The organism is Pantoea sp. B9002, assembly GCF_013385945.1.
Classification (GTDB): domain Bacteria; phylum Pseudomonadota; class Gammaproteobacteria; order Enterobacterales; family Enterobacteriaceae; genus Pantoea.
Genome location: NZ_JACAPA010000036.1, coordinates 1 through 57172 on the forward strand (window position 1 = coordinate 1; position 57172 = coordinate 57172).

Consider the following 57172-nt stretch of genomic DNA (forward strand, 5'->3'; position numbering starts at 1 on the left):
GAGCCCCGTCCGTTCCGCCACCCTAATTAGGGGCGTAGTTCAATTGGTAGAGCACCGGTCTCCAAAACCGGGTGTTGGGGGTTCGAGTCCCTCCGCCCCTGCCAGAAAATAATCCTTTGCTTCGGCAAAGGATTTTTTTTGTCCAAAATTCGGCAGTGAAATGAGTTTGAGTTTCACTGTGCTCCACTCAAACTCCCTCATTTATTATCTTATTGTGTCAAAACCGGATATTTAAGCAGCTGACGAATGTGACTTTGCTGATCGCTATTCTGCAGCCACACCGCATATAACGGTCGCACGGCGACGGGTGTATCTGGAATAACCATCAAATCACTATAAATGCCGTGCCAAAAATCAGGTAAAAATGCACAAGCACCGGTTGTATGCAGTAATTCCCGCGTTAAATGTGCCGATGTGGTGGTTAATACGGGAACATCATCACTGGACAGATAACTTTCATGCTGATGAAAATCTGCACCCCATTCCAGCTTGATATAGTCATATTTTTCACGCTTCTCAGTTTTGCGCGCCCGGAATAATGCGAGCGAAATATGGCCTATTTGCTGGCTAGTTAACTCATCCATTTTTGGTGCTTCAGTCGTGATCAACAGGTCCAACTGACGTTCATGCAACTGCTTAACCAGCAAATGCCGCTGAGCGATACGTGCCTCAAGATGAAGGCTTTCGCGATTCTCATAAAGTGTTTGCAACCAAGGAGTTAAGTACGCTTCCCAAAGGGATGCGCTACCTCCTATTGAAAGCTCATGATGCTGTTGTGTATGCGAAACTTCCTTTTTGGCCATCAGCCAGGTGCTCATCAAGCTTTCGGCATAGGGTAATAAACGCTCGCCTGCTGAAGTCAGCCGGATGTTATTACGGTGACGAGTAAAAAGGTTTACGCCCAGCTGATTTTCCAGCTGACGAATGCGAAAACTAACGGCAGATTGCGTGAGGTAAAGCGCTTCAGCAGCACGCCCGAAATGGCGTGTTCTGCTCACTTCGAGGAAAGTTTTCAGTAATTCCGTATCCACTGCATTCTCCCAAAAATTGTTTGTCGTACTGATTTAAATGTTTTGTTTTACACTCTGTCAAGCCTATCTAATACTCCGCGCCATAAATAGCACGGCCATATGAGAGTCAGGAGCGTGTAAAATGGCGGATAGCTTCGCAACAACGAATCGTTTCTTTGATAACAAACATTACCCACGTGGTTTTTCGCGTCATGGTGATTTCACCATTAAAGAAGCTCAGCTTCTGGAGCGCCACGGTTACGCCTTTAATGAACTGGATCTCGCTAAGCGTGAACCCATTACAGAAGAAGAGCGTTCATTTTTAGAAGTATGTCGTGGTCTTCGTGAGCCGCAAACGGAAGCTGAACGTGTATGGTCGAAATATACCGCACGTATCAAGCGACCTAAGCGTTTCCACACGCTATCTGGCGGCAAGCCGCAGATGGACACGGTGGAAGATTTTAGCGATAGCGATGATTAAGAATAGCGGGGCTTATATAAGCCCCGTTTTTTATTCCAGAGTTTTATGCAGATAGATCATTAAGCGGTCGATGCTGCGATATCCCACCGCTTCCTGCAAATGACTCCGCGTAATCTGCTCTTCACCTGCTAAATCAGCGATTGTCCTCGCCACTTTTAAAATCCGCTGCCAGGCGCGTACCGAAAGCCCCAACGAATTCAACACCTCTTCCAGCCATTCAGCATCCTGCTGTTGCAATGGACACCAACGTAAAATCTCTGGGTTAGAGAGATGAGCATTCACTTTTCCGCTGCGCACTGTTTGAATCTTTCGCGCGGCGAGGACGCGAGTTAAAACTTCAGCGCTGCTTTCGCTGGCTTGTTGTCTCTTACTCAGCGATCCACTGGGAAGAAGTGGGACCTCTAGCGATAAATCAAAGCGATCGAGAAAAGGTCCGGATAGGCGATTGAGATAGCGCAACACCTGCTGAGGTGATGAGCGGTTATGGTTGCCCTGATAATGCCCTGTCGGGCTGGGATTCATCGCGCCGATCAATTGAAAGCGCGCGGGATACGTCACTTTAGCGCGCGTGCGTGAAATGGCGATTTCCCCGGATTCAATCGGTTCGCGCAACGCATCCAGCGTTCTGCGCTCGAACTCTGGCAGCTCATCGAGGAATAACACGCCATTGTGTGCCAATGAGATTTCTCCCGGCCGCGGCAAGGAGCCGCCCCCAACCAGCGCATACAGTGATGAACTGTGATGAGGCGCTCTGAACGGCCGTTTGCGCCACTGATGATGGAGATTGCCACTGCTGACCAGACTGGCGATAGCGGCGCACTCCAGCGCTTCCTGGTCGTCTAACGGAGGCATGATACCGGGCAGACGCGTCGCCAACATGGTCTTGCCGGTGCCAGGCGGCCCAATCAGCAACAGGTTATGCCCGCCAGCTGCGGTGATCTCCAGTGCACGTCGGCCCTGATCCTGGCCTATGATATCGCTGAGGTCCTGCTTTTCCTGTTCAAGCGTTTCGGGCTGATAATGCGCGACGGTGAGGGTGGTTTTGTTATGCAGAAACGCACAGATTTCTACCAGATGTTTGCCAACCAGCGTCTCGCCTTGTTGAATCAACCCTACATCCTGTTGATTCTGTTCAGCTAACACCATTTGTCTGCCCGCTTGCAGCGCCGCCATCGCAGCTGGAATAGCGGCCTGAACGCCACAGAGCGCGCCGTTAAGTGCTAACTCTCCCAGGAATTCATATTGCCCTAATTTGGCGTCTGGCAGCTGCTCAGAGGCCGCCAGAATGGCGATAGCGATGGGAAGGTCATAGCGTCCGCCCTCTTTTGGCAGATCGGCAGGCGCCAGATTGATGGTGACGCGTTTCGCCGGGAAGGTGAATCCGCTATTGATAATCGCGCTTCGTACCCGTTCCCGCGCTTCTTTTACCGTGGTTTCGGGCAGCCCAACCAGCGTCAGGGCCGGCAAACCGTTGCTGATGTGCACTTCCACCGTCACTAGCGGAGCCTGAACACCCAGCGCCGCTCGTGTTAATACCTTCGATAAAGACATAACCGCTCCTTGTTGTCCTTATCATCAAAGCAGCCAGACAGATGAACAATGGCTTACTGCTCAACTTCAGAGCCTGATTCCTTACAATCCCTGATAATTGCCGCGGTTTCACTGAAAATCAGAGCCTGTTCATAAATTTCAAAAGAAGATTACGACGCGGGCGTTATGAATTTTTATCACAAATGTAAATAACCTTTTACTTACAATGTGATAACGGAGAGCCGCCAGCGGCGTCATAAAATTTCCCAATGAAAATTATTGTCAACGACGTGCTAACTATGGTAACTCTGTAGGTATTACTTCGAACAATCGAAAAAACAAACAACACATGAAAGCCCTTCTACAAGTGATTAGCCTAGTCGTGATTAGCGTGGTGGTGATTATTATCCCACCGTGCGGGGCATCGCTTGGAGAAAGAAAGGCTTAAAAATCAAGTCTGGAATTCCAAAAACCCCCGCACCGAAAGGTCCGGGGGTTTTTTTTTAACCAGGCTAAATATCAGCAAATTAGCGAGGAACAGATTATGAGCAGTAGCATAAAATTCTGTTGTTCCCCTAGGAATACAGGAGAATAACCATGACAGGTGCACAGTGGGTAGTTCAGGCTTTGCGCGCGCAGGGTGTCGATACAGTGTTTGGCTATCCTGGCGGCGCAATCATGCCAGTGTACGATGCGCTCTACGATGGCGGCGTGGAACACCTACTGTGCCGTCATGAGCAAGGTGCGGTGATGGCAGCCATCGGTTATGCCCGCGCAACTGGCAAGACTGGCGTATGTATCGCCACTTCGGGTCCCGGCGCCACCAACCTGATCACCGGTTTGGCGGATGCGATGATGGATTCGATCCCGGTTGTGGCGATCACTGGCCAGGTCTCATCGGCCTTCATCGGCACCGACGCCTTCCAGGAAATTGACGTTCTCGGTTTATCGTTAGCCTGCACCAAACACAGTTTCCTCGTTGAATCGCTTGATGATTTACCCTCGGTGATGGCAGAAGCTTTTGCCATCGCGCAATCTGGTCGTCCCGGCCCGGTACTTGTCGATATCCCGAAAGACATTCAGATCGCCAATGGCGAACTGACGCCGCATCTGCTGCCGGTTGAGGAAGAAATCAGCCACTCCGCGCAGCACATCGCAGAGGCGCGCGCATTGATGGCGCAATCGCATAAACCGATGCTGTATATCGGTGGCGGTGTTGGTATGGCGCAGGCGGTTCCTGCCTTACGTGCCATGGCGCAGGAAACCGGCATCCCGATGGTTTCTACCCTGAAAGGTCTTGGTAGCGCGGATGCCAGCAGCGATCTCTATCTCGGGATGCTGGGCATGCACGGCACCAAAGCCGCTAACTTCGCGGTACAATCCTGTGATTTGCTGATTGCCGTTGGCGCGCGTTTTGACGACCGCGTTACTGGCAAGCTGGACACCTTCGCACCGCACGCTAGCGTCATCCATATCGATATCGATCCTGCCGAGCTGAACAAACTGCGCCGCGCTCACGTTTCACTGCAGGGCGATATGAATCAGGTGCTGCCGGCACTGAGCATGCCAATGCATATTGATGGCTGGCGCAAAGAAGTCAGCGCGATGAAAAGCGAGTTCGACTGGCGCTACGATCATCCAGGCGAAGCGATTTACGCGCCGTTGTTGCTGAAGCAGTTGTCCGATCGTAAAGCGGATAGCGCCGTAGTCACCACCGACGTAGGCCAACACCAGATGTGGGCCGCTCAGCACATGAGTTTCACCGCGCCAGAAAACTTCATCACCTCCAGCGGGCTCGGCACTATGGGCTTTGGCCTGCCGGCCGCAATTGGTGCGCAGGTTGCACGTCCGGAAGACACCGTGATCTGCGTGTCTGGCGATGGTTCTATCATGATGAACATTCAGGAGCTGGGCACCATCAAGCGCGGCAAACTGCCGGTGAAGATCCTGCTGCTGGATAACCAGCGTCTGGGCATGGTGCGCCAGTGGCAGCAACTGTTCTTTGATGGTCGCTACAGCGAAACCATCCTGACCGATAACCCCGATTTCCTCACGCTGGCCAGCGCGTTTGATATCCCAGGCCAGCGCATTAGCCGTAAAGATCAGGTCGACGCCGCCCTCGATGCTCTGCTGAACAGTGAAGGTCCTTACTTCCTGCATGTTTCGATAGATGAGCATGAAAACGTCTGGCCATTGGTACCGCCGGGTGCCAGCAACGCAAACATGATGGAGAAAACCGCATGAATCAGCATCAATTGTCTATCGAAGCCCGCTTTCGTCCTGAAATATTGGAGCGCATTTTGCGTGTCGTGCGTCACCGTGGTTTCCAGGTATGTGCGATGAATATGGCCTCCGCGGTCAATGCGGAGAACATTAATATCGAAATGACCGTTGCCAGCCAACGCTCAGTCGATTTACTGTCTTCGCAGTTAAGCAAACTTATGGATGTCGCTTGCGTCGAGATCCAACAACAGACAACACAACAAATCCGCGCATAGTCGCCAAAGGAAAAAGCAATGAGTACGAAGAAAGCAGACTTTATTTGGTTCAATGGTGAGATGGTTAAGTGGGAAGACGCCAAGGTCAGCGTTATGTCTCACGCTCTGCACTACGGTACTTCTGTGTTTGAAGGCGTGCGTTGCTACGACTCACACAAAGGTCCAGTGGTGTTCCGCCACCGTGAGCATATGAAGCGTCTGCATGAATCCGCCAAAATTTACCGTTTCCCGATTAAAGCCAGCGTTGATGAGTTGATGGAAGCGTGCCGCGAAGTGATCCGCGTGAACAAACTGAAAAGCGCTTATATCCGTCCGCTGGCCTTCGTGGGTGACGTGGGTCTGGGTGTGAACCCGCCAGATGGCTACACCACCGATGTAATCATCGCCGCTTTCCCTTGGGGTGCTTACCTGGGCGCTGAAGCGCTGGAAAACGGTATCGACGCCATGGTTTCTTCATGGAACCGCGTTGCACCAAATACCTTGCCGACCGCCGCGAAAGCGGGTGGTAACTATCTCTCCTCTCTGCTGGTAGGCAGCGAAGCGCGCCGCCACGGCTATCAGGAAGGTATCGCTCTCGACACCAACGGCTATATTTCAGAAGGCGCTGGCGAAAACTTGTTCGAAGTGAAAGATGGCATTCTGTTCACGCCGCCGTTCACCTCTTCAGCGCTGCCGGGCATCACCCGTGACGCCATCATCAAGCTGGCGCAAGACATGGGTATCGAAGTGCGTGAGCAGGTTCTGTCGCGTGAATCCCTGTATCTGGCCGACGAAGTCTTCATGTCAGGTACTGCAGCGGAGATCACTCCGGTGCGTAGCGTCGACGGCATTCAGGTCGGCGAAGGTAAACGTGGTCCGGTCACCGGTCGTATCCAGAAGGCATTCTTTGGCCTGTTCACTGGCGAGACGGAAGACAAGTGGGGCTGGTTGGATCCGGTTAACGCATAACGAGATTTTTTGCGGGCGTCAGATGGCGCCCGCAACCTTATTATTACTGGAGTAAATAGAGCATGCCTAAGTACCGTTCCGCCACCACCACCCATGGACGTAACATGGCCGGTGCCCGTGCCTTGTGGCGCGCGACAGGAATGACCGACGACGATTTCGGTAAGCCGATTATCGCCGTGGTCAACTCATTCACCCAATTCGTACCGGGCCACGTGCACCTGCGCGATCTTGGCAAACTGGTTGCTGAGGAAATTGAAGCAGCTGGCGGCGTGGCTAAAGAGTTCAACACCATCGCGGTGGATGACGGTATCGCCATGGGTCATGGCGGCATGCTGTATTCACTGCCTTCACGCGAGCTGATTGCCGATTCAGTGGAGTACATGGTCAACGCGCACTGTGCCGATGCCATGGTATGTATCTCCAACTGCGACAAAATCACCCCAGGCATGCTGATGGCGTCACTGCGTCTCAACATTCCGGTGATCTTTGTGTCTGGTGGCCCGATGGAAGCCGGTAAAACCAAACTGTCTGATCAAATCATCAAGCTGGATCTGGTTGATGCAATGATTCAGGGTGCCAACCCGAACGTCAGCGATGCCGACAGCGATCAGATCGAACGTTCTGCTTGTCCAACCTGCGGTTCCTGTTCCGGTATGTTCACCGCCAACTCCATGAACTGTCTGACTGAAGCGCTGGGCTTATCGCAGCCAGGTAACGGTTCACTGCTGGCCACGCACGCCGACCGTAAAGAGCTGTTCATCAATGCCGGTAAGCGCATCGTTAGCCTGACCAAACGCTACTACGAGCAGGATGACGTCAACATGCTGCCGCGTAACATCGCCACCAAAGCGGCATTCGAGAATGCGATGACGCTGGATATCGCCATGGGCGGTTCCACCAACACCGTTCTGCACCTGCTGGCAGCGGCGCTGGAAGGCGAAATCGACTTCAACATCTCCGATATCGATCGCTTGTCTCGCAAAGTGCCGCAGCTGTGTAAAGTGGCGCCAAGTACGCCGAAATATCACATGGAAGATGTACACCGTGCGGGTGGCGTAATCGCCATTCTCGGTGAGTTGGATCGCGCTGGTTTGATCGACACCAGCGCGCGCAACATTCTGCAGCAGAGCATGCGTGAAACCCTGGATCAGTACGACATCATGCTGACCAAAGATCAGGCGGTGAAGGATATGTTCCGCGCCGGTCCTGCTGGTATTCGTACCACCAAGGCGTTCTCGCAGAATTGCCGTTGGGACACGCTGGATGACGATCGTGCCGAAGGCTGTATTCGTACTCGCGAACACGCTTATTCGCAAGATGGCGGCTTAGCTGTGCTTTACGGCAACATTGCCGAAGATGGCTGTATCGTTAAAACCGCGGGCGTAGACAAAGAGATCCTCACCTTCAAAGGCCCGGCCAAAGTGTACGAAAGCCAGGATGATGCGGTTGAAGCGATCCTTGGCGGCAAAGTGGTGGCCGGCGACGTCGTGGTGATCCGTTACGAAGGACCGAAAGGCGGACCGGGCATGCAGGAAATGCTCTATCCGACCACTTATCTGAAATCCATGGGCCTCGGCAAAAGCTGCGCACTGATCACCGACGGTCGCTTCTCTGGCGGCACGTCGGGCTTGTCGATTGGTCACGCCTCTCCAGAAGCGGCGAGCGGCGGCACCATCGCGCTGGTGAAAGATGGCGACATGATTGAGATCGATATCCCAAACCGTGGCATCAAGCTGGCGGTGCCGGATAACGAACTGCACGCCCGTCGTGAAGAAGAGCAAGCGCGCGGCGATGCGGCTTACACCCCGCACGGCCGCGTGCGTGAAGTCTCCTTTGCCCTGCGCGCCTATGCATCACTGGCGACCAGCGCAGACAAAGGCGCGGTGCGCGATAAGTCCAAGCTGGGAGGCTAACCGATGGCTGAGTCTCAACCGCTTTCCGCGACGCCAAACGGCGCGGAGTATTTGCGCGCAGTGCTGCGTTCACCGGTGTATGAAATTGCCCAAGTGACGCCGCTGCAAAAAATGGAAAAAATTTCATCGCGTCTTGGCAACACCATTCTGGTGAAGCGTGAAGATCGTCAGCCGGTGCACAGCTTCAAGCTGCGCGGGGCTTACGCGATGATTGCCGGGCTGAACGAAGAGCAAAAAGCGCGCGGTGTGGTCACGGCTTCGGCCGGTAACCATGCGCAGGGCGTGGCGCTCTCGGCCAGCACGCTTGGCATCAAATCACTGATTGTGATGCCGCTGGCCACGGCAGACATCAAGGTTGATGCAGTACGCGCATTTGGCGGTGAGGCTTATCTGTTTGGTGCCAACTTCGACGAGGCGAAAGCCAAAGCGATTGAGCTGGCGGAGCAGCAGGGTTACACCTTCGTTCCTCCGTTTGACCATCCGGCGGTGATCGCCGGGCAGGGCACGCTGGCGATGGAGTTGCTGCAGCAGGATGCGCATCTCGATCGCGTCTTCGTGCCGGTCGGCGGCGGTGGTCTGGCGGCGGGCGTGGCGGTGCTGATCAAACAGCTGATGCCGCAGATCAAAGTGATCGCCGTGGAGTCGGAAGATTCAGCCTGTCTGAAAGCCGCGCTGGAAGCGGGTGAGCCGGTAGATTTGGCGCGCGTGGGCTTGTTTGCTGAAGGCGTGGCGGTCAAACGCATCGGCAGCGAAACTTTCCGTCTGTGTCAGGAGTATCTCGATGACATCATCACGGTGGATAGCGATGCAATTTGCGCAGCGGTGAAAGATCTGTTCGAAGATGTGCGCGCCGTGGCGGAACCTTCTGGTGCGCTGGCACTGGCGGGTATGAAGAAGTATATCCAGCTGCACGACATCAAAGGCGAGCGCCTGGCGCACGTGTTGTCGGGCGCTAACGTCAACTTCCACGGCTTGCGTTATGTCTCCGAGCGTTGCGAACTGGGCGAACAGCGTGAAGCGCTGCTGGCGGTCACCATTCCAGAACAGCAGGGCAGTTTCCTCAAGTTCTGTCAGACCATCGGCGGGCGCTCAATCACCGAGTTCAACTATCGCTACGCGGATGCGGATAACGCCTGCATTTTCGTCGGCGTGCGCTTAACGCGAGGGCTGGAGGAGCGCAGTGAGATCATCAGCCAACTCAGCGAAGCCGGTTATAACGTGGTGGATCTGTCGGATGATGAAATGGCCAAGCTGCACGTGCGCTACATGGTGGGCGGACGTCCATCCAAGCCGCTGCGCGAACGCCTGTTTAGCTTTGAATTCCCTGAAGCACCGGGCGCGCTGCTGAAGTTCCTGCAGACGCTGGGCGCGCACTGGAATATCTCGCTGTTCCATTATCGCAGCCACGGCACCGATTATGGCCGCGTGCTGGCGGCGTTTGAAGCCAACGATCAGGAACCGGATTTCGAAACGCATCTCACCGCGTTGGGTTACGAATGGCATGACGAAGCGAGTAACCCGGCGTTCCGTTTCTTCCTCGCCGGGCAGTAACTACAGTTGATGCCAGAACGCATTGATAAGCGGCTCTCCGAGCCGCTTTTTTTGTACGCAAACGCCGAGTTCCAGCGGTGCGACAGACTCCACATTCTCCAGCGTTAACACGCGATTGCGCACCGGTTCCGGGCTGTTCTCCAGCACCACATCCGGCAGCAGCGCAATACCACACCCCAGCGCCACCATCGACACAATCGCCTCATGCCCGGAGACCGTGGCATAAATCTGCGGATTGGGAATGCGCTGGCGACGGAACCATAAATCGATGCCGCGGCGTGCAGGTCCTTGTTCCGGCAGGATAAACGGAATCTGCGCCCAATCGGGTTGCTCCTGCGTCGCCTGATTGCGCACCGGACAAGGCAGCGCCGGGGCGATCAGCACCAGCGGAATCAGGCCCAGTGGCGTAAAATCTATGCTGGCCGGCAGCGATTCTGGGCGACCGGCTATGGCGAGATCGGCGTCGCCGGACTGCACCATCTCAATCGCATCGGCGGCATCACCGGTAGTAAGTTTGATCTCTACCTGCGGATGTTCAGCACGAAAGCGATCGAGAATCGGCGGCAGATGGCTGTAAGCGGCGGTCACCGAGCAGAACAGGCGCAGCTCGCCGCTCAGTGACGGGCCGTTGAGATCCATCACATGGCGTAGCTGCTGATATTGCAGTAACGTCTGCTGCGCAAACTGGCGCAGGCGCTCACCGGCTTCGGTTAGCGTGACGGTGCGGTTATCACGCAGGAACAGCGCGTGACCGACATCCTCTTCCAGGCGTTGAATCTGGCGCGAAAGGGTTGAAGGGCTGACGTGCATGGCGCGCGCGGTGCGGCCAAAGTGGCAGCTTTCAGCCAGATGAAGGAAGAGTTTCAGGTCTCGTAAATCCATGCGCGTATCGCCTCAACGTTATGTTGCAAATTTTGCAATGTGACCTTGCTAATATATCAATTTAAGCAACGGATTTCCTGTCATATGATGGGGTCATTCGCGGCGTTAAATACAACGTCGTTACTGAACAAAAACAAACACAACATCTAACCGGAGTACCCATGGCTAATTACTTCAACACATTGAATCTGCGCAACCAGTTAGCGCAGCTGGGCAAATGTCGTTTCATGTCACGCGACGAATTCGCTGATGGCGCTAGCTTCCTGAAAGGCAAGAAAGTGGTCATTGTTGGCTGTGGTGCTCAGGGTCTGAACCAGGGCCTGAACATGCGTGATTCTGGTCTGGACGTGGCGTATGCCCTGCGTGCTGAAGCGATTGCTGAGAAGCGTGCCTCTTTCCGCAAAGCGACCGATAACGGCTTCAAAGTGGGTACTTACGAAGAGCTGATCCCACAGGCCGATCTGGTGGTTAACCTGACGCCGGACAAGCAGCACTCTGCGGTCGTTCAGGCTGTTCAGCCACTGATGAAAGATGGCGCTGCGCTGGGTTACTCACACGGTTTCAACATCGTTGAAGTGGGCGAAACCATCCGTAAAGACATCACCGTTGTGATGGTGGCGCCGAAGTGCCCGGGTACTGAAGTACGTGAAGAGTACAAGCGTGGTTTCGGTGTACCTACGCTGATCGCGGTTCACCCGGAAAACGATCCAAAAGGCGAAGGCATGGCGATTGCTAAAGCCTGGGCAGCAGCGACCGGCGGCGACCGCGCGGGCGTGCTGGAATCTTCCTTCGTTGCGGAAGTGAAATCTGACCTGATGGGCGAGCAGACCATTCTGTGCGGTATGCTGCAGGCCGGTTCTCTGCTGTGCTTCGACAAGCTGGTGGCTGAAGGTCACGACGCGGCTTATACCGAAAAACTGATTCAGTTCGGCTGGGAAACCATCACCGAATCACTGAAGTTTGGCGGCATTACGCTGATGATGGATCGCCTGTCTAACCCGGCAAAAATCCGTGCTTATGCGCTGTCTGAGCAGCTGAAAACCATCATGGCACCGCTGTTCCAGAAGCACATGGATGACATCATCTCTGGCGAATTCTCTTCCGGCATGATGGCTGACTGGGCTAACGACGACAAAAACCTGCTGACCTGGCGTGAAGAGACCGGCGCGACTGCATTCGAAAACGCACCGCAGTTTGATGGCAAAATCGAAGAGCAGGAATATTACGACAAAGGCGTCGTGATGGTTGCGATGGTCAAAGCAGGCGTTGAGCTGGCATTCGAAACCATGGTTGACGCGGGCATCATCGAAGAGTCGGCATACTACGAATCACTGCACGAGCTGCCGCTGATTGCCAACACCATCGCACGTAAGCGTCTGTATGAAATGAACGTGGTTATCTCGGATACCGCAGAATACGGTAACTACCTGTTCTCCTTCGCGGCGGTTCCACTGCTGAAAGAGTTCATGACCACGCTGCAGCCAGGCGATCTGGGCAAAGCAGTTGAAGGTACGCAGGTGGATAACGCGCAACTGCGTGACGTCAACGAAGCCGTTCGTCAGCATCCAATCGAATCTGTAGGCCGCAAACTGCGTGGCTACATGACCGATATGAAACGTATCGCAGTCGCTGGCTAAGCCACGCGCGACACAGTTTTCAGCACAATAAAAACCCCGGCTTGCCGGGGTTTTTTTTTAATTAGTGCTCGCTGTCCCTCTATGTATGTGCTCGGTGTCCCCCTCCTCGGTCCTCCCCCATAAATGGGGGAGGAAGATGCTGCCACATGCCAGTGATGAAGCTGCATGTGGCAGCGTCTCCTTCCCCCGCTAGCGGGGGAAGGCCGGGATGGGGGACAGCAAGCACGTACAAAGTACAGTCAGTTCAATCAATCACACCGCTTCATACAGCGTCTGATTACGCGTCTCTTTACAGGCAATCAGCGCGATCAACGTCAGCACCGCCATCGAAGCCAAATAGAAGCCCACCGCCTGTAAACCGTAATTGGCGTTCAGCCAGGTGGCGATATAAGGCGCCACAGAAGCCCCAAGAATCGATGACAGGTTGTAGGAGAACGATGCGCCGGTATAACGCACTTCCGTTGGGAACAGTTCTGGCAGCAGCGCGCCCATCGGACCGAACGTCAGGCCCATAATGCTCAGACCGAGGATCAGGAAGCCCATCACCAGCACCTGAGAACCGGAACCCAGCAGCATTGGAAACATCAATGCAAAGGCGATAATCATCAGCGTAATGGTAATCATGGTTTTACGACGACCAAAGCGATCGGCCAGCAGACCCGCAATCGGCACCATCACACCAAAACCAATCACCGCCACCATCAGCATCCACAGGAAGCTGTTACGCGAATAGCCGAGGCCGGCCGGCGCGGGCGCGGTACCGTAACTCATCGAATAAACGGTCATAATGTAGAACAGCGTGTAAGTGGCGAGCATGATGAAGGTGCCGAGAATGGTTGCGGTCATATGCTTACTCAGCAGCGTGCCAATCGGCATTTTCACCTGCTTGTTCTCTTTCTGCACTTTGGCGAATACCGGGCTTTCATGCAGCGAAACGCGCACATACAGGCCAATTAACACCAGCACCGCAGAGAGAATAAACGGCACGCGCCAGCCCCAGTTCATGAACTGCTCATCGGTCAGCAACCATGAAAGCAGCAGGAACGTGCCGTTAGCGAAGAAGAAGCCAATCGGCGCGCCGAGCTGTGGGAACGAACCATAGAGCGCACGTTTCTTCGCCGGAGCATTTTCGGTCGCCAGCAGCGCTGCGCCGCCCCATTCGCCACCGAGGCCTAAACCCTGACCAAAACGCGCCAGCGCCAGCAGCAGTGGAGCGGCCACGCCAATGGTTTGATAGCTCGGCAGCAAACCAATCAGCACGGTTGAAACGCCCATGGTCAGCAGCGATGCGACCAATGTGGCTTTGCGGCCCACGCGGTCGCCAAAGTGTCCGAACACCGCAGAACCGATGGGACGTGCGACGAAGGCGATGGCGAAGGTTGCCAGCGATTGCAGCGTGGCGACAGTGGGATCGCCCTGCGGGAAGAAAATGTGCGGGAAGATAATCACCGCAGCGGTGGCATAGATATAGAAATCGAAGAATTCGATAGCCGTGCCGACAAGCGATGCTACAACCACTTTGCCGCGTGAATTCACTGGCGCGTCGTCGTGTTTCTTGTCGAGTGTTTCTGTGATGGAGGCTTGCATAAGTGTTTCTTAATTGTAAATGTAGACAGAGAATCTTACGCACCTGGTTTGTGGCATTCAATGGCGAAAAACCGCGTCAGACCGGGCTTTTTCGGCGAATAAGTGGATAATTTCTGAGTTGCTGCGATCAGTGGCGGATGGGAACGGGAAGTGTCACTTTTTTGGCGGGAATCTCTGCAAAAGGGCCAAATTAAAGTGACCCTTTAGCGTTTCCTGCTGGTTTTTGCTGGAAAAGTAGCCAGCAGGAAACATTTTTAGCTAGTACGAAAATTGTAACAACCTCGTCGGCTTATTTAGCCTGATGCGGTTGCGGCATCTCTTTATCATCTTTGTATTTGGCGGTGGCGATCCACGCGGCGCAGAACAGCGTTAAACGCGCAAAGAAGTAGAAGAACGCCATTAAGCCGAGCACGGAACCAAAGGCCGCGCCCGACGGCGAGGTTGCCAGCTTCGGTAGCGTCAGCGTCATCACAAACTTGATCACCTCAAAGCCAATCGCCGCCAGCAGCGTGCCGCGGAACAGCGCTTTTTTGCGCGGCTTGTGGCGCGGCAGAATCCAGAAGATCCACAGGAACAGCAGATAGTTAGCGAAGATGGAGATGGATAACGCAATCACCGTCATCGCCGGACGCAGCCACTCAATGTCCTCCAGCCCCAGCGCATTAACGATCGCCGCCTGCGCCGCGCCGGCAATTGAGGTCAGCGACAGCGTAATCACCAGCGCAAACATCAAACCCAGCAGCGAAAGCAGATCGCGTGCGTACTTCTTCCAGAATTTCTCCTGATCGTCTGGCGTGCGTTCCCACACGTCGCGCGATTGCGCACGCACCGCTTCACGCAGGTTGCCCATCCAGTTAATGCCGGAGTAGAGCGCCAGCAGCAAACCGGTTAATCCCACCGTGGCACGCTGCTGAATCGCGGTGTTCACCGTGTTTTTCAACGTGGTGGCCAGCGTCGGATCGCTGATGCTGTTAACGATTTTGTTGATCAACTCGGTGAGCAAATCCTGATTCGACGCCAGCACAAAACCGACCGCCGCAAAGGAAACCATCAAAATCGGTATCAGGGAGAGAAATGAGAAGTAAGTGATCGCCGCGCCAAACTGGCTACCGAGGCGATCGTTAAAGCGTTCCAGCGCGCGCATAAAGTGCGCCACCGCCGGAATCGCCTGGAACCAGGCAGCGAAGCGCGACACATTTTGAATCGAGCCATCCACGGTTTTATTGCCGGTTTTAATATCAATCAGCGGCTTGGCTTCTGCCTCGGCCGCGATCTCTTTAGGGGTTTTGTCCGTCATAGACGATAGTCATCCTGTTCACTGCAAAAATACAATTATAGCCTGCTATGTCACATACTCCTGTAAGACGAGGCTCAACCACTCCATAAACACCCGCACGCGGCGCGCCACGTTGCGGCGATGCGGATAAAGCAGCGAGATCGGCATCGGTTTCGCCGGGAAGTGATGCAGCACTTCAACCAGTTGCCCTGATTCCAGCAGCGGTTGCACGCCAATCGCCGGCACCTGAATAATGCCGAGCCCGGCCATGCACGCCGCGCGATAGGTTTCGGTGCTGTTTACCGTCACCACGCCGCCGGTTTGAATGTAATGACACTGTTTGCCATCAAAATATTCAAAGCCCAGTGAAGGTTGTCCCAGCTGCTGGGTGTAATGCACCATCGCGTGTTGCGACAGATCTTCCAGCCGCACCGGCATGCCGAAGCGGGAAAGGTAGCCGGGGCTGGCGCAGTTGATCAACGCGTGCGAGCCGATTTTCCGCGCAATCAGCCCGGAATCTTTCAGCTCGCCGACGCGCACCACGCAGTCAAAGCCTTCGCGAATCACATCGACCTGACGATCGCTGCTGCTCAACTCAATTTCCAGACCGGGATAGTGCTGCAAAAATTCCGGCAAACGTGGCAGCACAAAGCCGGTCGCCATTGCCACCGACATATCCACGCGCAGTTTGCCGCTTAAGGTGCCGGGATCGTGCTGAAACAGGCTGTCCATGTCGTCGAGCATCGACAGTAAATCGAGGCAGCGATCATAATAAACCAGGCCGTCCTGCGTAAGATGCACCCGCCGCGTGGTGCGATGCAGCAGGCGCGTGCCCATTTGATTCTCCAGCGCCTGCAGCTGGCGGGATACGCTGCCTTTCGGTAAACCCAAACTTTCTGCCGCACGGGTAAAACTGCCCATTTCTGCCACCCGCACAAAAACCTGCATTGCGTGAATTTTATCCATGTTGTTCACCGATTGTTGTTGTTAGTGAAACAGTGCTGCGTATTCCTCTGCGTTTATAGATCAATTATTCACGAATATCCTTAACACGTGTTCAATTTTCCAACTGGAGCGAAACATGAGTCATAAAATTGCATTGATTACCGGCGGAAATCGCGGTTTAGGCAAGAATGGGGCGCTGAAACTGGCCGCCAAAGGCACTGATATCCTGTTTACCTATCGCGGTCACGCGGAAGAAGCGCAGGCGGTTGTGCAGGAGATTGAAGCGCTGGGCGCGCGTGCGGTGGCGTTGCAGCTGGATGTCGGCGACACTAGCACGTTCGACGGCTTCGTGGCGCAGGTGAAAGAAGCGCTGCAGAAAACCTGGCAGCGTGACAACTTTGATTATTTAGTGAACAACGCCGGTCACGGACACTACAAGCTGTTCGCAGAAACCACCGAAGATGAGTTTGATGCGCTGGTGAATGTGCACTTCAAAGGGCCGTTCTTCCTGACGCAAAAACTGCTGCCGCTGATTGTTGATGGTGGACGCATCCTGAATATCTCCAGCGGTTTAACCCGTTTGACGCTGCCGGGTTCAGGCACGTACGCCTCAATTAAAGGCGCGATGGAAGTGCTAACGCGCTATCAGGCTAAAGAGTTGGGCGAGCGCCATATTCGCGTCAACATTCTGGCACCAGGCGCGATTGAAACCGACTTCGGTGGCGGCCGCGTGCGTGATACCAAAGATCTCAACGACCATATCGCTTCAGTAACCGCGCTGGGCCGCGTTGGTTTGCCGGATGATATCGGCGATGCCATCAGCGCGATTCTCAGCGATGAAACCGGCTGGATCACCGCACAACGCATTGAAGCCTCAGGCGGGCAAGGCTTGTAATTTGTAGGGTCGCCATTCATGGCGACCTTATTCAATATTGTCACCCGCCAAGGTTGCCATAAATGGCAACCCTACAGATCGATCGTCCCATCAATCACCGTCACCGTTTGGCCACCAATCCAGATCGCTTCATCGCTAAAACTCACCTGAATGCGACCTTCACGCTGAATCACGCTGCCCTGACGTGCCCGATAATCCCGCGTTTGCTTGTTAGCCTCGAAGTAGCGCGCCAGACAGGCGTTGGCGCTGCCGGTCACCGGATCTTCGGTCAAGCTGCCGTTCTCAACCAGCAATGCGCGCACTTCATACTGCTCGTTTTCGCCCGACGGTAACGCACCAAAAATTGCCGTGCCGTTAACCTCAGCATGCTGATGTAATCGGTGTAAATCGGCTGCTGACGGCACCACATCCAGCACCGCTTGCGCGCTGCTCATCGGGATCAGCAACCAGCGAATACCCATATCAACGATGGTCGGCGTTTGGCTGAGATCGAAGGATTCACTGTTCAGCGCGCTGCTCATCAGCGCATCGCTGAACGGCGTTAAGCTAGCGGCGGGTGCCGCAAAGGCCAGCGCACCGTCATCGCTGATTTTCACCTCAACCAGACCCACGCCGCACTCCTGCACGATTTTGCCTGGCGTTTTCAGCGGCCAACCGGCTTCCAGCAGCGCATGCGCGGTGCCTAACGTCGGATGCCCGGCAAACGGCAGTTCGCCTTCGACGGTAAAAATGCGCACGCGGTAATCCGCCGCCGCATCCTGTGGCGGCAGCACAAAGGTGGTTTCCGAAAGATTGGTCCAGCGCGCAATCGCCGTTAGCTGCGCGTCACTCAATCCTTGTGCATCCATAATCACCGCCAGCGGATTACCTTTAAACGCCGATGAGGTAAACACATCCACCTGTTTAAATGCGACCTTCATTGTCACTCCTTCCTCGTTGAGGTTGTCTGAAATCGGGATTTACATCCTGTCGATTGCGAAAGGCCAGCAACAGGGCTATGAATAGATTAAGAATTCTGGAATTGGAGTCCGCAATGTTAAAAGTTCTTGGCCGTACTTCTTCAATTAACGTACGAAAAGTTCTGTGGCTGTGCGCAGAACTCGATATTGCGTACGAATTAGAACCCTGGGGCGATGATCCACAATCGCTGCACTCGCCAGAGTTTATGGCGCTCAATCCCAACGCCATGGTGCCGGTAATAATTGAGGACGACTTCGTGCTGTGGGAATCCAACACCATTCTGCGCTATCTCGCCAACAGCAATGGCGGCGAATGGCTCTATCCCGACAATCCCCGCGCACGCGCGCCGGTCGATCAGTGGATGGATTGGCAAGCCACCGAACTTAACACTTCATGGCGTTACGCATTTATGTCGCTGGTGCGCAACTCGCCGGCGCATCAGGATCCCCGCTTGCTGGCGGCGGCCGTGAAAGGCTGGACGCACACCATGAACATACTCAACCAGCATCTGGAGAAAACCGGGCGCTACGTCGCAGGCCGCAACTTCTCGCTGGCCGATATTCCGGTGGGGCTGGCGGTGAACCGCTGGTTTGAAACCCCGCTGGAGCATCCCAACTTTCCGGCGGTTCAGACTTATTACGAGCGCCTGACCGAGCGCGAGCCTTACACCACCTGGGGCCGCAACGGCAAACCCTGATCCTGTCCCGGCGCGAGGCCTGTCATTTCACAGGCCAGCGCGCCGGTGCGCTGCAACGCCCACGTATAACGTTCATCAAACGGATAGCAGCAGGAGAGGCGCAACGCATGTTTATAGCGATCGCTCAGGGAGTAGAGCGCGCCCGGCGTCACACAGATTTGCTCCTGCAGCAGACGATGAAACATCTCCACGGTATCAATGTTTCCCGGCAGTTCGACCCAAAAAACAAACCCGCCGCGCGGCAGGGTAGCGCGCGTGCCCTGCGGAAAGTGGCGCGCCAGAATCCCGCGCGCCGCATCCAGATTGGCGGCATAGCGCCGACGCAGCGTGCGCAGATGATGATCGTACCCGCCGCTGGCAAGGAATTCGGCCAGGGTTTCACTTAACAAGCGTGATTCCGCCATCGACGACACCGCTTTGAGGTGGGCGATGGTGTGATGAAAGCGCCCGGCGGCAGTCCAGCCGACGCGGAAATCAGGCGCCACGGTTTTGGTAAAGCTGGTGCAGTAAATCACCCAGCCATCGCTATCAAACGCCTTCACCGGCGGCGATAGCGGCCACTCAAACTGTAATTCGTCGTACAAACCATCTTCCAGCAGCGGAACGTGGTAAGTGTTCACTAACTTCGCCAGCCGCTTTTTATTCTCCAGCGGCATCACATATCCCAACGGGTTCTGCGCGCCGGGCATGGCGATCACCGCCTGAATCCGCTTCTCCTGCAGCAGCATCTCCAGCGCATCCAGCGACAATCCCTGCTGCGGATCGGTAGGGATTTCCAGCGCTTTCAGCCCTAGCGACGCCAGCAGCGGGAACAGGAAGAAATAGGTCGGCGACTCCAAACCAATGCAATCACCGGGTTTGGTCACCGCGCGCAGCGCCAACTGTAGCGCTTCCATGCAGCCGTGCGTCAGCGTGATCTCTTGCGGCGGCAGGTTGATGCCGTTGTGCAGGGCACGACGCGCAATCTCCTCCCGTAAGCGCTCACTACCAGGCGGAAGCGCATAGCGTCCGATAATGTCGGGATTCTGGCGCAAAATCGACGCAGTAATTCGCGCGATTCGCGCCGCCGGATAGAAGGTGCCATCCTGCGGACAGGCCAGCGAGATATTGGTGTAATCGGGATTATTTTGCGCCGCGAATACTTGCTCAATCAGCTCCAGCTTCTGCGCGCTGGGATCGTTGATTTTTGCCGGCAGCGGTTTTACCGGACGCGTCACGGCGGGCAGCACGCCACGCACGTAATAACCCGACTGCGGCCGCGATTCAATCAGGCCGCGATCTTCGAGGATTTGCCACGCATTGAGCACGGTATTGATACTAACCTGATGCGATTGTGCTACGCGGCGTATCGCCGGCAGCCGTTTACCCGGCTTCAGCGTGCCCTGATGAATTGACTCGGCGAAGCTATCGACCAACTGCTGATACAGCGTTTGACCGGATGAAAGTGGAAGGGACACAAAAGCCTCCGCGCGCAATGGGTACAATTCATTTTTGAGACAACTGTACCCATTACAATAGTAGTTTTGTGTCTCTGTTTCCATTGCAATATACGCACTAGCATGAAGACATCATTGATTCTTCAGGAAGCGCATCATGCTCGATCCCTCATTCTTCAGCTACGTCACCGTTATGTCGATCACGCCAGGCCCAAACAACCTGTTACTGGCGACGTCGGGCGTTAACTTTGGCTTTAAACGCACGCTGCCAATGCTGTTTGGCATCCTGCTGGGCTGCGCAATACAGATGCTGCTGGCGAGCGTGGCGCTGGATGCGCTGCTGCACTGGATGGGCGCGATTCGCCTGCCGCTGACGGTGGTCGGCTGTAGCTATCTGCTGTGGCTTTCGTGGAAGATTTTCCGTGCCGGCGCGCCGCAACTGCGCGAACGTCCGCGTCCCATGACGTTAATTGGCGGCATCTGTTTCCAGGCGGTGAACCCAAAAGCCTGGCTGATGGTCACCAACGTGGCGTTGATGTACGCCAACAGTAACGGCGTGCTGACGGTGCTGCTGGGATTCGCGGCACTGAATCTGCCGTGCATTTTGATTTGGGCAGCGCTGGGCGATCGCCTTCGCAGTCATCTGCAGGTCGCGTGGAAACGTCAGGCGTTTAACAGTTTGATGGCGCTGTCGCTGGTGGCGACAACTGTGTGGATGTTGTATGACGCGGTGCTGCTGAGCTAGATACTTCGGTGCGCATAATTGCGCACCTTACGCTTGTCGGGTCGCCATGAATGGCGACCCGGATGGCAACTACCTTATTACTTCCCCACCACGTGCGCCGTTTCGCGCGCTTCATCGTTGGCGGCATCAGGTGTAATCACCGGCTCGTAGTCGAGTTGCAGCACGCGGCTGGTATCGGCCAGCACTTTCTCGGTCAGCGCGACGTCGCCGTTCAGCTTGCGGCCCCACGATGGGATCACCATGCGGATTTTGGTCTGCCATTCTGGTGAACGCATCTGTTCCGGGAAGGCTTTCGCCATCAGCTCAAGCATAATCGGTGCGGCGGTGGAGGCACCCGGCGAGGCACCCAGCAAGGCGGAAATCGTACCATCTTCCGAGGTCACCACTTCGGTACCGAGACGCAGCACGCCACCTTCAACGGCATCGTTCTTGATGATCTGCACGCGCTGGCCGGCAGTAACTAAACGCCAGTCTTCCTGCTTCGCCTGCGGTACGTAAGCGCGTAACGCTTCCATACGATCGCTGTCGCTTTGCAAAACCTGATCAACCAGGTATTTCACCAGGTCGAAACTTTTCAGGCCAACCTGCACCATCGGCTTGAGGTTGCTGGTGTTCATCGCGCCGAACATATCCAGCAGCGAACCCTCTTTGAGGAACTTGGTTGAGAAGGTAGCAAACGGCCCAAACAGCAGCACCTGCTTGCCATCCAGCACGCGGGTATCGACGTGCGGCACCGACATTGGCGGTGCGCCGACGCTGGCTTTGCCATACACCTTCGACATGTGCTGTTTGACCACGTCAGGATTTTCCGTCACCAGGAATGAACCGCCCACCGGAAAACCGGCATAGCCTTTCACTTCCGGAATGCCGGATTTCTGCAGCAGCGGCAACGCAGCGCCGCCGGCACCTATAAACAGCTGGCGCGTGGTCAGTACGCGATTTTCGCCGCTGGCCAGATTATGCAAAGTGACCTGCCAGCGACCATCGCTCAGGCGTTTGATATCACGCACTTCCTGGCGCAGACGCAGACGGAAATTGGCTTTCTTCTCTAAAGAAGCAATCAGCTGACGCGTCACTTCACCGAAGTTCACGTCAGTGCCCATTTCGGTCCAGGTGGCCGCCACTTTCTGTTTGCTGTCGCGGCCGTTCATCACCAGCGGAATCCACTCGGTGATTTGATCGCGATCTTCAGAGTAATTCATGCCGCGGAACAGCGTGCTTTTCTGCAGCGCATTGAAACGTTTGCGCAGAAATTCAACGTTATCGTCGCCCCAGACGAAACTCATGTGCGGCGTACTGTGGATAAAGCTTTTGGGATTGCGCAGGTTGCCTTTCTGCACGTGATACGCCCAGAACTGACGCGAAATCTGGAACGATTCGTTAATCGCCACCGCTTTGGCGATGTCGATGCTGCCATCCGCCTTCTGCGGCGTATAGTTGAGCTCCGCCAGCGCGGCGTGACCGGTTCCGGCGTTGTTCCAGCCATTAGAGGATTCAACGGCCACATCATCAAGACGTTCAACCATCTCAACTGACCAGTCAGGCTCAAGATCTTGCAGCCATGCGCCCAAAGTCGCACTCATCACGCCTGCGCCAATCAGCAGTACGTCGACATCTTTTCGTTCCTGAAGGTTAGCACTTTCCATTGAAGCGGCGGCGAGCGCCAGATTTACCGCAGTAGTACTCATGAGGCGACATCTCCTCTCTCTGTTGACCTGAAGCTCAACAGGTTCGCAGGCGAAATAGCCGCGCTTCTTTCGAGCGCGTGGCGCTATCTCTCAAAGGTTAAGACTCAGGTATAAGTCATGGGGACGATAACGGTTAACTGCACGTTATGCATATGCATTCGAATATAACATTCTCGTATCGGAATTAAACGTTTGTTTATTTTTTAAAGGCGGAAATGATTCAGCATAAGAATTAATCAGCTCAACCTCGCGGTCATAAGGGATTTTTATCTCTTAATCAGACGGTTAGAGTAATGCAGTTGTTACGCTATTGTGAGTGCTTTTAGTGGGTGCGAAAAGGGAGAGTGAGATGCGTCACATTTTAATCTATTGAAAATTATAACTTTTGTGTGAATTGATTATTTATGCGGATTTTGTGTTGCGCGATATTTCGCCATATCGTGTAAAAGTAATGTTACATTTTTGTGGTGATGAATTTAGGCTTGGCCGCGCAAAGCTGCCAGAAGAAAAATGCATCACCTTGGCGGAAAAGTGATCAGCGCGATCGGCGGCGCCAGAGGAAGCGAATCACGAAAAACTCAATCGCGCCCAGCAGCAAAAACCACAAACTAAAGACGATGGTATACAGCTGATTAACATCCATCAGATGCAGGCTTTCCTGCAGTTGTTTTGCCAGCTCAATGCCAAATGAAGGCGCGGGCAGCAGCAGGGCGGAAAGAAAGCCCAGCAGCAGAATGCCGCCTGGGATAATCAGCGTTTCGAATGGGTTATTCATGGTCATTTTCCAAATCAGTTAGCGCGGGCATTAGCGCATAAAACCGCGCTACGGCGCAATCCCCGAGCCGAATCGCGCTAAGAAATTTCTTCTATTCCATTCACTTAGCGTCAAAAATAGCGAAAGTTAAGAGTTATAGCCTTTGCTATACTTAAAGCCCTGATTTTACTGTCTTTTTTTTGCCGTTTTTGCGTGTTAGACTGCGCGCACTTTTTCATTACTGAACAATAAATGCGGAGAAGTAACGGCTTTAGTGCCGGTTCCGCGGCATTGATTGAAAACCCATGACATTTATCGCAACCCTGATCCTGGCCTTTGGTATGTCGATGGACGCTTTCGCCGCAGCACTGGGCAAAGGCGCGTCGCTGCATCGCCCAGGTTTCAAAGAGGCACTGCGAACCGGCCTGATTTTCGGCGTCATCGAAATGTTGACGCCGCTGATTGGCTGGGCAATTGGCCTCGCGGCCAGCCGCTACATCATGGCGTGGGATCACTGGGTGGCGTTCGTGCTGTTAACCGTGCTGGGCGGTCGTATGATGATGGAAGGTTTTCGTCAAACCGCCGATGAGCCGTGCGAAGCGCCGCAGCGTCACGGTTTTATGGTGCTGGCGTTAACCGCCGTCGCCACCAGTCTTGATGCGCTGGCCGTCGGCGTTGGCCTGGCGTTCCTGCAGGTGAATATCATCATGACCGCCGTCACCATCGGCGCGGCGACCACCATCATGGCAACCACCGGCGTGTTGGTTGGCCGCTTTATCGGTCCGGTGATGGGCAAATGGGCTGAAGTGCTGGGCGGCGTAGTGCTGATCAGCATTGGCTGCACCATTTTAAGCGAGCATTTAGGCTGGTTTAATTAACCATGCTGCTGCCTGGTGCGCATAAATGCGCACCCTACGAATTCAACTGCGTATAAATGCGCATCGTACAAATTCAACTGCGCCAATTTAGGGTCGCCATTTATGGCGACCTCTTCTTAACATCCGCACCAAACCCCAATTATGTGATCTACTTCAAAAATAATTGCGCTAAAAACGCTCAGCGGCTATACTTTTTGCGTATTTCTTCAACAATTTTTGAACCAGGTGCTCTATGAAACGCTTTTTCCGCTACGTGTTCCGCTCTTATGTTGAGACTTTTAAACACGTACCGCCGGGTGCTTTAAACTAAGCATTCCGCCAGATACCCTCGATAATCGCGGTCAGGGATCGACCTGTGGTTATCAACTGTTTTCTTATCTCTCCAGCCGCTAATCTCCCCATTTTTCCCCTAACTCTCTGATTAACCTCTTCAGCCATCACTTTTCGATCTGGCTATAGCCTCACGTTATACCCCGCCACTAAACAAGCATTCGTCACCCCATCTTCTGCATGAAATAGTCAATTCAGGCCCTATAAACCGTCTGAAACGAGAAACATCATGCTGATCCCACAACCTTATTTACTCTTCCTCGGCGACGTAACCGATCCACTGGCCGCTAAAACCGCACGCGGCATTCACGTCTGGCGTCCAGAGCAGTGCGTTGGCGAAATTAAGCTGCCGGGCTGCACCGTCACGCTTGGCCTCGAGGTCCTCGACATCGCCGCTGCCAAAGCGCGCGGTGCCAAAACGCTGGTGCTCGGCACCGCCAATGCCGGCGGTTACTTGCCCACGCATTGGCTCGACACGGTCAAAAGCGCCATCTCAGCCGGGATGAACGTTGCCAGCGGTTTGCACCATCGTCTGGTGGATGAGCCGGAGCTGGTGGCGTTGGCCAAAGAGTTCGGCGTTGAGCTGTTCGACCTGCGCCACATGCGTCCAAAACTGGACGTAGGCAGCGGTAAAAAGCGCACAGGTAAGCGTGTACTTACTGTCGGCACCGATTGCTCGGTAGGCAAGATGTACACCTCGCTGGCGCTGGAAGCCGCGATGCGCGAACGCGGCATGAAAGCCGATTTCCGCGCCACCGGCCAGACCGGTATTTTGGTAGCAGGCGAAGGTATCGCGATTGATGCGGTGATTGCCGACTTCATCGCCGGCGCGGTCGAAGCGCTGTCGCCAGCCAATGACGCCGATCACTGGGATATCGTTGAAGGTCAGGGTTCGCTGTTCCATCCTTCCTACGCTGGCGTCAGCATGGGCCTGATCCACGGTGCGCAGCCGCACTGGCTGGTGATGTGCCATGAAATGGGCCGTCCGCATATGCGTCATCTGCCGCATCAGCCAATGGTCAGCCTGAAAGATTGCGTCGAAGCCAACCTGCGCGCGGCGCACGTCACCAGCGACGCGGTACAGCTGGCCGGTTTCGCCATCAACACCTCGAACTACAGCGAAGACGAAGCGCGCGCCTATTGTGCAGAGATCAGCGCCGAATTCGGCGTGCCTGCTACCGATCCGGTGCGTTTCGGCATTGCGGATATCGCCGCGCTGCTGCAGGAGCGTGGCTAACATGCGGCGCATGCAGATTGAAGTGCTGGAGCTGCCGCTGGCGCGTCCGTTCGCCATCTCACGCGGTACGCGCACCGCAGTCACGGTGATTCGCGTGACGCTGGAGCAGAACGGCTTTATTGGCCGCGGCGAATGTACGCCAACGCCGCGCTACGATGAAACGCCAGAGAGCGTCAACGCCGAACTGGAAGCGCTGCGCGCCGACATTGAAGCGGGCCTGAGCCGCCTCGATCTGCAAAGCCGTTTGTCTGCCGGTTCAGCGCGTAATGCGCTGGACTGCGCGCTGTGGCGTCTCGATGCCGCGCTGGCGAAGCACACGCTGTGGCAACAGTGCGAGCGTCGTCAGCCGCCATCGGTGATCACCGCCGAAACCCTCAGCCTCGACTCCATCGAGAACATGGCCGCCGCCGCTGCCGATGCGGTATCACGCGGCGCCATCCTGCTGAAAATTAAACTTAATCGCGACGAAATTCTGGAGAAAGTCGCCGCGATTCGTCAGGCCGCGCCGCGCGCCACCTTAATCATTGATGCCAATGAAGCCTGGTCGGGCGTGGATTTACCCAGCCTGTTCAACGCGCTGGTCAGTTTTAATATCGCGATGGTCGAGCAGCCGCTGCCGGCGGGCCAGGATCAGGAGTTGCAGCGCTTCGCGCACCCGATTCCGGTGTGTGCCGATGAGAGCTGCCACACACGCGAGGACATCGCGCCGCTGCGCAATCGCTACGAGATGATCAACATCAAGCTGGATAAGTGCGGTGGTTTGACTGAAGCGCTGGCGATGGTGGATGAGGCGCAGAAGCTTGATATGCGGTTGATGGTTGGCTGCATGCTCGGTTCTTCACTGGCGATGGAAGCGGCGCTGCCGGTGGCGATTGCCGCTGAGCATGTCGATCTCGATGGCCCCATCTGGCTGGCCGCCGATAGCTCGCCCTTCCTTTCTTACGCTCAAGGCCAAATCTGGCTGTAACCCGCACGCGGAGCAACGATGACGGACACTTTACTTACACCCAACGCCGCCAGCGTTGCCGGTTCAGAACCGGTGCTCGCGATTCAGGATCTCAGCGTCAGTTTTCGCGGCCGCAGCGGCGAAAATCAGGCGCTGAAGGGCATCAGTTTTAACATTCATCAGGGCGAAATTGTCGCCGTGGTGGGCGAAAGTGGCTCGGGTAAATCGGTCACCTCGCTGGCGGTGATGGGCTTGCTGGCCGCATCCGGGCGTATCGATCGCGGCAGCATGCAGTTTCGCGATCGTCAGGGCAAAGCGCATCAGCTTGCCACGCTGAATGAAACCCAGCGCCGTGCTTTGCGTGGCCGCGAAATGGCGATGATTTTTCAGGAGCCGATGACCTCGCTCAATCCGGTGCTGCGCGTCGGCGATCAGCTGACCGAAGCGCTGCGTGACCATCAGATTTGCGACAAAAGCCAGGCCGACGCGCGCGCACGTGAGTTACTGCGCCAGGTGCGCATCGCCGATGTGGATCGCGTGATGAAAAGCTACCCGCATTCGCTGTCGGGCGGCATGCGCCAGCGCGTGATGATTGCGCAGGCGCTGGCCTGCGATCCGCAATTGCTGATCGCCGATGAACCGACCACCGCGCTGGATGTCACGGTGCAGGCACGCATTCTGCACATCCTGCGCGACCTGCAACGTGAGAAGCAGATGGCGGTGCTGTTCATTACGCACGACATGGGCGTGGTGGCAGAAATCGCCGATCGCGTGGTGGTGATGCTGCGCGGCGAAGTGGTTGAGCAGGGCACGGTCAGCGACATCTTTAACGCGCCGCAGCATCCTTACACCAAAGCGTTATTGGCGGCAGTGCCGAAGCTCGGCGATATGCGCGAACACGCATGGCCGCAGCGTTTTCCGCTGTTGGGCAGCAATGCCAGCGATAACAGCGAGCAGCGCACCGCGCGCTATGACGAAACGCCGCTGCTGGATGTGCGTGGCCTGAAAGTGTACTACCCGATTCGCAGCGGGATTTTCTCGGCGCTTACCCATCAGGTGCACGCGGTGGAGCAGATCGATTTCAGCCTGTGGCCGGGCGAAACCCTGGCGATTGTCGGCGAAAGCGGCTGCGGTAAATCCACCACCGGCCGCGCGCTGATGCGGTTGATTAACAGCGACGCCGACAGCATCCATTTCCAGGGCAATGAAATCGCCAACCTGAAAGAGGCGCAGTTCCAGCCGCTGCGCCGTGAAATTCAGATGGTGTTTCAGGATCCCTACGCCTCGCTCAATCCGCGTCTCACCGTCGGCTTCACCATTGCCGAACCGCTGCTGCTGCACGGCAGGGTGAAATCGCTGGAAGAAGCATCGCCGCAGGTTGATGCGTTGCTGAAAAGCGTGGGCTTATTGCCGGAACATGCGCGGCGCTATCCGCACGAATTTTCCGGCGGCCAGCGCCAGCGTATTGCCATTGCGCGCGCCATGGCGTTGAAACCCAAAGTGATCATCGCCGATGAAGCCGTCTCGGCGCTGGATGTGTCGATTCAGGCGCAGGTGGTGAACCTGATGATGGATCTGCAACAGCAAACCGGCGTGGCGTGGATTTTTATCTCGCACGACATGGCGGTGGTGGAACGTATCGCTAACCGCGTAGCGGTGATGTATCTCGGCCAGATTGTTGAGCTGGGCCCGCGCCAATCGGTGTTCAACCAGCCGCAACATCCGTATACCCAACGTCTGCTGGCCTCGGTGCCGGTGGCCGATCCCCAGAACCGTCAACCCCGCACTTTCGAAGATGGCGAAATCCCTTCGCCGCTGCGCAAGGTGGGAGAAACGGTCATTAAACCGCGTTATCGCCAGGTTGCTCCGCAACACTGGGTCGCTGACTTTGTTTCGCGCTAACCCTCAATACCAGGAGATTTCATGAACCCGATTTTTCGCCGTACTGCGCTTGCGCTGGGATTGACCCTCTCGCTGGCCGCCGCCGCTCAGGCGCAGGACCTGCGCATTTCGATGTATGCCGACATCACCGGCCTCGATCCGCACGATACTTCCGATAACGTCAGCTACTCGGTGCAGAGCGGCATCTTCGAGCGCCTGTTCCAGTTTGATGCGCAGATGAAATTGCAGCCGTGGCTGGCGACGAGTTACACCAGCAACGACAGCGCCACTGAATTTACCCTGACGCTGCGTAAAGACGTGACCTTCCAGGACGGCACGCCGTTTGATGCCGCAGCAGTGAAAGCCAACCTCGATCGCCTGGCCGATCAGACCAAAGGCCTCAAGCGCAACAGCCTCTACAAGATGATTGCCAAGGTAACGGTGCTGGCACCGGATCAGGTGAAAATCGATCTGAACCAATCGTTTGGTGCCTTCATCAACACGCTGGCGCATCCGTCGGCGGTGATGTGGAGCCCGGCGATTCTCAAGCAGTATCCGGAAGAAGCGCAGCTGCGTCTGCATCCGGTTGGCACCGGCCCGTTCAAGTTCGTGACGTGGCAGCCGGGCAAAGCGGTGACGCTGGCGAAATATGATGGCTATTGGCAGAAAGGCTGGCCGAAGGTCGATAACGTGATCTTCTCGCCAAGCCCGGAAGACGCCACGCGCGTGGCAGCGCTGAAATCGGGCCAGGTAGATGCCATCTGGCCGCTGCCATCGGATCTGATCGCCACCGTGCAAAGTGACAGCAAATTGGCGGTGCAGCGCGATCCGAGCATTTATCTCTATTACATGGCGATCAACACCCAGCATAAACCGCTGAATGATGTGCGCGTGCGTCAGGCGATCAACTACGCCATCGACCGTGATTTGTGGCTGAAAGTGGCGTTTGCGGGTATGGGCAAACCGGCAACTTCCGCGATTCCGGAAGGCGTGCAGTTCTACCAGAAGCAGAGTGCGCCAAACTATCGCTATGCGCCGGATGAAGCCAAAGCGCTGCTGAAAGCCGCCGGTTATCCGAATGGCCTCGATCTCAAACTGTGGGTCACCAACGCCACCGCCAGCGTGCGTGCCGCGCAGGTGTTGAAAGCGCAGCTGGCAACGGTGGGCATTCGCGCCACGGTAACGCCAATGGATTCCGGCACCCGCAACGCCAAACTGTGGGGCGTGAAGGACCCGAAAGAGGCGGAATTTGATCTCTATTACGGCGGCTGGTCGACGTCAACCGGTGACGCCGATTGGGCCTTGCGTCCACTCTACGCCACCGAATCCTGGGTGCCGACTTCGTATAACGTTTCGTACTTTAGCAATGCCGAAGCCGACAAAGCGATTGCCGGTGGCTTAGCCACCGCCGATCCGGCCAAGCGTGGCGAAGCCTACGCTGAAGCGCAGAAAGTGTTGTGGAAAGAGGCGCCGGTAGCGTTCCTCGGCACGCCAGACAACCTGGTCGGCAAACGCAGCACGCTGAGCGGTGTGTCGATGCTGCCGGATGGTAACTTCCTGTTTAATCAGGCGACGTTTAAGTAAGGGTTGGGTGGGTGCTCGCTGTCATCTTACGAATGTGCTTGCTGCACCCTACGAATGTGCTGGCTGTCCCCCTCCTCGGTCCTCCCCCATCAATGGGGGAGGAAGATGCTGCCACATGCCAGCTCAGAAGTTGCATATGGCAGCGTCTCCTTCCCCCGCAAGCGGGGGAAGGCCGGGATGGGGGGCAGCCGGCACGGTCTGGGCTAGCCAGCACGATCTGGGCCAGCCAGCACCATCCCAAAAAATAAAGGAACCGCATGTTCGCATACATCATTCGCCGACTGCTGGAGATGATCCCCGTATTGCTGGTGGTCTCACTGCTGGTCTTCGGCTTCATCAAACTGCTGCCTGGCGATCCGGCACGCATCTACGCCGGTCCGGATGCGCCATTGGCCGCGGTGGAAGCTGCACGCCAGCATCTTGGACTCAACGATCCGCTGGCGCAGCAATACATCAACTGGATCGGCGGCCTACTGCGCGGCGATCTGGGTGTCACTTACCGCACTCAACAGCCGGTGCTGGACGTGATCAAACAGGGCTTTATGCCCACGCTGTGGCTGGCGCTGGCCGGCTTTGCCTGGTCGGTGATTCTGGGCTTATTCCTCGGCGTATTTGCCGCACTGAAGCGCGGTAAATGGCAGGACTGGACCTTAATGAGTGTCGCCGTCGGCGGCATCTCGATGCCCACTTTCTGGCTCGGTCTGCTGCTGATCCAGTTCGTTGCCATGCCGTTTGGCCTGTTCTCCGTCAGCGGCTTCAACCAGCCCAGCGACATCGTATTACCGGCAATCACGCTCGGTTCCTCGGTGGCAGCAGTGATGGCGCGCTTCACCCGCTCGGCGTTTCTCGAAGTGGCGCAGGAAGATTACGTGCGCACCGCCAAAGCCAAAGGGCTGCGCAATCGGCTGGTAACGTGGAAACACGTGATGCGTAATGCGTTGATCCCGGTGATCACCATGCTCGGTTTGCAGTTCGGTTTTCTGCTCGGCGGATCGATCGTGGTCGAAAGCGTGTTTAACTGGCCGGGATTGGGCTGGCTGTTGATCGAGTCGATCAAGGCGCAGGATCAACCGGTGATCCAGGCGTTAGTTATGCTGTTCGTGTTTGAATTTATTGTCATTAACCTGCTGGTCGATCTGCTTTATGCCGTGGTCAACCCAGCAATTCGCCTGCGACAGGAGCCCTGATGAGTCTGCAATCTCTGCCTGCCCACGCGCAGGAGGCGATCCGTTCGCCGTGGCGCGATTTCCTGCACGCGCTGGTGCGTAATCCGCTGGCGCTGGTCTCCGGTGGCTTTGTGCTACTGCTGGTGCTGGTGGCTATTTTCGCACCCTGGCTGGCGCCGTGGGATCCGATGGCGCCGGACTGGATGGCGCTGTCATCGCCGCCGTCCAGTACGCACTGGATGGGCACCGACGAACTCGGCCGCGATCTGTTCAGCCGCATCATCTTCGGCGCGCGCATCTCGCTGTATGTGGGTGTGCTGTCGGTGACGCTCGGCATGGTGGTCGGCGTGCTGCTCGGCCTGCTGGCGGGCTATTACGGACGCTGGATCGATATGCTGATAATGCGTGGCTCCGACGTGCTGTTCGCCTTTCCCGGCATGCTGCTGGCGATTGCGGTGGTGGCGATTCTCGGTCCGGGACTGAACAACGTCATCATTGCGGTGGCCATCTTCAGCGTGCCAGTATTTGCCCGCATCGTGCGTGCTTCCACGCTGTCGCTGAAACAGGCGGCGTACGTTGAAGCGGTGCGCTGCGCCGGTGCGCCGGATCGCGTGATTCTGCTGCGCCATATTCTGCCAGGCACGCTGTCAAACGTGATTGTCTATTTCACTATGCGTATCGGCACCAGTATTCTGACCGCTGCCGGGCTGAGTTTTATCGGCCTCGGCCCGGAACCCGATGTGCCGGAGTGGGGCAATATTCTGGCGATGAGCCGCAGCATGATGATGGCTGGCTTGTGGCACGTCAGCGTGTTTCCGGGTCTGGCGATATTCATTACCGTGCTGGCGTTTAACCTGCTGGGTGATGCGCTGCGCGACACGCTCGATCCCAAACTGAAGAGCTAAGCATGGACTTTCAACAACTGCAGCGCGACCTGCTTCTGCAACGCTGGCGCAGCGAGCGTCAGCTGGGACAACCGCGCAGCGCCAGCGGGCCAACCAATCGCATTAGCGATGTGCCGGGCGTGCGCGTCGGTCACTACACGCTAGCCGACGGCGAGCGGCAAACCGGCGTCACCGCGATTGTGCCGCCGGGCGACAATCTGTTTACCCAGCCGCTGCCTTGTGCGGCGGCGGTGTTTAACGGTTTCGCCAAGCCGGTTGGCCTGGTGCAGGTTGAAGAGTTAGGCGTGCTGCAAACGCCGATTCTGTTGAGCAACACGCTGGCGGTTGGCACGCTGTTTACCACGCTGGTGCGCGATGCCATCAGCCGCAACAGCGAGTTGGGCCGCAGCTTGCCCACGGTCAATCCGCTGGCGCTGGAGTGCAACGACGGCTGGCTCAACGATATTCAGGCGCTGGCGATCACCGAGACGATGGCGCAGCAAGCACTCTATGACGCCACGGCAGATTTCGATCGCGGCAGCGTCGGTGCCGGGCGTGGCATGAGCTGCTTCAGTTTGAAAGGCGGCATTGGCACGGCCTCGCGCATGATTCCGTCGCTCAACACCACGCTGGGCGTGCTGGTGCTGGCGAACTTTGGCGCGTTAACCGCGCTGACGCTGGACGGCGTGCGCCTTGGTGAGATGATCGCGCCGCTGCTGCCGGAACTGACGCCGCAGCGTGATGCCGGTTCCATCATCATTATCATGGCGACCGATGCGCCGCTCGATGCGCGTCAGCTGAAGCGCGTCGCTAAACGCGCCGGTGCCGGTTTGGGACGACTGGGCAGCTATTGGGGCCACGGTTCGGGCGATATCGCGCTGGCGTTTTCTACCCAGCCACAGCCGCAACCGCCAGAAGAATCGACGCTGGAACCGCTACTCGCCGCCGCCGCCGATGCCACCGAACACGCGGTGCTGGATGCCTTACTCAGCGCCGAATCTGTCACCGGTTTCCGCGGCCATCATCGCCCGTCGCTGACGAATGTACTTGATGAATTGATCAAACCGTAGCGGCGCAATTTATTGCGCATTGCCCAGATGGGCATGGTGTCGCCAATGAAATGCGCGATTAATCGCGCCGCTACGAATCGCAGAAACTTCAGCATACTGGAATCCCCATGAAAATCTTCATCTCAGCCGACATCGAAGGCATCGCGGGCGTGATGCGTCCGGAACAGTGTTCACCCGGCCACGCGGAATATCAGCTGGCGCGCGGACTGATGGAACAGGAAGTTAACGCCGCTATCGATGGCGCCTTTGCTGGCGGCGCGACGGAAGTGGTGGTGGCCGACAGCCATGCGCAGATGACCAACCTGCGCGCGGAAAATATCGATCCCCGCGCGCGCATGGTGCAGGGCAAACCGCGCGGCTTATCGATGGTGGAAGGCATTGAGCAGCAGCCGTTTGATGGCCTGTTCTTTATCGGCTATCACAGCGCGGCGGGCGAACCGGGCGTACTGGCGCACACCATTAATGGCCGTGCGTTCTGGCGCATTCATATCAACGGTAAGGTGATGGGCGAAAGCGACATCTACGCCGCAGCCGCTGCCGAACAGGGCACGCCGCTGTGGCTGGTGAGCGGCGACGACCAGCTTAAAGGCTGGATTGCCGAGCATTATCCTTCGGTGGATTACGTCTGTGTGAAACGCGCCATCTCGCACACCTGCGCCGAATCCATCAGTCCGCAGGCGGCACAAAACGCCATTCGCGCTGCGGCGACGGCCGCCGTGCAACGCAAACGCCAGGTCAGCACCACACGCCTGAGCGCGCCTTATGAGATGCAGCTGCAAGCTAGCAAACCGGTACTGGCGGATCTGTTCAGCCTGATTCCCGGCGTGACGCGCATTGATGCGGTCACCGTTGGCTATCGCGCGGACGACATGAACACGTTAATCAGTCTGCTGAGCGCATTCTCTTATCTGGCGAGCACGCAGTCGTAATTTAAAATGCGCGATAAATCGCGCCGCTACAAATATGTGCACATACCGTAGCGGCGCAATTTATTGCGCGATTTGGAAAATAGCGTCATCAGGTCGGTCCGCATTTCCTGCTGAATTTTGCTAACCTGCGCGCAATTTATATATAACAACGAGGCAGTCATGCAGCTCTGCAGTTTTTATCTTATTGACCAGCAAAGAAAAAGTTACGGTATTGTGCAGCAAGAGGGCGTGATTGATATCGGCGCGCGTCTCGGCGCTGACTGCCCGGACCTGAAAACCTTGCTGCAACGCGGCGCAATGAGCGATCTCGACGCCTTCGTGTCACAGCCGATTGATCACCCGTTTAGCGCTATTCGCTTCCTGCCGGTGGTGGAAAATCCTGGCAAAGTGTTTTGCGTTGGCATGAACTACGCCGACAAACGTAAAGAGTTTGCCGAGACGATTGAAGCGCCGACGCTGTTTGTGCGTTTCGCGGATTCGCTGGCGGCGCACGAGCAGCCGCTGCTGAAACCCATCACCACGCAGGAATTTGATTATGAAGGTGAACTGGCGGTGATCATCGGCAAAGCGGCCTATCAGGTGAAAGCTGCCGATGCGCTGCAGCACGTTGCGGGCTACAGCTGCTTCATGGATGCCACGGTGCGCGACATGCAGTTTACCTGGTTCACCGCCGGGAAAAACTGGCAGCAAACCGGCGGTTTCGGGCCGTGGATGACCACCGCTGACGAGATCCCCGATCCGCAGCAGCTGGCGATCAAAACCTGGCTCAATCAGCGCGAAGTGCAGAACGACACCACCGCCAGCATGGTGCATCCGGTGGCGAAGATCATCGAGTACATTTCCGCGTTCAGCCCACTGTCGCCAGGCGATGTGATCATCACCGGTTCACCGGGCGGCGTCGGTAAAAAACGCACGCCACCGCTGTTTATGTTCCCCGGCGATGAGATTGAAGTAGAAATCGAGAAAATCGGTCGTTTACATCATTACGTGGCTTAGCGCCCGTCATACTTCGAGCCGCCGCTGCGTTGGCTACGTGTGCTCACCCCAGTCACTTACTGATGTAAGCTCCTGGGGATTCACCCACTTGCCGCCTTGCTGCAACTCGAATTATTTAGGGCGTGCTGTCTGTAAAAAGCGCACCACGCGGCTACGATTCAATTGCAGCCGCAGCGTGTCGCCTTCGCGCGTAATCGCGAAGCGCTTTTCCCACGGCCCATCCTGCGCGGTGGCTAATAGGCGATCGTTGCCCAGCGACTGCAAACGCGCACGAATCGCCGCCGGGCCAATGCCCATGATTAAGCTGTCGCCCTCAATCACCAATTCGCTGCGCCACTGCGGCGCGAACCAGCGGCCCTGCAGATTATCGAGGCTGGCCTGATCGGCCTGCACCGGCACAAAACGTCGTGCGGCATGACCAATCTCTCCGACAATCGCCGCGCCAGCATGGCGTAACTGCATCGGGAAGGTGCTGGAGAGCGACACCGCCGTGCCGCTTACATCGTCACGCCACAAGGTTTCGCCTGCGCCGAGCCAGGTGGCGGTCACGCCTTTGATTTCCAGCCAGTCGGCGGCGTCTTCCGCCACGTAAAGTCCGGGCGTTAAATCGTGTCCTTTCTCCGGTAACGCGCGGTTGAGCAGCGCCGCCATCACGCGCAGCACGCTTTCTGAGGTGGTGACATCTTCGCGGTTGGCGACCAGCGCCACGCCGATTTTCAGCTCCGGATGCAGCAGGAAATAGCTCTTATAACCAGCATGCGAACCGCCGTGACCGAACAGCGTCTGGCTGCCGAGCGTCGAGCTGGTGATGCCCAAACCGTACCCGCTGGTGCGGCCATCGTTGAGATTGCGCGGCGCGGTCAGGCGCTGCAGCACGTCCGCACCCGGTCCGCTATCGGCCAGCAGGCTTTGCAGCCAGCGCGTCAGATGATGCAGGCTGCCGGTGACGCTGCCCGATGCCGAGAGATGCAAACCGGCGCTGGAGAGCTGCCACTGCGCGCCATTCTGCCAGTAGCCGGGCACCAAACCAGGCACAATATCGAACCAGCTTTCTGGCGCAATCAGGTTGATATCCAGCGGATCGCAGATGTATTGCTGCAGCAGGTCATTGAATAACACGCCTTTGGCTTTCAGCGCCTCTTCAACCAGCCGATAGCCGGTGTTGGTGTAGGAGATTTCGCTGCCGGGCGCGTAGTTGAGCTCACCTTCGCGCGCGATAAAATCCAGCAGATCCTCGGCGCGGGTGGCGTTGTACACCGACAATCCCAGCAGCGATAAGGTTTCGCGCACGTCCGGCAAACCGCTGCTCATATCCAGCGCCTGGCCGACGGTGATCTGGCCGTTGGCTCCGCTCAGCTGCGGCAGATGCTGCACCAGCGGATCGTCGAGCTTGAGATAGCGGCGTCCCGGCCCGGTCACCAGCGCAGCAAACAGATGTTTGGTGATGGAGGCGAAACGCACCACGCTATCGGCGCTGAACGGCGTTTGCTGCGCCAAATCGGCCAATCCGGCGCAGTGCGTTGAGTGAATCTGGTGCGCATCAAACAGGATCATCGCACCGCCCGGCGCGCCTGGCTGTTGCCAGCTTTCAGTGATCTGTTGTGCGACATCCGCGGCGTGTTGCCAGTGAGCGGTCATGCCGGTTCCTCCAGCGTCATGCTGAGATCGAAAAGTTGGGCGGTATGTGGATGCTGGATGCGCCGCACGCGCAGATCGTCGGCGCTCAGCTGCTCCACCATCTCGCCATTCTGCATCACGCCAATGCGCTGACACAGGTGCGTTACCACCGCGAGGTTATGCGTCACCATAATGTAGGTGAGTTTGCGCTCGCTGCGTAGATCGCTGAGTAAATTCAGGATTTCGGCCTGCACCGACACATCCAGCGCCGAGGTCGGCTCATCCAGCAGCAGCACTTCCGGTTCGGCGATCAGCGCGCGCGCAATTGCCACGCGCTGACGCTGGCCGCCCGACAGCTGATGCGGATAGCGGAAACGCACCGAAGCGGGCAAACCCACTTCGCTTAACGCCTGGCTGATGCGCTGTTCAGCGCGATCGAGCTGATGCACCAGCAGCGGTTCGTGCAGGATGCGATCGATGGTCTGGCGCGGATGCAGCGAACCAAACGGGTCCTGAAATACCATCTGCACCTGACGATAGAAGGCGCGGCTGCGTTTGGCGCTGAGCTGCATGCCGCCAAACAGCATGCTGCCTTGCCAGTCGGCATTCAGTCCGGCGAGTGCGCGCAGGATGGTGGATTTGCCCGAGCCGCTTTCACCGACCAGGCCAAAGCTTTCGCCGTTACCGACCGTGAAGCTGACGTCTTTCACCGCCGTGTGCGCACCAAAGTTGATGCGCAGGTTTTCGATTTGAATCATAGGAAGCCTGTGAATTCTGTGCGTCCATTTAAACGGTCGCCATGAATGGCGACCCTACGCTGTGCGCCGATTATCATTCGCGCCACGCGGCATCGCGCTGCAATACGGGTAAACGCTCGCGCGGATGGCGCAACGACGGCAAACACGCCAGCAAACCGCGCGTATAGGGATGCTGCGCCTGCTGCAACTGTCCGGCATCGAGCAGCTCGACGATGCGGCCGGCGTACATCACCGCCACGCGATCGCAGAAGTGCGACACCAGCGGTAAATCGTGGCTGATCAGGATCAGCCCCATGCCGCGCGCCGATACCAGTTCGTCAATCAGCTTCAGAATCTCCGCCTGCACCGTGGCATCCAGCGCGCTGGTGGGTTCATCGGCGATCAACAGTTCCGGATCGGGTGCCAGCATCATGGCAATCATCACGCGCTGGCCCATGCCGCCGGAAACTTCATGCGGATAGCGTTTCGCCACGGCTTCAGGGTCGCGAATCTTCACCTGCTCCAGCAGCTCAATCGCCGCCTGCATCGCCGCTTTGCGGTTGCCGCCTTTGTGCTCGCGCCAGGCTTCGGCAATCTGCTGGCCGATGGTCATCACCGGATTGAGCGAATATTTCGGGTCCTGCAGGATAAAACCGACGCGCTTGCCGCGAATTTTGCGCAGCACTTTCTCGCTGGCCCCGCGCAGATCGATGCCGTCAAAGCGCAGCACGTCGGCGCTGACTTCCGCGTTGCCCGGCAGTAACTGCATCAGGCTACGCGCGGTCAGTGACTTGCCGGAACCGCTTTCGCCGACAATGGCGAACTTCTCGTGGCCAACGCTAAAACTGACGCCGCGCACCGCTTCAAAGGTTTCGCTGCGCGAGCGGAAGGCAACGCGCAGGTTCTCAATTTCCACCAACATTTAGCGCTCCTTGGGATCCAGCACGTCACGCAGACCGTCGCCGAGAAAGTTGAACGCCAGTGACGTCAGGAAAATCGCGATACACGGCATCAATGGCACCCACCATTCGCTGAACAGGAAACGACGCGCGGTGGCGATCATCGTGCCCCATTCCGGTGACGGCGGCTGCGCGCCCATGCCGAGAAAACCGAGGCTGGCAGCGGTGATGATGATGGAGCTCATGTCCAGCGTGACGCGCACAATCAGGCTCGGCACGCACAGCGGCATAATGTGGCGCAGAATAATGCGCAGCGGCGAAGCGCCGGTCAGACGGCTGGCGGCGATAAAGTCGCTGTGGCGGAACTGCAGGGTTTCGGCGCGCGCCAGACGCGCATAAGGCGGCCACGACGTCAGGGCAATCGCCAGAATCGCGCTCTCCACGCCGGGTTTCAGCGCCGCGACAAACGCCAGCGCCAGAATCAGCCGTGGGAAGGCGAGAAAGATGTCGGTCAAACGCATCAGCGCTTTATCGATAAAGCCTCCGGCATATCCGGCGATGCAGCCAATCAGCAGGCCGAGCGGTGCGGTGAGCAGCACCACGGCGATCACCATGCCGAGCGTGGTGCGGCCGCCGTAGATAATGCGCGTCCAGACATCGCGCCCCAACTCATCGGTGCCGAGCCAGTGCACGGCGGAAGGCGCCGCAAGACGGTTTTCCAGATGCTGCATGCCGGGTTCGAACGGCGTCAGCCACGGCGCAAACAGCGCCAGCAGCAGCATCACCGCCACCACCAGCAGTCCAGCCATCGCCAGCGGATTACTGCGCAGGCTGAGCCACAGGCGATAACGCCGGCCCCACACCGCCTGGCGACGATTGGCTGGCGTATCGTCGAGCAGCCATTCTCGTGAGAAGAAGATCATTTTACGCGCGGGTCCCAAAGTCGATAGAGAAGGTCAGCCAGCTGATTGAGCAGCACATACACGGTGCCGACCAGCAAGGTGGCGCCGATCACCGGGTTCATGTCGGCGTTCATCAGCGATGTGGTGAGATATTGGCCGATGCCAGGCCAGGCGAAGACGTTTTCCGTCACCACCGCGCCCTCCAGCAATCCGGCGTAAGTCAGCGCCAGCACCGTTACCAGCTGAACCGCCACGGTGGGAAAGGCATGCCGCCAAATCACCCGCCGTGACGACAAGCCTTTGGCGCGCGCGGTGATCACGAACTCGCCGCTCAGCGCGTTGAGCATAAAGGTGCGCGTCATACGCGTGATGTAGGCCATGCTGAAGTAGGCCAGAATCAGCACCGGCTGCGCCATGTGGGCCAGCGCATCCCAGAAGGCGTCTGTTTCCCCGGCCAGCAGCGAATCGATGGTGAGGAAGCCGGTGACCTGCGGCACCATATCCTGCCAGATGATGTCCTGCCGTCCGGGGCCGGGCGCAATGCCGAGCACCGCGTAGAACACCAGCAGGCTCAGCAGCGCCAGCACGAATACCGGCAGCGAATGGCCGGCAAGACAGATCACGCGAATGGTTTGATCGACCCACGAACGTTGACGCACCGCCGCCCACACGCCGAGCGGAATGCCGATCAGCGCCGCGATGACGATGGCCGCCGTGGCCAGTTCCATGGTGGCGGGAAAGAAGCGGGCGATGTCGGTAATCACCGGATTCGAGGTAAGAATCGATTTACCGAGATCGCCATGCAGCAGTTGATTGAGGTAGTGACCAAACTGCACGTAAAGGGGCTGATCCAGCCCCATTTCCGCACGCACGCGCTCGACGACCGATTGCGGTGCGTTATCACCAACCGCCGCCAGCACCGGATCGGTGGGCATGACGCGGCCAATGAAAAAGGTCAAAACCGACAGACCAAACAGCGTCAGCACCAGGCTTCCCAGGGTGCTGACGATTCTCTTCAGTAACGGCATCAGGCTTTTTTCACCTGCGCATACGGCCACTGCTCCAGCACGGTCATGTGGACATCACTCAGCGCTTTGCTGGTGGCCACGTTTTTGGTTTTCTGCATCATGAAAATAAACGGGCTCTTCTCGCGGCCTAGCTGCTGAATCTGCTGATAGAGCGCGATGCGCTTCGCCGGATCCGGCTCATGCAGCGCCTGCTCGGTGAGTTTGTTGAATTCATCGTCTGACCAGCTGCAGCGCCACGCCAGCGTACGCGCACGCGCGTTATCGCTGTTATCGGTGTTAACGCAGAAGGCTTCGGTGTTGGAGTTGGGATCAAAGTAATCGGCGCCCCAAACCGTCAATGCCAGCTGATGCTGACGCGCACGCATCTTGGTCAGAACCTGACGGTTTTCGGCGGCGATCAGTGACACTTTGATGCCAATCGCGCCCAGCTGCGTCTGAATCGCCTGCGCGATGTCCGGATACGGTTGCATTGAGTAGTGATCGAGGGTGATTTCGAAACCGTCCGGATAACCCGCTTCAGCTAGCAGCGCTTTGGCTTTCGCCAGATCTTTGTGGAATGGCGTATCGTCCAGCGCCGCCGGGAAGCCGCTCGGCAGGAAACTCTGATGGGTGACAAAACTCATCGACAGAATGTTTTTCTGAATGCTGTCGTAATCCAGCGCCCACTTCAGCGCCTGCCACACCTGCGGTTTTTTCAGGTACTGATTATTGGTGTTGCACGACATCAGCATGATGGCCGACAGCGACTGATTCACCAGTGACACGCTGCTGTCGTTTTTCACCTGCAGCAGCTGTTCGGTGGTGAGGTCATACGCGGCATCGACATCGCCTTTTTTCAGCATCAGCGCCTGCGCGGCCGGGTCGGCGATGTGTTTGAGGATCACGCGTTTGGTTTTGCTGGCACCGGCATATTGCGGACTAATCTCCAGAATCACCGTTTCGCTGGCATTCCAGGTGCGCAGGGTAAAGGCACCGGAACCGGCGCTGTGCTGTTTCAGCCAGCCGTTACCGAAGTCATTGTTCTGCTGGTTCGCCAGACAGGCTTTCTTCGACACGATGCTGCCGACGGTGGCGGACAAGCAGTAGAGCAGGAAGGTTTCAGCCGCCGGCGCGCCGAGTTTCATCTCCACGGTGTGCGCATCTTTTGCGGTAACCAGCTGCGTCACGTTGTCTTTAGTAAAGCCGAACTGGTTGATAATAAAGGCCGGGCTCTTATCCAGCTTGACGATACGCTCAATCGAGAACGCCACGTCTTCTGCGGTGAGCGGCGAACCATCGGCGAATTTGGCCGCCGGATCGAGATGGAAAGTGTAGGTGCCGTTATCGCTGCTGACGTCCCAGCTTTGCGCCAGTTGACCAATCACTTTGTCGGCTTGCCTGGGATCGGGCGTAACTAAACGTTGATAGAGGTTGCCGCAGATCTGGCCGCCGGTGGCTTCGAAGCTTTCGTGTGGATCGAGGCTGGTGATGTTATCGAGCTGCATCGCGATCACCAGCATGGTCGGCGGCGTCGCGGCAAAGGAAGAATTCAGGCTGAGGTAGGAAACAACAGGTACAGCAGTGCATCCTGCAAGAAAACGTCTTCTGGTAACCATGTAAACTCCCAACTGATTGATAATTAAAATAAAAAATTGTTATTTGATTGTTTTTTGTCTTGACTTTACGCACCTGCCGGAGGATTAATACCGGCTCTAAGTCATTTGTTTCACGCGTGTAGTCTTGCCCTTTTATGGTGCAATTTGCTCCGCCAGCTGGCAGTGCTGCGCTTTCCCCCGAACATGGAACTGAACAACATGTCTGACTCGATTACCCTCGATATTCCGGTCTTTGACGGCCACAACGATGTGCTGAATAAGCTGTGGCAGCACCATCAGCCGGACGCGGTTAATGCATTTTTCACTGGCACCAAAACGGGCCAAATGGACTTGCCGCGTATCCGTCAGGGAAATATGTTAGGTGGCATTTTCGCCACCTGGGTGCCGTCCCACCCTCTGATTGCAAGAAGTGCGCCAGACCTCGCAGATTTTCCTCAGGAAATTATCAACTCAGCGCGCGACGCGACGTTTTCCATGCTGGCGCTGCTGCTGCGCATTGAGCAGGCCTCGAACGGCCAGGTGAAGATTTGCCGCAGCGTGCGTGATATTCGCCACTGCATGGCAAACAAAGTGTTAGCGGTGGTGATGCACGTGGAAGGTGCGGAAGCGCTGGATACTCACGGCGAGCTGCTCGACATGCTGTACGCCAGCGGCTTGCGCACGCTGGGACCGCTGTGGAGCCGCCCGAATCAGTTCGGCGACGGCGTGCCGTTCCTCTATCCCTCGTCGCCGGATATCGGCAACGGCCTGACGGCAGCGGGCAAGCAGCTGGTGCGCGACTGTAATCGCCGCCGGATCATGGTCGACTTGTCGCACATGGATGAGAAAGGCTTCTGGCACACCGCGGAAATCAGCGATGCGCCGCTGGTGGCGAGCCACTCCAACGCGCATGTGCTCAGCGCGCAGTCACGTAATCTCACCGATCGCCAGCTGGCAGCGATTGCCGAAACCAACGGCTTTGTCGGCGTCAATTTTGCCGTGCCGTTCCTGCGTGAAGATGGCGATCGTCATGCGCCGACCGGCGTCGATGCCATCGTGCGTCACGTTGAGTATCTGCTGGAAAAAGTGGGGGAAGAGGGCGTCGGTTTTGGTTCGGATCTTGATGGCGCAACCATGCCAGGCGATCTGAAAGACGTGGCCGGATTCCCGCTGCTGGTGCAGGCGCTGGCGGCACGCGGCTATTCGCGTGAGCTGCTGGAGAAGATTTGCCATGGCAACTGGCTGCGCGTGCTTGAAGCCACCTGGGGCGAATAATCATGCGGCTGCGGCATATTGAAGTGTTTCAGGCGATTGTGCAGACCGGCAGCATCAGTGCGGCGGCGCGTTTGCTGAATGTGTCGCAGCCGAATGTCAGCCGCGTGCTCAATCACGCCGAGCAGCAGCTTGGTTTTGCGCTGTTTGAGCGGCGCGCGCAGGGCATGGTGGTGACGGCAGAAGGGCGGCGCTTGCTGCCGGAAGTGGAAGATATCTATCAGCGTTTACAGGCGATTACCCAACTGACCGAGCAACTGCGGCGCGGCGAAGGGCAAACGGTGCGCGTCGGTGCTGCCCATGCGTTTGGTCAGATGGTGTTGGCACCCGCGCTGGTGAACTGGCGGCAACAGGCGGCGTCGGTCAGCGTAGAGCTGGTCACCGAGCACTTCAGCACCTTATGCCGTATGTTGATGGATAATCAGCTCGATTTCGCGCTGGTGTTTGGTCAGCAGGTGGATGCCGATTTACTGGCGGAACCGCTGTTTCAGTCGTCGATGGTGGCGTTGCTGCCGCGCGATCACACCCACAATGAGCCGGTGACGCTGGAGTGGCTGTGCGCCAACAACCTGCTGATGATGCAGAATCAGGATCCGCTCGGTCGGGTGCTGCACCGCGCGCTGCGCGATAAAGGGCTCAATCCGGCGGTATCGCTGTCGATCAAAACCTATTCGGTGATTGCCGATATGGTGCTGGCGGGCGGCGGCGTCGGGATTGTCGATCTGTTTACCGCGTGCCGTTATGCCGACCAGCTCAAGCTGTTGCCGGTCGCGCAGCCGCTACCGTTTGAAGTGATGTTAATCAGCCGCCGCGATCAGCCGCAGTCGCAATCGACGCTGCAGCTGAAACAGGTGATTCGCAATAAGCTGTGGGAAATCGCGCGTCAGTGTGAATCGCAGTTTTTCACCCTCTGAATCTGTAGCGGCGCAATTTATTGCGCATTGCTCGGATGGGCACGTTGCCGACATCGACATGCGCGATAAATCGCGCCGCTACGGTATGTGCGGCGCTATGCACGATCAAATCCCATCGGTAATCGGTTTACGCACCAACAGCAAATACGCCAGCGCACCCACCACCGTCACACCGGCGCAAATCATCAACGCCAGGCTAAACGACTTGGTGGTATCCAGCACCCAACCGGTGATCACCGGGGCGAACGAGGCGAACACAAAGCTGGCGAAGTTCTGGATGCTGCCGACCGAAGCCGTCATGCGCGCCGTGACGTTGGCGTGAATCAAACCCCAGCACGATGTACCGGCAAAGTGGATGCAGAACAGCGCCATGCCAATCATGGTCACCGCGCTGGTGGTGTCGGTGGCACGCGTTACGAAAGCGGTAAACGCGGCGGACAACAGCATGCCGCTGACGATAGAGACCTTACGCACCTTCACCGCATCATGACCACGACGCACCAGCGCATCGACCACATAACCGTTCAGCAGCATGCCCGCCGCGCCGAACAGGAACGGAATCGCTGCCAGTAAACCGGTGCTTTTCAGGTCAAGGTTATAAGTGGATTGCAGATAGCCCGGCAGCCACGCGATATACAGCCACGCGGTGTAGTTGATGCCGCTGAAGCCAATCATCATGCCCCACATGGTGCGCTGCTTGAACAGGCCGCGCCACTCGGCAAAACTCAGCGGCTCTTTGCGCGATGCCACGCTGCCCGCCTGCAGATAGTGAATCTCTTCTCCGCTCAGTTTGTTGTTATCGCGATCGCGGTACATCAGATACCAGCCGATAGCGAGGAACATGCCGAGCACGCCGATGGTGACAAACATGCCGCGCCAGCCCATCACCATCATCATCGCGGCCAGAATCGGTGGCGCAATCGACAATCCAATCATCGAGGCAGCGTTAAACATGCCCATCGGCATACCGCGATCTTTGATGTTGAACCAGTCGTTGATCACCTTCACGCCGCACGGGTTCATCGGCGCTTCGCCAATACCCAAACCGATACGCACCAAAATAAATTGGGTGAAGTTATGCACCAAACCGGCGGCGGCCTGGAACAGCGACCAGAAGAACATGCCAATCGCCAGCATGATGCGCGGCCCTTTGCGATCGAGCAGCGCACCGCACGGCAGCTGCGCTAAGCCGTACGCCAGCGAGAAGGCCGATAGCAGCACGCCAATTTCGGTCGCGGATAAACCCAGTTCTCCCCGGATGGTCATATTGGCGACCGACAGCGAACTGCGGTCGAGATAGTTGATCATGGCGGCGAACAGCAGCAGCAACATGGCGGTAATCTGGATCTTTCTGATGCGCGGCGAGCGCACCACGTCACTGCGTGCCGGGATAAAATCTTGCCCGTCAGCAGCCGGTTGTGGCGCGTTTTCGCGGCCACGAGCCGAAGTATTTTCCATTGCGACCTCCCGGATCTGGGTACTTATCGTTATGCGTTTGTGTGGGATCCTGCGGCAGCAAAACGGTGCTGCCCCAACGGATTGACTTCGAGACTAGAAGCATTCAGATCGGGATGTTGCGGAGATGTTTCAGATTCGTGCGGGAGCTAATGCTTTGTGGTTTTTAATCGGTTTTTAATTGTACTGACGGATAGACCGGATCATCGATGTTTTGGCGGTGCCGAGATGATTGTGCAGAGCGCACAAAGCATCCACATCCTGACGGCTAATCAGCGCTGTCAGAATGGCCATATGCTCCTCCAGCGCCACGATGTTGCGCTGCTTAAGATCGGTTTCATCCCATTGATAATGCGAGTGAAAAATCACCGAAATAATCTCCAGCGACTGATTAAAAAAAGGATTGTTAGCGGCGGAGAGAATCAGCGTGTGCATCTCTTTATCCAGCGCGGCGAAGTGGCGGTAATTGCTGGCGATGGTATCGCGCATTGAACGATGGCGATCCAGCAGGTCGCGCGCCTGCATCCAGCGCTCATCCTGCGAGGGCAGGTTGAGAAAACGGGTCAGTGCGTGGGTTTCCAGCATTTCGCGCAGCTCAAACAGGTTCTCGGCATACTTCTGATCGAACTTCTTCATGCGCCACTGACCGCGTTTCACCGGTTCCAGCAGGTCATAACGCATAAAGCGCAGCAGAAATTCGCGTACCACAATCGGACTGACCTTTACCTGCTGCGCGAGCTGCAGCTCACTAAAGGTATCGCCCGGCATCAGCTGGCGCTGATTAATCAGGTTGAAAAAGGTCTGCTCAAACTGCAGCGCCTGCTGATCAATCGGCGGCGTCAGGGCGTTAAAACCATCTTCTTCGCTGGGATCGCGCACGATAACGTAGGTTTCATCCACCTTTTCCAGTACGCCGCGCTCATGCAGATGCTGCAAGGTATGGCGCACCGTGGTGCGACTGATGTTGAACATTTCGGCCAGCGCCGCCTGCGGTGGCAACGGCGAACGGATATGACGTTTGGCAATGCCTTCCAGCATCTGGTTAATCACGTTCTGACGTAGGTTCTGGCTGCGGCTCATACGCGTCTCCGGTTTTTTATCTATTAAAAACCATACAAAGCCCAAAAAAAGCGGTTGGCTTCACACTTCCCCCAACGCAAAACGCTGCCATCGGCGATTTTCGCCATAACTGCGACAACAGCACAGGAGAAGCCAATGACAACGATGAAAACGCTGGTGGTCGCCGAGCCGCGCCAGATGGTGTGGCAGCAGCGCGCGAAGCCGACGCCCGCCGCTAATGAAGTTCTGATTAAACCGATCGCCGCCGGCATTTGTGGCACCGATATCCACGCCTGGGCCGGTAATCAGCCGTTCTTCAGCTATCCACGCGTGTTGGGGCATGAGCTGTGTGGCGAAGTGGTGGAACTCGGCAGCCAGGCCAGCGGCTTCAGGGTGGGCCAGCGCGTGGCGCTGATTCCCTATGTTGCCTGCCAGCAGTGCGATGCCTGTTTAAGTGGCAAAACCAACTGCTGCGAAAAAATCTCGGTGATTGGGGTGCATCAGGATGGCGGTTTCTGTGAATTCCTCAGCGTGCCGACTAGCAATTTGCTGGCGGTGGATGAGGTTGATCCCGAAGCCGCCGCGCTGATTGAGCCCTTCGCCATCAGCGCGCATGCAGTACGGCGTGCGGCCGTTACGGCGGATGAGCAGGTTTTGGTGGTGGGCGCAGGTCCGATTGGCCTTGGCGTGGCCGCGATTGCGGCGGCGGCGGGAGCGAAGGTGGTGGTGGCCGACACCAGCGAGCAGCGCCGCGCGCACGTAGCGCAAAAACTGGGTTTGGCGACGGTGAATCCCTTAGAAGCCGATTTTGAGGCGCAGTTGCGGGCGGAGTTTGGTGGACGTTTGGCGGCCAAAGTGATCGATGCCACTGGCAGCCCAGCGGCGATGAACGGCGCGGTGAAACTGATTCGTCATGGCGGCACCATCGTGTTTGTCGGCCTGCACAAAGGCGATCTGGTGATCCCGGATATCGAGTTCCACAAAAAAGAAACCACGCTGCTGGGCAGCCGCAACGCCACGCTGGAAGATTTCGCTAAAGTAGGCGAACTGATGGCGAACGGGCAGCTTCGTGCCGACATGATGCTCAATCGCCATTATGATTTTTCGACCCTGGCAGAGCGCTTTGAAGCGGATGTGATTAATAACCGGGAGCTGATTAAAGGCGTGATTCACTTCGAGCGGTAATATTGGCACAAACCGTAGCGGCGCAATTTATTGCGCAAAGATGGGTTGGTACTGTGCTTTCATTGATGCGCGCGATAAATCGCGCCGCTACAACATTGTGCCTCTTTCACCATATTGTCTGCATTGCTAAGCCAGCGTATTATCTCCCGCCTAAGGTGATGGCGTGCCACCTTCCCCAACCGCCGTTCTGGTCACAGACGGCTGATGACGCCTGACAACACTCGTATCCCTGCGCGGGAGTCGGCGGTGTGTCAGGTATCATTCTGTCCTGCCGCGGCCCTGCGCGTTATTCATTTCAGGAGCTCCAAACTATGTTGAAGTCGTTACTGGCGGTTGTCCTGGGCGGTGCGGTGGGTTGTACGCTGCGCTGGCTGATTTCGGTGCGCTATAACGCGCTGTTCCCCAACTTGCCGCCCGGAACCTTAATGGTCAATTTGATTGGCGGTTTCATTATTGGCGGCGCGATGGCGTGGCTGATGAAGAACCCACAACTCGATCCAGCGTGGAAATTGCTGATTATTACCGGTTTTTGCGGCGGATTGACCACCTTCTCGGCCTTTTCGGCGGAAATTATGGTGATGCTACAATCAGGTAAATATGTGTGGGCGATGTCGAGCGTGCTGGTACACGTAGTGGGATCGGTGTTGATGACCTTCGCCGGTTTTGCCGCGGTCAACCTGCTGGGATAACCATCGCGCTTGAAATAACGACTAAGAGGTAGATACTGATCGCCATTCTGCGCGCGTGACGCGCAGAATTTGTCACCGATTATCCGGACGATTAAGGAGCTGTGTCATGCGTTGTAACCCCAAATTCCTTAACCTGGTGTTGTTAAACGGTGAACCTGAGGAGAAGCTGCGTGCCGCACGCGCCGCCGGTTTCGATCAGGTTGAGATCTGGCGCGACGATGTGCAAGCCAGTACGCCACAGTTAGCAAAGCAGTTGCAGCTTGGCTTCACCAATGTGCAGGTGCTGCGCGATTTCACCGGTGCGCCGGATCGCGACCGCCAGCAAAAACGCGAAGAGCTGCGTCAGTTCATTCAGATTGCCCAAACCATCGGCTGCGACACCATTCAGGCACCGGCCAGCACGCGTGAAGATTGTGTGGCGGCGCGCATTGACGAAGATTTGCGTTGGATGGCGTCGGAAGCCGCGCGCTACAACATGCGCATCATGTATGAGCCGATGGCGTGGTGCAGCGTAGATAACACGCTGCCGCTGGCGTGGGAACGGCTGCAACGGCTGGACCAGCCGAATATCGGTTTGGTGGTCGATCTGTTCCACATTTGCGCGTTAGGCGGCGATGCATCCCAGCTGGATGGTATTCCCGCCGACCGTATCTACGAAGTGCAACTGTGCGATATGGCCGAAATGCCGCCGCAGGATAAGCAGCCGCTCAGCGAGTATGCGCGTCATCAGCGCCTGTTGCCGGGCGACGGCATCATCGAAGTGGAACGCTTTGTCGATAAGCTGAAAAGTGCCGGTTACAGCGGGCCTGTCGGCATTGAAGTGTTCAACGATAAGTTGAAGGCGCAGCCAGCAGACGTGGCTGCGCAAAAAGCGTGGCAGGCGTTAACTCGTTACTGGCCTTAATCCTGCAAACATTGCGCAATGAAACCGGCGGCATCCATCGCACCCTGCGATGAAATGGTGTGGCCGGTTGCCGCTTCATAGCGCGCTTCCACCGTCACGCCAGCCTGTTGCAAGCGCTGCTCCGCCGATGCGCTTTCGCTAAACGGAATCACCTCATCGGCTTTGCCGTGAATCAGCAGCGCAGGTGTATACGGCTGCGGCGTCAACGCGCCGTCAAACGCCAGACGGCCGGAAAAGGCCACCACGCCAGCCAGCGGATAACGGCCCGACGCCAGCGCATCTAACGCCATGATCGAACCCTGCGAAAAGCCCACCAGAATCACTTTGTCCCACGCATCGGCCATGCCGTGTTGCGCCATCAGCTGTTGCAGCCGGTCATCAAAGGCAGCACGCGCATCACGCACGCGCGCCGGGCGGTTTTCGGGTGTGATGCCGGTCAGGCTAAACCACTGATATCCCATCGCATGTTCAAAAGGATAGGGCGCATTCGGCGAGGCAAACGCCACATCCGGCAGCAGGCGCGCCCAATGTTCGCCGAGCACCGCGAGGTCGTCGCCGTTGCTGCCGACGCCATGTAAAAAAATCACTAATGCTTTTGCCATCGCACTGCTCCTTATAAACCGTAGGCCGCCATATCCGGGCCAACCGGCACAATGCCGTTGGGATTCAGCGCTTTAATCGAATAATAGCCCTGCTTGATATGATCGATATTCACCGTCTGACGCACGCCAGAGACCGACAGCATACTCTTCAGATAACGATCGAGCAGCGGATAGTCGCGCAGGCGGCGCAGGTTGCATTTAAACAGGCCGTGATAGGCGGCGTCAAAGCGCACCAGCGTGACGAACAGGCGGATATCCGCTTCGGTTAACCGCTCACCGAGCAGGAAAGTGCGGCCATCCTGCAAACGCAGCTCCAGCTCATCCAGCTGGCTGAACACATCGTTAAACGCCTGCTGATAACTCACCTGCGTGGTGGCAAAACCGGTGCGATAGACGCCGTTATTCAGGCGCGGATAGATCGATTCGTTCAGCGCGTCGATCTCTGCGCGCAGATCCTCGGGATAAAGATCGATGCGATCGTCCGCCAGCGCGCCAAAGCCGCTGTTCAGCATGCGCAGGATATCGGCCGACTCGTTATTGACGATGGTTTGCGTCTTTTTGTCCCACAGCACCGGTACGGTAGCGCGGCCGGTGAAATCGGCATCGGCGCGGGTATAAAGCTCGTGAAGGTATTCGGCTTTATTCAGCCAGTCGCGATCCGCGCCAGGATAATCACCGAAGTGCCAGCCTTGCGCGCCGAGCTGCGGCTCAACCACCGACACGCTGATCACCTTCTCCAGCCCTTTCAGACTGCGCGCCAGCAGCGTGCGCGAGGCCCACGGACAAATCAGCGCCACATAGAGGTGATAACGATCCGGCTCGGCAGCGAATGCGCTGGAGCCATCTACGCTAATCCAGTGACGAAAACTGGATGTCTGGCGCACAAATCCGCCTTGTTGATCGGTGGCTTGCACCGGATGCCACTCTGCACTCCACTTACCGTTTACCAGCATCGTCTTCTCTCCTCTACGTTGATGGAGTGAGCATACAGCGCTGCTGGTTGGGTGATAATCCGGGCAAAATGGCTTTCATTGCTTCCAAATTGGAAGGAATCAGCCGGGCGGATGGTGCTGGAAATGGGCGGCGAGGAAATCAATCAGCAGCCGGGTTTTCTGCGCCAGATGACGCGCCGGCGGATAGAGTGCGAACAGGCCCATGGGCGGCGTGGCAAACTCCTCTAATATCGAGACGATTTCACCGCGCTGCAGAGCGGGCGCGGCAATAAACCCCGGCAGCCGCGCAATGCCTAGTCCGGCGATCGCCGCCTGCAAACAGGCTTCGGTATTGGAGAAACAGAGACGACCACGAATCGGCATGCTAACGCTGTCGCCGCACGGCGTCACGAACGGCCAATGCCAGGGATCGCGGAAGTTGGTATCGCTGATGCACTGATGTGCCGCCAAATCGCGCCAGTGCTGCGGCGTGCCGTGTTGCAGCAGATAACCGGAAGACGCGGCCACGCGAATCGGCACATCGCCGAGGCGGCGCGCAATCAGGCTGCTGTCGTCGAGTTTGCCGATGCGGATCGCCATATCAAAGCCTTCATCGACGATGTTAACTGCACGATCGGAGAAGTTCACGTCGAGTTCTATCTGCGGATAATGACGCGCGAACTCCACCAGCACGCTGGCCAGCACCGCCGTACCGAAGGTGCCGGGCGCGCTGATTTTCAGGCGACCGGTCGGCGTGGTGGCGCTGTCGCGCACGGTGGCATCCAGCGTATCAAAGGCTTCGAGTAGCGTTTTAACCCGCTCGTAATAGGCGCGACCGACTTCGGTGGGCGAGAGCGCGCGCGTGCTGCGTTTAAACAACTGCACGCCAAGTTCCTGCTCCAGCCGGGAGACCAGCTTCGACGCCTGGCCGCTGCTGGTGCCGAGGCGTTCGGCAGCACCGGCGAAGCTGCCCACTTCCAGCACGGCGACAAACATGCGGTCACAATCGAGTCGATCCATGAAAATTCCAGCTGACGAGAAAAATCGTAGGGTGCGGCCTGCGGGCCGCCCGTGTCAAATTCTGCGCGGTGCATTAATGGACAAGGTCGCCATGAATGGCGACCCTACAAAACCGCGCCAATCTGTCGTAGGGTCGCCATTTAAGGCGACCGTCTGGTCAAATCTCCTGAATACACATTCAGTGCGCTGCACCTTTTCCCACGCGGGAAAACCTGTTGAACTAGGCGCTCGCTTTCACCTGGCCGGGAGCCGTGAATGTCTTTGCTACATCTGTCGTCGCTGGCGGAGATCTCCGCCGTCGAATGGGATGCGCTGTTACCTGACGATCAACCGTTTTTACGCCATGCCTTTCTCTTGTCACTCGAAGAGAGCGGCAGCGTGCGGCCCGAAAACGGCTGGCAGCCCGATCACCTGCTGTGGCGCGAAAACGGCACGCTGCGTGCGGCGCTGCCAGGCTATCGCAAACGCCATTCGCGCGGTGAATATGTGTTTGACCATGCGTGGGCGGATGCCTGTCAGCGCGCCGGTATTCCTTACTATCCGAAATGGCTGGGCGCGATTCCGTTCAGTCCGGTGACCGGCGCACGTCTGCTGGGCGATGAAGACGCGGTGCTGAAATTGCTCAGCGCGCTGCCGGATAACCTCTACCAACAGGGTCTGAGCGGCGCGCACATCAACTTCACCACGCCGTTCGCCAACCACATCATGCAGCAACAGCCAGACTGGCTGGAACGCCTCGGTTTGCAGTATCACTGGCACAATAAAGGCTACCGCGATTTCCAGGATTTCCTCGACACGCTGATGTCGCGCAAACGCAAGCAGCTGCGCAAGGAGCGTGAGCAGGTGATGAGCAGCGGTTTTGACTTCAGCTGGTATCGCGGCGATGAGCTGCGCGAAGATCAGTGGGATTTCGTTTACACCTGTTACGCCAACACCTACGCGGTGCGCGGCCAGCGTCCGTATCTGACACGCCACTTCTTTAGCCTGCTGGCGGAGCGCATGCCGCGTTCGATTCGCGTGGTGATTTCCACGCTGCAAGGCCAACCGGCGGCGATGGCGTTCTGCTTAATGGACGGCAACACGCTGTATGGCCGCTATTGGGGCTGTCTGGCGGAGTTTGATCGTCTGCATTTCGAAACCTGCTTCTATCAGGGCATGGATTTCGCTATCGCGGAAGGTTTGCAGCGTTTTGATGCGGGCGCGCAGGGCGAGCATAAGCTGGTGCGCGGCTTTGAGCCGCACATCACGCACTCGTGGCACTATCTGTGTCATCCCGGTTTGCGCGATGCGGTAGCGGATTTTCTGCTGCAGGAACGGGAAGGCGTGCGCGGCTGGGCGATTGAAGCGCGCGACGCCTTACCGTATCGGCGTGGAGATTAATCCGCGCCGACAAAACCGCCGGTCTGATGCTGCCACAGGCGCGCGTAAAGTCCGCCGTGCGCCAGCAGTTCGCGGTGGTTGCCCATCTCGACAATCTCACCTTTCTCCAGCACCACCAGACGATCCATTTTGGCGATAGTGGAGAGACGGTGGGCGATAGCAATCACCGTTTTGCCCTGCATCAGCGTTTCCAGGCTCTCCTGAATCGCTGCTTCCACCTCGGAATCCAGCGCCGAGGTGGCTTCATCCATGATCAGAATCGGCGCATCTTTCAGCAGCACACGCGCGATGGCGATACGCTGACGCTGACCGCCCGACAGCTTCACGCCGCGCTCGCCCACGTGCGCATCCAGGCCGGTGCGGCCTTGCGGATCGGAGAGCAGTGGAATGAACTCGTCAGCACGCGCGCGGATAATCGCCGCCTGCAACTCCTCTTCCGTCGCGTCCGGACGACCATACAGCAGGTTTTCGCGAATTGAGCGGTGCAGCAGCGACGTGTCCTGCGTGATCATACCGATTTGCCCGCGCAGACTCTCTTGCGTCACTTCAGCGATGTTCTGATCGTCAATCACAATGCGGCCGCTGTTGATGTCATACAGCCGCAGCAGCAGATTCACTAAGGTGGATTTACCGGCGCCGGACGGGCCAATCAAACCGATCTTCTCGCCCGGCTTGATGTTGAGGTTGAGGCGATTAATCACCTGACGACTGCCGCCGTAATCAAATCGCACATCCTCAAAGCGAATCTGACCTTTGGTCACCTGCATGTTTTTCGCATTAGGTTCATCCTGCACGCTCAGCGGCTGCGCGATGGTGTTCAGGCCATCCTGCACCATGCCGATGTTCTCGAAGATGCCGTTCACCACCCACATGATCCAGCCGGACATGTTCACCAGACGGATCACCAAACCGGTCGCCAGCGCAATCGCGCCGACGCTGATCAGCGACTGGCTCCACAGCCACAGCGCCAGGCCGGAGGTGCTGACAATCAGCAAGCCATTCAGCGTAGAGAGCGTGATATCCATGGTGGTGACCATGCGGCTAGCGTGCTGGGTTTTATCGGTTTGCTCCTGAATCGCCTCGCGTGCGTAACGCTTCTCCAGATCGTTATGCGAGAACAGTTTGATGGTGGCGATGTTGGTGTAGCCGTCGACGATGGTGCCCATCAGTTTCGAGCGCGCTTCCGATGACACCACCGAACGCTGTTTGACGCGCGGCACGAAGAAGCTCAGCGACACGCTGTACGCCACAATCCAGATCACCAACGGAATCATCAAGCGCCAGTCGGCTTCGGCGAACAGCACCAGCGAAGTCACCGCGTAAATCACTACGTGCCAGATGGCGTCCACCAGCTGTACCGCCGAATCACGCAGCGAGTTACCGGTTTGCATGATGCGCTGGGCGATGCGTCCGGCAAAATCGTTCTGGAAGAAATTCAGGCTCTGGCGCAGCACGTAGTTATGATGCTGCCAGCGGATCATGCTGGTCATGCTCGGGTTAATGCTTTGATGCACCAGCATATCGTGCGCGGCGATCACCAGCGGCCGCAGAATCAGCGCGACAAAACCCATCCACAGCAGCGTCGGCCAGTTATCGCTGAACAGCGAGGCGGGCGTCGAGTGATTGACCAGGTCAATAATGCGGCTGAGATAGCTGAACAGCGCCACTTCGATCAGCGCCTGCGCCAGCCCGACAATCAGCAGCGCGACAAAGCTCGGCCACACCTGACGCAGATAGTAGAAGTAGAACGGCCAGACGCTGGCAGGCGGGGAATCGGTTGGCGCATCCTGGAAAATATTGATAAAACGTTCAAAACGGCGATACAACATAGAGTCACTCTTGCCAAATAGGTGAGAGTTAACAGCTTAGTGCAAGTGAAAAGGGATTACCGACATGGATTTACACATTCGCGGTCGTGAGCCGGGCGATGCCGCCGCCTACCAACGCCTTTACAGCCATTCTGAAGTCTATCGCTGGACCACGCAGCTGCCGTGCCCGAGCATCGCGACCTGGCAGAAAAAATTCGAAAAGATGGATGAGCTGGGATATATCAGCTTTGTTGCGGAGATCGATGGCGCGATGGTCGGCGAGCTCACGCTGTTTGTCGAGCAGCGTCCGCGCACGCGCCACAGCATCAGTTTTGGTATCGGCGTCGATCCGGCGTTTGGCGGGCGCGGCATTGGCGAAAAGCTGATCCGTAACGCGATGGATTACGCCTTTAACTGGCTCGGCATTATGCGCATCGAGCTGGAAGTGTTCCACGATAACGAACGCGCGCTGCGCCTGTATCAAAAGCTGGGCTTTGAGCGCGAAGGCGTGAAGCGCAAAGCCTGCCTGCGCGACGGCGAGTATCACGATATCGTGCAGATGGCACAGTTACGAAATTGATTATTTTTGCGCAATAAATTGCGCCGCTACGGAATTGTGCATGCAATCGTAGCGGCGCGATTCATCGCGCGAGGTTGACCTTTTACTGACTCTTTTCAACGTACTTCTGCATATTCTCTTTGGTCACCAGCTCGAACGGGATCCACACGTGTGAATCGACTTTCTCGCCTTTGATCAGCTTCTGCGCCACATCTACCGACGTTTTGCCCTGGCCGACCGCATCCTGGAACACCGTGACCTGAATTTTGTCCTGCGACAGCGCCTTCAGGCCGTCTGGCGTGGCATCAATGCCGCCAATCAGCACCTTTTTATTGCTTTTAGCCAGCGCCATCGCCGCGCCAATCGCCATCTCATCGTTGTTCGCCGCAACGATATCAATCGCTTCATCGTTGCCCAACCAGTTATTCATCAAATCCATGCCTTCATTGCGCGCGTAGTTGGCGGGCTGTTTCTGCACCACTTTCATGCCGGGATATTTCGCCACCACTTGCTCAACGTCTTTGGTGCGTTGCAGCGCACCGGCGTCGGTCAGGTTACCGATCATGATCGCCACATTGCCTTTGTAGTTAGCCATTTTCGCCAGCGCTTCCATCTGCAAGGTGCCGGATTCACGCTCGTCGGAGCCGACAAACACCACGCCGGCCGGCAGCGATTTATCGCCCGGCGTGCGGTTAACGTACACCAGCGGAATTTTTGCCTGCTGCGCCAGCTTGGTGAGCTGCGGCGTGCTGGCGGAATCGACCGGATCGACGATGATCGCATCCACGCCCGCACCGATAAAGCTCTGTACCTGATCGGTTTGCCGCCCGACGTCACCGCGTGCATCTTCAAACTGAATATCGAGTCCGCGCGCTTTGGCTTCTTTATCAATCGACTGGCGAATAATGGTGAGGAAGTTTTGATCAAAGTAGGCCATCGACACGCCAATTTTTTCCGCCAGCGCCGAGGCTGACGTTGAGATCAGACCGAGCAACACAATCGCCTTGAGGGTTTTCATCGCAGACTCCAGAGTAAGCTTGTTATTAGAATGAATATTTCATCGAGTTTAAAAATGGCTCAATGAAATCATTTTCAGCCTACGAGCCCACCACGCGGCTGACAATCAGCAAGGTTGGATTTTGCAGCTAAGCGCACACTTTGCTCTCGGGTGCCTCTTTCCTTCGCGCGCTCATAGTTGCGTTGCGAAGGATTTTCTTAGAGCTGGCGCACATTGCGGTGCAATAGCCTGCTGATTTTTAAGGTTCTGTGCAGCACCGCACCTCACTTTGTGTCAGCGGCTAA

Annotated in this window: 52 protein-coding genes, 1 tRNA gene and 1 riboswitch; of the genes, 30 read left to right on the forward strand and 23 right to left on the reverse strand. The window is 56.9% G+C overall.

The genetic code is table 11. The features are described 5' to 3' along the window. The first annotated feature begins 28 nt into the window (after nucleotides 1–28). A tRNA-Trp gene (locus tag HX773_RS17205) sits at nucleotides 29–104 on the forward strand. A 105-nt stretch (nucleotides 105–209) separates the two neighbouring features. Here the strand turns inward: HX773_RS17205 and hdfR are convergent. After that, entirely contained in the window at nucleotides 210–1031 is an 822-nt protein-coding gene (hdfR, locus tag HX773_RS17210; protein ID WP_008106614.1) for an HTH-type transcriptional regulator HdfR, read from the reverse strand. Between the two features lie 121 nt (nucleotides 1032–1152). Between hdfR and HX773_RS17215 the strand changes: the two genes are divergently transcribed. After that, nucleotides 1153–1491: a DUF413 domain-containing protein gene (locus tag HX773_RS17215; protein WP_008106616.1), complete on the forward strand. Its 339-nt coding sequence runs from the start codon at nucleotides 1153–1155 to the stop codon at nucleotides 1489–1491. Nucleotides 1492–1521: 30 nt separating this feature from the next. Here HX773_RS17215 and HX773_RS17220 read toward each other — a convergent pair whose 3' ends face one another. Beyond that, nucleotides 1522–3042 (reverse strand): YifB family Mg chelatase-like AAA ATPase, encoded by a 1521-nt coding sequence (locus tag HX773_RS17220; RefSeq protein ID WP_176972546.1) that lies wholly within the window; start codon nucleotides 3040–3042, stop codon nucleotides 1522–1524. Between the two features lie 328 nt (nucleotides 3043–3370). Here HX773_RS17220 and ilvL point away from each other — a divergent pair, with 328 nt between their 5' ends. The 6 genes from ilvL to ilvA all read left to right on the forward strand — a co-directional run bounded on the left by ilvL (nucleotide 3371) and on the right by ilvA (nucleotide 9931). Then, a complete protein-coding gene (gene ilvL, locus HX773_RS17225; RefSeq protein WP_071531048.1) occupies nucleotides 3371–3469 on the forward strand; it encodes an ilv operon leader peptide in 99 nt (32 codons plus the stop codon). Between the two features lie 149 nt (nucleotides 3470–3618). Then, a complete protein-coding gene (ilvG, locus tag HX773_RS17230; RefSeq protein WP_176972547.1) occupies nucleotides 3619–5265 on the forward strand; it encodes an acetolactate synthase 2 catalytic subunit in 1647 nt (548 codons plus the stop codon). Further along, entirely contained in the window at nucleotides 5262–5519 is a 258-nt protein-coding gene (ilvM, locus tag HX773_RS17235) for an acetolactate synthase 2 small subunit (protein WP_008106624.1), read from the forward strand. Before ilvG ends, ilvM begins: the two co-directional genes overlap by 4 nt. 18 nt (nucleotides 5520–5537) lie before the next feature. Then, on the forward strand, nucleotides 5538–6467 hold the full coding sequence (locus HX773_RS17240; RefSeq protein WP_007888821.1) for a branched-chain amino acid transaminase: 930 nt from the start codon (nucleotides 5538–5540) through the stop codon (nucleotides 6465–6467). Nucleotides 6468–6529: 62 nt separating this feature from the next. Next, nucleotides 6530–8380 carry a dihydroxy-acid dehydratase gene (gene ilvD / locus HX773_RS17245; RefSeq protein ID WP_061719837.1) on the forward strand — a complete coding sequence of 617 codons (1851 nt, stop codon included), beginning with the start codon at nucleotides 6530–6532 and terminating at the stop codon, nucleotides 8378–8380. A 3-nt stretch (nucleotides 8381–8383) separates the two neighbouring features. After that, entirely contained in the window at nucleotides 8384–9931 is a 1548-nt protein-coding gene (gene ilvA, locus HX773_RS17250; protein ID WP_101762783.1) for a threonine ammonia-lyase, biosynthetic, read from the forward strand. On the opposite strand, the gene ilvY is transcribed toward ilvA, so the two are convergent. Then, complete coding sequence (ilvY, locus tag HX773_RS17255; RefSeq protein WP_008106630.1) at nucleotides 9932–10813, reverse strand: HTH-type transcriptional activator IlvY; 882 nt, start codon at nucleotides 10811–10813, stop codon at nucleotides 9932–9934. A 161-nt stretch (nucleotides 10814–10974) separates the two neighbouring features. On the opposite strand from ilvY, the gene ilvC reads away from it, so the two are divergent. Then, complete coding sequence (ilvC, locus tag HX773_RS17260; protein ID WP_008106632.1) at nucleotides 10975–12450, forward strand: ketol-acid reductoisomerase; 1476 nt, start codon at nucleotides 10975–10977, stop codon at nucleotides 12448–12450. A 252-nt stretch (nucleotides 12451–12702) separates the two neighbouring features. Here ilvC and HX773_RS17265 read toward each other — a convergent pair whose 3' ends face one another. The 3 genes from HX773_RS17265 to HX773_RS17275 form a co-directional block, all read right to left on the reverse strand. Then, entirely contained in the window at nucleotides 12703–14037 is a 1335-nt protein-coding gene (locus HX773_RS17265) for an MFS transporter (RefSeq protein ID WP_176972548.1), read from the reverse strand. 289 nt (nucleotides 14038–14326) lie between these two features. After that, nucleotides 14327–15334, reverse strand: coding sequence for an inner membrane protein YhjD (yhjD, locus tag HX773_RS17270; protein ID WP_176972549.1), 1008 nt, complete (start codon nucleotides 15332–15334; stop codon nucleotides 14327–14329). A 45-nt stretch (nucleotides 15335–15379) separates the two neighbouring features. Then, nucleotides 15380–16279: a LysR family transcriptional regulator gene (locus HX773_RS17275; RefSeq protein ID WP_176972550.1), complete on the reverse strand. Its 900-nt coding sequence runs from the start codon at nucleotides 16277–16279 to the stop codon at nucleotides 15380–15382. A gap of 115 nt (nucleotides 16280–16394) precedes the next feature. On the opposite strand from HX773_RS17275, the gene HX773_RS17280 reads away from it, so the two are divergent. Then, a complete protein-coding gene (locus tag HX773_RS17280) occupies nucleotides 16395–17153 on the forward strand; it encodes an SDR family NAD(P)-dependent oxidoreductase (protein WP_154183226.1) in 759 nt (252 codons plus the stop codon). A gap of 71 nt (nucleotides 17154–17224) precedes the next feature. Here the strand turns inward: HX773_RS17280 and HX773_RS17285 are convergent, their stop codons facing one another. Next, entirely contained in the window at nucleotides 17225–18073 is an 849-nt protein-coding gene (locus tag HX773_RS17285) for a PhzF family phenazine biosynthesis protein (RefSeq protein ID WP_176972551.1), read from the reverse strand. A 113-nt stretch (nucleotides 18074–18186) separates the two neighbouring features. Between HX773_RS17285 and HX773_RS17290 the strand changes: the two genes are divergently transcribed. Beyond that, the gene (locus HX773_RS17290; RefSeq protein WP_008106644.1) at nucleotides 18187–18810 is read left to right on the forward strand and encodes a glutathione S-transferase family protein; all 624 of its coding nucleotides are present in this window, start codon (nucleotides 18187–18189) and stop codon (nucleotides 18808–18810) included. Here HX773_RS17290 and HX773_RS17295 read toward each other — a convergent pair. Continuing rightward, complete coding sequence (locus HX773_RS17295) at nucleotides 18777–20267, reverse strand: PLP-dependent aminotransferase family protein (RefSeq protein WP_176972552.1); 1491 nt, start codon at nucleotides 20265–20267, stop codon at nucleotides 18777–18779. The genes HX773_RS17290 and HX773_RS17295 overlap by 34 nt on opposite strands. A 136-nt stretch (nucleotides 20268–20403) precedes the next feature. On the opposite strand from HX773_RS17295, the gene HX773_RS17300 reads away from it, so the two are divergent. Then, nucleotides 20404–20991 carry a LysE family translocator gene (locus HX773_RS17300; protein WP_176972553.1) on the forward strand — a complete coding sequence of 196 codons (588 nt, stop codon included), beginning with the start codon at nucleotides 20404–20406 and terminating at the stop codon, nucleotides 20989–20991. A gap of 77 nt (nucleotides 20992–21068) precedes the next feature. Here the strand turns inward: HX773_RS17300 and mqo are convergent, their stop codons facing one another. Together mqo and HX773_RS17310 are read right to left on the reverse strand one after the other, a co-directional pair. Further along, nucleotides 21069–22679 carry a malate dehydrogenase (quinone) gene (gene mqo / locus HX773_RS17305; protein WP_176972554.1) on the reverse strand — a complete coding sequence of 537 codons (1611 nt, stop codon included), beginning with the start codon at nucleotides 22677–22679 and terminating at the stop codon, nucleotides 21069–21071. A 535-nt stretch (nucleotides 22680–23214) separates the two neighbouring features. After that, complete coding sequence (locus tag HX773_RS17310) at nucleotides 23215–23454, reverse strand: DUF1158 domain-containing protein (RefSeq protein ID WP_007891898.1); 240 nt, start codon at nucleotides 23452–23454, stop codon at nucleotides 23215–23217. A 284-nt stretch (nucleotides 23455–23738) separates the two neighbouring features. Here HX773_RS17310 and mntP point away from each other — a divergent pair, with 284 nt between their 5' ends. From mntP to HX773_RS17365, 11 genes are all read left to right on the forward strand, one after another. Beyond that, the gene (gene mntP / locus HX773_RS17315; RefSeq protein WP_101762773.1) at nucleotides 23739–24311 is read left to right on the forward strand and encodes a manganese efflux pump MntP; all 573 of its coding nucleotides are present in this window, start codon (nucleotides 23739–23741) and stop codon (nucleotides 24309–24311) included. 232 nt (nucleotides 24312–24543) lie between these two features. After that, nucleotides 24544–24621: a stress response protein AzuC gene (gene azuC, locus HX773_RS26180; RefSeq protein ID WP_141400269.1), complete on the forward strand. Its 78-nt coding sequence runs from the start codon at nucleotides 24544–24546 to the stop codon at nucleotides 24619–24621. A gap of 249 nt (nucleotides 24622–24870) precedes the next feature. Then, nucleotides 24871–25878 carry an N-acetyltransferase DgcN gene (gene dgcN / locus HX773_RS17325; RefSeq protein ID WP_176972555.1) on the forward strand — a complete coding sequence of 336 codons (1008 nt, stop codon included), beginning with the start codon at nucleotides 24871–24873 and terminating at the stop codon, nucleotides 25876–25878. Between the two features lies 1 nt (nucleotide 25879). Then, nucleotides 25880–26845 (forward strand): N-acetyl-D-Glu racemase DgcA, encoded by a 966-nt coding sequence (gene dgcA, locus HX773_RS17330; protein ID WP_176972556.1) that lies wholly within the window; start codon nucleotides 25880–25882, stop codon nucleotides 26843–26845. 18 nt (nucleotides 26846–26863) lie between these two features. Beyond that, nucleotides 26864–28726, forward strand: a complete 1863-nt coding sequence (locus HX773_RS17335; protein WP_176972557.1) for an ABC transporter ATP-binding protein — start codon at nucleotides 26864–26866, stop codon at nucleotides 28724–28726. A gap of 21 nt (nucleotides 28727–28747) precedes the next feature. Next, on the forward strand, nucleotides 28748–30289 hold the full coding sequence (locus HX773_RS17340) for a glutathione ABC transporter substrate-binding protein (RefSeq protein WP_176972558.1): 1542 nt from the start codon (nucleotides 28748–28750) through the stop codon (nucleotides 30287–30289). Between the two features lie 257 nt (nucleotides 30290–30546). Then, a complete protein-coding gene (locus HX773_RS17345; RefSeq protein ID WP_176972559.1) occupies nucleotides 30547–31476 on the forward strand; it encodes an ABC transporter permease in 930 nt (309 codons plus the stop codon). Continuing rightward, nucleotides 31476–32360 (forward strand): ABC transporter permease subunit, encoded by an 885-nt coding sequence (locus HX773_RS17350; protein ID WP_007891891.1) that lies wholly within the window; start codon nucleotides 31476–31478, stop codon nucleotides 32358–32360. Before HX773_RS17345 ends, HX773_RS17350 begins: the two co-directional genes overlap by 1 nt. A 2-nt stretch (nucleotides 32361–32362) precedes the next feature. Next, nucleotides 32363–33409 carry a P1 family peptidase gene (locus HX773_RS17355; RefSeq protein ID WP_176972560.1) on the forward strand — a complete coding sequence of 349 codons (1047 nt, stop codon included), beginning with the start codon at nucleotides 32363–32365 and terminating at the stop codon, nucleotides 33407–33409. A 107-nt stretch (nucleotides 33410–33516) separates the two neighbouring features. Further along, nucleotides 33517–34338: a M55 family metallopeptidase gene (locus HX773_RS17360; RefSeq protein WP_176972561.1), complete on the forward strand. Its 822-nt coding sequence runs from the start codon at nucleotides 33517–33519 to the stop codon at nucleotides 34336–34338. A 159-nt stretch (nucleotides 34339–34497) separates the two neighbouring features. Then, on the forward strand, nucleotides 34498–35334 hold the full coding sequence (locus HX773_RS17365) for a fumarylacetoacetate hydrolase family protein (RefSeq protein WP_176972562.1): 837 nt from the start codon (nucleotides 34498–34500) through the stop codon (nucleotides 35332–35334). A gap of 111 nt (nucleotides 35335–35445) precedes the next feature. On the opposite strand, the gene HX773_RS17370 is transcribed toward HX773_RS17365, so the two are convergent. From HX773_RS17370 to HX773_RS17395, 6 genes are all read right to left on the reverse strand, one after another. Beyond that, a complete protein-coding gene (locus HX773_RS17370; RefSeq protein WP_176972563.1) occupies nucleotides 35446–36972 on the reverse strand; it encodes a serine hydrolase in 1527 nt (508 codons plus the stop codon). Continuing rightward, nucleotides 36969–37709, reverse strand: a complete 741-nt coding sequence (locus tag HX773_RS17375; RefSeq protein WP_176972564.1) for an ABC transporter ATP-binding protein — start codon at nucleotides 37707–37709, stop codon at nucleotides 36969–36971. The genes HX773_RS17370 and HX773_RS17375 overlap by 4 nt, the downstream gene beginning before the upstream one ends. A gap of 73 nt (nucleotides 37710–37782) precedes the next feature. Beyond that, on the reverse strand, nucleotides 37783–38610 hold the full coding sequence (locus HX773_RS17380) for an ABC transporter ATP-binding protein (RefSeq protein WP_176972565.1): 828 nt from the start codon (nucleotides 38608–38610) through the stop codon (nucleotides 37783–37785). Beyond that, a complete protein-coding gene (locus tag HX773_RS17385) occupies nucleotides 38611–39510 on the reverse strand; it encodes an ABC transporter permease (protein WP_176972566.1) in 900 nt (299 codons plus the stop codon). It lies immediately after the preceding gene. Next, entirely contained in the window at nucleotides 39507–40517 is a 1011-nt protein-coding gene (locus HX773_RS17390) for an ABC transporter permease (RefSeq protein ID WP_176972567.1), read from the reverse strand. The genes HX773_RS17385 and HX773_RS17390 overlap by 4 nt, the downstream gene beginning before the upstream one ends. Continuing rightward, nucleotides 40517–42112 (reverse strand): ABC transporter substrate-binding protein, encoded by a 1596-nt coding sequence (locus HX773_RS17395; RefSeq protein ID WP_176972568.1) that lies wholly within the window; start codon nucleotides 42110–42112, stop codon nucleotides 40517–40519. The genes HX773_RS17390 and HX773_RS17395 overlap by 1 nt, the downstream gene beginning before the upstream one ends. 198 nt (nucleotides 42113–42310) lie before the next feature. Between HX773_RS17395 and HX773_RS17400 the strand changes: the two genes are divergently transcribed. Continuing rightward, complete coding sequence (locus HX773_RS17400; protein ID WP_176972569.1) at nucleotides 42311–43366, forward strand: dipeptidase; 1056 nt, start codon at nucleotides 42311–42313, stop codon at nucleotides 43364–43366. A gap of 2 nt (nucleotides 43367–43368) precedes the next feature. After that, a complete protein-coding gene (locus tag HX773_RS17405; RefSeq protein WP_176972570.1) occupies nucleotides 43369–44277 on the forward strand; it encodes a LysR family transcriptional regulator in 909 nt (302 codons plus the stop codon). A 105-nt stretch (nucleotides 44278–44382) separates the two neighbouring features. Here HX773_RS17405 and HX773_RS17410 read toward each other — a convergent pair whose 3' ends face one another. Both HX773_RS17410 and HX773_RS17415 read right to left on the reverse strand, forming a co-directional pair. Then, nucleotides 44383–45735, reverse strand: coding sequence for an MFS transporter (locus HX773_RS17410; protein ID WP_176972571.1), 1353 nt, complete (start codon nucleotides 45733–45735; stop codon nucleotides 44383–44385). Nucleotides 45736–45909: 174 nt separating this feature from the next. Continuing rightward, the gene (locus HX773_RS17415; protein ID WP_176972572.1) at nucleotides 45910–46812 is read right to left on the reverse strand and encodes a GntR family transcriptional regulator; all 903 of its coding nucleotides are present in this window, start codon (nucleotides 46810–46812) and stop codon (nucleotides 45910–45912) included. Between the two features lie 135 nt (nucleotides 46813–46947). Between HX773_RS17415 and HX773_RS17420 the strand changes: the two genes are divergently transcribed. From HX773_RS17420 to HX773_RS17430, 3 genes are all read left to right on the forward strand, one after another. After that, complete coding sequence (locus HX773_RS17420) at nucleotides 46948–47976, forward strand: zinc-binding alcohol dehydrogenase family protein (RefSeq protein WP_176972573.1); 1029 nt, start codon at nucleotides 46948–46950, stop codon at nucleotides 47974–47976. A 145-nt stretch (nucleotides 47977–48121) separates the two neighbouring features. Beyond that, nucleotides 48122–48197: riboswitch (Fluoride riboswitch) on the forward strand. Between the two features lie 90 nt (nucleotides 48198–48287). Beyond that, complete coding sequence (crcB, locus tag HX773_RS17425; protein WP_176972574.1) at nucleotides 48288–48665, forward strand: fluoride efflux transporter CrcB; 378 nt, start codon at nucleotides 48288–48290, stop codon at nucleotides 48663–48665. A gap of 106 nt (nucleotides 48666–48771) precedes the next feature. Beyond that, nucleotides 48772–49569 (forward strand): sugar phosphate isomerase/epimerase, encoded by a 798-nt coding sequence (locus HX773_RS17430; protein ID WP_176972575.1) that lies wholly within the window; start codon nucleotides 48772–48774, stop codon nucleotides 49567–49569. On the opposite strand, the gene HX773_RS17435 is transcribed toward HX773_RS17430, so the two are convergent. From HX773_RS17435 to HX773_RS17445, 3 genes are all read right to left on the reverse strand, one after another. Beyond that, nucleotides 49566–50171 carry an alpha/beta hydrolase gene (locus HX773_RS17435; RefSeq protein WP_176972576.1) on the reverse strand — a complete coding sequence of 202 codons (606 nt, stop codon included), beginning with the start codon at nucleotides 50169–50171 and terminating at the stop codon, nucleotides 49566–49568. The two genes, HX773_RS17430 and HX773_RS17435, sit on opposite strands and share 4 nt — an antisense overlap. Before the next feature lie 11 nt (nucleotides 50172–50182). Next, nucleotides 50183–51124 carry a glutathione S-transferase family protein gene (locus HX773_RS17440; RefSeq protein ID WP_176972577.1) on the reverse strand — a complete coding sequence of 314 codons (942 nt, stop codon included), beginning with the start codon at nucleotides 51122–51124 and terminating at the stop codon, nucleotides 50183–50185. Between the two features lie 99 nt (nucleotides 51125–51223). Next, entirely contained in the window at nucleotides 51224–52123 is a 900-nt protein-coding gene (locus tag HX773_RS17445; RefSeq protein ID WP_176972578.1) for a LysR family transcriptional regulator, read from the reverse strand. Nucleotides 52124–52378: 255 nt separating this feature from the next. Here HX773_RS17445 and HX773_RS17450 point away from each other — a divergent pair, with 255 nt between their 5' ends. Then, nucleotides 52379–53503 carry a GNAT family N-acetyltransferase gene (locus tag HX773_RS17450; protein ID WP_176972579.1) on the forward strand — a complete coding sequence of 375 codons (1125 nt, stop codon included), beginning with the start codon at nucleotides 52379–52381 and terminating at the stop codon, nucleotides 53501–53503. On the opposite strand, the gene HX773_RS17455 is transcribed toward HX773_RS17450, so the two are convergent. Then, nucleotides 53500–55332, reverse strand: coding sequence for an ABC transporter ATP-binding protein (locus tag HX773_RS17455; protein WP_176972580.1), 1833 nt, complete (start codon nucleotides 55330–55332; stop codon nucleotides 53500–53502). The two genes, HX773_RS17450 and HX773_RS17455, sit on opposite strands and share 4 nt — an antisense overlap. Before the next feature lie 64 nt (nucleotides 55333–55396). On the opposite strand from HX773_RS17455, the gene HX773_RS17460 reads away from it, so the two are divergent. Then, complete coding sequence (locus HX773_RS17460) at nucleotides 55397–55891, forward strand: GNAT family N-acetyltransferase (RefSeq protein ID WP_176972581.1); 495 nt, start codon at nucleotides 55397–55399, stop codon at nucleotides 55889–55891. Nucleotides 55892–55973: 82 nt separating this feature from the next. Here HX773_RS17460 and HX773_RS17465 read toward each other — a convergent pair whose 3' ends face one another. Continuing rightward, a complete protein-coding gene (locus HX773_RS17465; RefSeq protein ID WP_176972582.1) occupies nucleotides 55974–56888 on the reverse strand; it encodes a sugar ABC transporter substrate-binding protein in 915 nt (304 codons plus the stop codon). Between the last annotated feature and the right edge of the window lie 284 nt (nucleotides 56889–57172).

Coding starts and splice junctions, on each gene's coding strand:
- HX773_RS17215 (WP_008106616.1), top strand. CDS start 1,153: ATGGCGGATAGCTTCGCAACAACGAATCGTTTCTTTGATAACAAACAT.
- HX773_RS17220 (WP_176972546.1), bottom strand. CDS start 3,042: ATGTCTTTATCGAAGGTATTAACACGAGCGGCGCTGGGTGTTCAGGCT.
- ilvL (WP_071531048.1), top strand. CDS start 3,371: ATGAAAGCCCTTCTACAAGTGATTAGCCTAGTCGTGATTAGCGTGGTG.
- ilvG (WP_176972547.1), top strand. CDS start 3,619: ATGACAGGTGCACAGTGGGTAGTTCAGGCTTTGCGCGCGCAGGGTGTC.
- ilvM (WP_008106624.1), top strand. CDS start 5,262: ATGAATCAGCATCAATTGTCTATCGAAGCCCGCTTTCGTCCTGAAATA.
- HX773_RS17240 (WP_007888821.1), top strand. CDS start 5,538: ATGAGTACGAAGAAAGCAGACTTTATTTGGTTCAATGGTGAGATGGTT.
- ilvD (WP_061719837.1), top strand. CDS start 6,530: ATGCCTAAGTACCGTTCCGCCACCACCACCCATGGACGTAACATGGCC.
- ilvA (WP_101762783.1), top strand. CDS start 8,384: ATGGCTGAGTCTCAACCGCTTTCCGCGACGCCAAACGGCGCGGAGTAT.
- ilvY (WP_008106630.1), bottom strand. CDS start 10,813: ATGGATTTACGAGACCTGAAACTCTTCCTTCATCTGGCTGAAAGCTGC.
- ilvC (WP_008106632.1), top strand. CDS start 10,975: ATGGCTAATTACTTCAACACATTGAATCTGCGCAACCAGTTAGCGCAG.
- HX773_RS17265 (WP_176972548.1), bottom strand. CDS start 14,037: ATGCAAGCCTCCATCACAGAAACACTCGACAAGAAACACGACGACGCG.
- yhjD (WP_176972549.1), bottom strand. CDS start 15,334: ATGACGGACAAAACCCCTAAAGAGATCGCGGCCGAGGCAGAAGCCAAG.
- HX773_RS17275 (WP_176972550.1), bottom strand. CDS start 16,279: ATGGATAAAATTCACGCAATGCAGGTTTTTGTGCGGGTGGCAGAAATG.
- HX773_RS17280 (WP_154183226.1), top strand. CDS start 16,395: ATGAGTCATAAAATTGCATTGATTACCGGCGGAAATCGCGGTTTAGGC.
- HX773_RS17285 (WP_176972551.1), bottom strand. CDS start 18,073: ATGAAGGTCGCATTTAAACAGGTGGATGTGTTTACCTCATCGGCGTTT.
- HX773_RS17290 (WP_008106644.1), top strand. CDS start 18,187: ATGTTAAAAGTTCTTGGCCGTACTTCTTCAATTAACGTACGAAAAGTT.
- HX773_RS17300 (WP_176972553.1), top strand. CDS start 20,404: ATGCTCGATCCCTCATTCTTCAGCTACGTCACCGTTATGTCGATCACG.
- mqo (WP_176972554.1), bottom strand. CDS start 22,679: ATGAGTACTACTGCGGTAAATCTGGCGCTCGCCGCCGCTTCAATGGAA.
- HX773_RS17310 (WP_007891898.1), bottom strand. CDS start 23,454: ATGAATAACCCATTCGAAACGCTGATTATCCCAGGCGGCATTCTGCTG.
- mntP (WP_101762773.1), top strand. CDS start 23,739: ATGACATTTATCGCAACCCTGATCCTGGCCTTTGGTATGTCGATGGAC.
- azuC (WP_141400269.1), top strand. CDS start 24,544: ATGAAACGCTTTTTCCGCTACGTGTTCCGCTCTTATGTTGAGACTTTT.
- dgcN (WP_176972555.1), top strand. CDS start 24,871: ATGCTGATCCCACAACCTTATTTACTCTTCCTCGGCGACGTAACCGAT.
- dgcA (WP_176972556.1), top strand. CDS start 25,880: ATGCGGCGCATGCAGATTGAAGTGCTGGAGCTGCCGCTGGCGCGTCCG.
- HX773_RS17335 (WP_176972557.1), top strand. CDS start 26,864: ATGACGGACACTTTACTTACACCCAACGCCGCCAGCGTTGCCGGTTCA.
- HX773_RS17340 (WP_176972558.1), top strand. CDS start 28,748: ATGAACCCGATTTTTCGCCGTACTGCGCTTGCGCTGGGATTGACCCTC.
- HX773_RS17345 (WP_176972559.1), top strand. CDS start 30,547: ATGTTCGCATACATCATTCGCCGACTGCTGGAGATGATCCCCGTATTG.
- HX773_RS17350 (WP_007891891.1), top strand. CDS start 31,476: ATGAGTCTGCAATCTCTGCCTGCCCACGCGCAGGAGGCGATCCGTTCG.
- HX773_RS17355 (WP_176972560.1), top strand. CDS start 32,363: ATGGACTTTCAACAACTGCAGCGCGACCTGCTTCTGCAACGCTGGCGC.
- HX773_RS17360 (WP_176972561.1), top strand. CDS start 33,517: ATGAAAATCTTCATCTCAGCCGACATCGAAGGCATCGCGGGCGTGATG.
- HX773_RS17365 (WP_176972562.1), top strand. CDS start 34,498: ATGCAGCTCTGCAGTTTTTATCTTATTGACCAGCAAAGAAAAAGTTAC.
- HX773_RS17370 (WP_176972563.1), bottom strand. CDS start 36,972: ATGACCGCTCACTGGCAACACGCCGCGGATGTCGCACAACAGATCACT.
- HX773_RS17375 (WP_176972564.1), bottom strand. CDS start 37,709: ATGATTCAAATCGAAAACCTGCGCATCAACTTTGGTGCGCACACGGCG.
- HX773_RS17380 (WP_176972565.1), bottom strand. CDS start 38,610: ATGTTGGTGGAAATTGAGAACCTGCGCGTTGCCTTCCGCTCGCGCAGC.
- HX773_RS17385 (WP_176972566.1), bottom strand. CDS start 39,510: ATGATCTTCTTCTCACGAGAATGGCTGCTCGACGATACGCCAGCCAAT.
- HX773_RS17390 (WP_176972567.1), bottom strand. CDS start 40,517: ATGCCGTTACTGAAGAGAATCGTCAGCACCCTGGGAAGCCTGGTGCTG.
- HX773_RS17395 (WP_176972568.1), bottom strand. CDS start 42,112: ATGGTTACCAGAAGACGTTTTCTTGCAGGATGCACTGCTGTACCTGTT.
- HX773_RS17400 (WP_176972569.1), top strand. CDS start 42,311: ATGTCTGACTCGATTACCCTCGATATTCCGGTCTTTGACGGCCACAAC.
- HX773_RS17405 (WP_176972570.1), top strand. CDS start 43,369: ATGCGGCTGCGGCATATTGAAGTGTTTCAGGCGATTGTGCAGACCGGC.
- HX773_RS17410 (WP_176972571.1), bottom strand. CDS start 45,735: ATGGAAAATACTTCGGCTCGTGGCCGCGAAAACGCGCCACAACCGGCT.
- HX773_RS17415 (WP_176972572.1), bottom strand. CDS start 46,812: ATGAGCCGCAGCCAGAACCTACGTCAGAACGTGATTAACCAGATGCTG.
- HX773_RS17420 (WP_176972573.1), top strand. CDS start 46,948: ATGACAACGATGAAAACGCTGGTGGTCGCCGAGCCGCGCCAGATGGTG.
- crcB (WP_176972574.1), top strand. CDS start 48,288: ATGTTGAAGTCGTTACTGGCGGTTGTCCTGGGCGGTGCGGTGGGTTGT.
- HX773_RS17430 (WP_176972575.1), top strand. CDS start 48,772: ATGCGTTGTAACCCCAAATTCCTTAACCTGGTGTTGTTAAACGGTGAA.
- HX773_RS17435 (WP_176972576.1), bottom strand. CDS start 50,171: ATGGCAAAAGCATTAGTGATTTTTTTACATGGCGTCGGCAGCAACGGC.
- HX773_RS17440 (WP_176972577.1), bottom strand. CDS start 51,124: ATGCTGGTAAACGGTAAGTGGAGTGCAGAGTGGCATCCGGTGCAAGCC.
- HX773_RS17445 (WP_176972578.1), bottom strand. CDS start 52,123: ATGGATCGACTCGATTGTGACCGCATGTTTGTCGCCGTGCTGGAAGTG.
- HX773_RS17450 (WP_176972579.1), top strand. CDS start 52,379: ATGTCTTTGCTACATCTGTCGTCGCTGGCGGAGATCTCCGCCGTCGAA.
- HX773_RS17455 (WP_176972580.1), bottom strand. CDS start 55,332: ATGTTGTATCGCCGTTTTGAACGTTTTATCAATATTTTCCAGGATGCG.
- HX773_RS17460 (WP_176972581.1), top strand. CDS start 55,397: ATGGATTTACACATTCGCGGTCGTGAGCCGGGCGATGCCGCCGCCTAC.
- HX773_RS17465 (WP_176972582.1), bottom strand. CDS start 56,888: ATGAAAACCCTCAAGGCGATTGTGTTGCTCGGTCTGATCTCAACGTCA.